39 protein-coding genes, 2 tRNA genes, 4 rRNA genes and 1 pseudogene (1 of these 46 cut by a window edge) are annotated in these 57,671 nt (G+C 62.3%); 14 read left to right on the top strand and 32 right to left on the bottom strand.

Features of this window, described 5'->3' with window-relative positions:
• A 16S ribosomal RNA gene (locus tag OKW30_RS24760) occupies window positions 1-864 on the bottom strand; it reaches 669 nt to the left of the window's first position.
• A gap of 730 nt (window positions 865-1,594) precedes the next feature.
• On the opposite strand from OKW30_RS24760, the gene rpoD reads away from it, so the two are divergent.
• A complete protein-coding gene (rpoD, locus tag OKW30_RS24755) occupies window positions 1,595-3,589 on the top strand; it encodes an RNA polymerase sigma factor RpoD (RefSeq protein WP_184040465.1) in 1,995 nt (664 codons plus the stop codon).
• Between the two features lie 331 nt (window positions 3,590-3,920).
• Here the strand turns inward: rpoD and OKW30_RS24750 are convergent, their stop codons facing one another.
• The 15 genes and pseudogenes from OKW30_RS24750 to norR form a co-directional block, all read right to left on the bottom strand.
• Window positions 3,921-5,024: a YjgN family protein gene (locus OKW30_RS24750; RefSeq protein WP_184074300.1), complete on the bottom strand. Its 1,104-nt coding sequence runs from the start codon at window positions 5,022-5,024 to the stop codon at window positions 3,921-3,923.
• Window positions 5,025-5,657: 633 nt separating this feature from the next.
• Window positions 5,658-6,866, bottom strand: a complete 1,209-nt coding sequence (locus OKW30_RS24745; protein ID WP_429347882.1) for a PLP-dependent aminotransferase family protein — start codon at window positions 6,864-6,866, stop codon at window positions 5,658-5,660.
• 152 nt (window positions 6,867-7,018) lie between these two features.
• On the bottom strand, window positions 7,019-8,191 hold the full coding sequence (locus tag OKW30_RS24740; RefSeq protein ID WP_429347881.1) for an NAD(P)/FAD-dependent oxidoreductase: 1,173 nt from the start codon (window positions 8,189-8,191) through the stop codon (window positions 7,019-7,021).
• Window positions 8,192-8,347: 156 nt separating this feature from the next.
• Window positions 8,348-9,847, bottom strand: a complete 1,500-nt coding sequence (gene amaB / locus OKW30_RS24735; RefSeq protein ID WP_184074304.1) for an L-piperidine-6-carboxylate dehydrogenase — start codon at window positions 9,845-9,847, stop codon at window positions 8,348-8,350.
• Between the two features lie 171 nt (window positions 9,848-10,018).
• Window positions 10,019-10,930: a LysR family transcriptional regulator gene (locus OKW30_RS24730; protein ID WP_184056529.1), complete on the bottom strand. Its 912-nt coding sequence runs from the start codon at window positions 10,928-10,930 to the stop codon at window positions 10,019-10,021.
• A 114-nt stretch (window positions 10,931-11,044) separates the two neighbouring features.
• Window positions 11,045-12,427, bottom strand: a complete 1,383-nt coding sequence (locus OKW30_RS24725) for an MFS transporter (protein WP_187631666.1) — start codon at window positions 12,425-12,427, stop codon at window positions 11,045-11,047.
• 298 nt (window positions 12,428-12,725) lie between these two features.
• Window positions 12,726-13,156 (bottom strand): annotated as a pseudogene (locus OKW30_RS24720) (substrate binding domain-containing protein); the annotation flags it as partial.
• Between the two features lie 43 nt (window positions 13,157-13,199).
• Complete coding sequence (locus OKW30_RS24715; protein ID WP_429349166.1) at window positions 13,200-14,534, bottom strand: MFS transporter; 1,335 nt, start codon at window positions 14,532-14,534, stop codon at window positions 13,200-13,202.
• 12 nt (window positions 14,535-14,546) lie between these two features.
• Window positions 14,547-16,166 (bottom strand): glycoside hydrolase family 43 protein, encoded by a 1,620-nt coding sequence (locus OKW30_RS24710; RefSeq protein ID WP_429347880.1) that lies wholly within the window; start codon window positions 16,164-16,166, stop codon window positions 14,547-14,549.
• Window positions 16,167-16,346: 180 nt separating this feature from the next.
• A complete protein-coding gene (locus OKW30_RS24705) occupies window positions 16,347-17,165 on the bottom strand; it encodes an HpcH/HpaI aldolase/citrate lyase family protein (RefSeq protein ID WP_429347879.1) in 819 nt (272 codons plus the stop codon).
• Window positions 17,162-18,550, bottom strand: a complete 1,389-nt coding sequence (locus tag OKW30_RS24700) for an MmgE/PrpD family protein (protein WP_429347878.1) — start codon at window positions 18,548-18,550, stop codon at window positions 17,162-17,164. The genes OKW30_RS24705 and OKW30_RS24700 overlap by 4 nt, the downstream gene beginning before the upstream one ends.
• Before the next feature lie 16 nt (window positions 18,551-18,566).
• Complete coding sequence (locus OKW30_RS24695; RefSeq protein ID WP_429347877.1) at window positions 18,567-19,745, bottom strand: CaiB/BaiF CoA transferase family protein; 1,179 nt, start codon at window positions 19,743-19,745, stop codon at window positions 18,567-18,569.
• Between the two features lie 16 nt (window positions 19,746-19,761).
• Window positions 19,762-20,925: an acyl-CoA dehydrogenase family protein gene (locus OKW30_RS24690; protein WP_090808501.1), complete on the bottom strand. Its 1,164-nt coding sequence runs from the start codon at window positions 20,923-20,925 to the stop codon at window positions 19,762-19,764.
• Between the two features lie 18 nt (window positions 20,926-20,943).
• Window positions 20,944-21,786 (bottom strand): FAS1-like dehydratase domain-containing protein, encoded by an 843-nt coding sequence (locus OKW30_RS24685; protein ID WP_184074318.1) that lies wholly within the window; start codon window positions 21,784-21,786, stop codon window positions 20,944-20,946.
• A 218-nt stretch (window positions 21,787-22,004) separates the two neighbouring features.
• Complete coding sequence (gene norR, locus OKW30_RS24680; protein ID WP_429347876.1) at window positions 22,005-23,600, bottom strand: nitric oxide reductase transcriptional regulator NorR; 1,596 nt, start codon at window positions 23,598-23,600, stop codon at window positions 22,005-22,007.
• A gap of 138 nt (window positions 23,601-23,738) precedes the next feature.
• Here norR and hmpA point away from each other — a divergent pair, with 138 nt between their 5' ends.
• Entirely contained in the window at window positions 23,739-24,920 is a 1,182-nt protein-coding gene (gene hmpA, locus OKW30_RS24675; protein ID WP_429347875.1) for an NO-inducible flavohemoprotein, read from the top strand.
• A gap of 133 nt (window positions 24,921-25,053) precedes the next feature.
• On the opposite strand, the gene OKW30_RS24670 is transcribed toward hmpA, so the two are convergent.
• The 8 genes from OKW30_RS24670 to OKW30_RS24635 all read right to left on the bottom strand — a co-directional run bounded on the left by OKW30_RS24670 (window position 25,054) and on the right by OKW30_RS24635 (window position 33,355).
• On the bottom strand, window positions 25,054-26,097 hold the full coding sequence (locus OKW30_RS24670) for a transporter (protein ID WP_429347874.1): 1,044 nt from the start codon (window positions 26,095-26,097) through the stop codon (window positions 25,054-25,056).
• Window positions 26,098-26,298: 201 nt separating this feature from the next.
• Window positions 26,299-26,412, bottom strand: a 5S ribosomal RNA gene (gene rrf / locus OKW30_RS24665).
• Window positions 26,413-26,639: 227 nt separating this feature from the next.
• Window positions 26,640-29,625, bottom strand: a 23S ribosomal RNA gene (locus OKW30_RS24660).
• Between the two features lie 332 nt (window positions 29,626-29,957).
• A tRNA-Ala gene (locus OKW30_RS24655) sits at window positions 29,958-30,033 on the bottom strand.
• 53 nt (window positions 30,034-30,086) lie between these two features.
• Window positions 30,087-30,163, bottom strand: a tRNA-Ile gene (locus tag OKW30_RS24650).
• Between the two features lie 75 nt (window positions 30,164-30,238).
• Window positions 30,239-31,771 (bottom strand): 16S ribosomal RNA (locus tag OKW30_RS24645).
• Together the 16S, 23S and 5S rRNA genes with 2 tRNA genes alongside form the textbook arrangement of a ribosomal RNA operon.
• 610 nt (window positions 31,772-32,381) lie before the next feature.
• A complete protein-coding gene (locus tag OKW30_RS24640) occupies window positions 32,382-33,122 on the bottom strand; it encodes a CbtA family protein (protein WP_429347873.1) in 741 nt (246 codons plus the stop codon).
• A gap of 11 nt (window positions 33,123-33,133) precedes the next feature.
• The gene (locus OKW30_RS24635; RefSeq protein WP_184011521.1) at window positions 33,134-33,355 is read right to left on the bottom strand and encodes a CbtB domain-containing protein; all 222 of its coding nucleotides are present in this window, start codon (window positions 33,353-33,355) and stop codon (window positions 33,134-33,136) included.
• Between the two features lie 266 nt (window positions 33,356-33,621).
• On the opposite strand from OKW30_RS24635, the gene OKW30_RS24630 reads away from it, so the two are divergent.
• Entirely contained in the window at window positions 33,622-34,242 is a 621-nt protein-coding gene (locus OKW30_RS24630; RefSeq protein WP_429347872.1) for a histidine phosphatase family protein, read from the top strand.
• Window positions 34,243-34,254: 12 nt separating this feature from the next.
• Here OKW30_RS24630 and OKW30_RS24625 read toward each other — a convergent pair whose 3' ends face one another.
• Window positions 34,255-34,695, bottom strand: coding sequence for a hypothetical protein (locus tag OKW30_RS24625; RefSeq protein WP_184072145.1), 441 nt, complete (start codon window positions 34,693-34,695; stop codon window positions 34,255-34,257).
• Window positions 34,696-34,892: 197 nt separating this feature from the next.
• On the opposite strand from OKW30_RS24625, the gene OKW30_RS24620 reads away from it, so the two are divergent.
• The 7 genes from OKW30_RS24620 (at window position 34,893) to OKW30_RS24590 (ending at window position 43,940) form a co-directional block, all read left to right on the top strand.
• On the top strand, window positions 34,893-36,410 hold the full coding sequence (locus OKW30_RS24620; RefSeq protein WP_187631758.1) for an ATPase domain-containing protein: 1,518 nt from the start codon (window positions 34,893-34,895) through the stop codon (window positions 36,408-36,410).
• A 3-nt stretch (window positions 36,411-36,413) separates the two neighbouring features.
• Complete coding sequence (locus OKW30_RS24615; protein WP_187631759.1) at window positions 36,414-38,072, top strand: ATP-binding protein; 1,659 nt, start codon at window positions 36,414-36,416, stop codon at window positions 38,070-38,072.
• 206 nt (window positions 38,073-38,278) lie between these two features.
• Window positions 38,279-38,983 carry a MarR family winged helix-turn-helix transcriptional regulator gene (locus OKW30_RS24610; RefSeq protein WP_184072148.1) on the top strand — a complete coding sequence of 235 codons (705 nt, stop codon included), beginning with the start codon at window positions 38,279-38,281 and terminating at the stop codon, window positions 38,981-38,983.
• Window positions 38,984-38,989: 6 nt separating this feature from the next.
• Entirely contained in the window at window positions 38,990-41,092 is a 2,103-nt protein-coding gene (locus OKW30_RS24605) for an FUSC family protein (RefSeq protein WP_429347871.1), read from the top strand.
• Window positions 41,093-41,161: 69 nt separating this feature from the next.
• Entirely contained in the window at window positions 41,162-41,371 is a 210-nt protein-coding gene (locus tag OKW30_RS24600; protein WP_184011511.1) for a DUF1656 domain-containing protein, read from the top strand.
• Window positions 41,368-42,375: an efflux RND transporter periplasmic adaptor subunit gene (locus OKW30_RS24595; RefSeq protein ID WP_184072150.1), complete on the top strand. Its 1,008-nt coding sequence runs from the start codon at window positions 41,368-41,370 to the stop codon at window positions 42,373-42,375. Before OKW30_RS24600 ends, OKW30_RS24595 begins: the two co-directional genes overlap by 4 nt.
• Complete coding sequence (locus OKW30_RS24590) at window positions 42,372-43,940, top strand: efflux transporter outer membrane subunit (protein ID WP_429347870.1); 1,569 nt, start codon at window positions 42,372-42,374, stop codon at window positions 43,938-43,940. Before OKW30_RS24595 ends, OKW30_RS24590 begins: the two co-directional genes overlap by 4 nt.
• 502 nt (window positions 43,941-44,442) lie before the next feature.
• Here OKW30_RS24590 and OKW30_RS24585 read toward each other — a convergent pair.
• The 6 genes from OKW30_RS24585 to xylA form a co-directional block, all read right to left on the bottom strand.
• The gene (locus OKW30_RS24585) at window positions 44,443-44,904 is read right to left on the bottom strand and encodes a (2Fe-2S)-binding protein (protein ID WP_429347869.1); all 462 of its coding nucleotides are present in this window, start codon (window positions 44,902-44,904) and stop codon (window positions 44,443-44,445) included.
• A 55-nt stretch (window positions 44,905-44,959) separates the two neighbouring features.
• Window positions 44,960-47,230 carry a molybdopterin cofactor-binding domain-containing protein gene (locus OKW30_RS24580; protein ID WP_429347868.1) on the bottom strand — a complete coding sequence of 757 codons (2,271 nt, stop codon included), beginning with the start codon at window positions 47,228-47,230 and terminating at the stop codon, window positions 44,960-44,962.
• Window positions 47,231-47,520: 290 nt separating this feature from the next.
• On the bottom strand, window positions 47,521-48,720 hold the full coding sequence (locus tag OKW30_RS24575) for a sugar ABC transporter permease (RefSeq protein ID WP_184072154.1): 1,200 nt from the start codon (window positions 48,718-48,720) through the stop codon (window positions 47,521-47,523).
• Complete coding sequence (gene xylG / locus OKW30_RS24570) at window positions 48,717-50,276, bottom strand: D-xylose ABC transporter ATP-binding protein (protein WP_429347867.1); 1,560 nt, start codon at window positions 50,274-50,276, stop codon at window positions 48,717-48,719. Before xylG ends, OKW30_RS24575 begins: the two co-directional genes overlap by 4 nt.
• 93 nt (window positions 50,277-50,369) lie before the next feature.
• Entirely contained in the window at window positions 50,370-51,398 is a 1,029-nt protein-coding gene (gene xylF / locus OKW30_RS24565; protein WP_184072156.1) for a D-xylose ABC transporter substrate-binding protein, read from the bottom strand.
• Between the two features lie 130 nt (window positions 51,399-51,528).
• Window positions 51,529-52,851, bottom strand: a complete 1,323-nt coding sequence (gene xylA, locus OKW30_RS24560) for a xylose isomerase (protein ID WP_429347866.1) — start codon at window positions 52,849-52,851, stop codon at window positions 51,529-51,531.
• A 270-nt stretch (window positions 52,852-53,121) separates the two neighbouring features.
• Here xylA and OKW30_RS24555 point away from each other — a divergent pair, with 270 nt between their 5' ends.
• From OKW30_RS24555 to OKW30_RS24545, 3 genes are all read left to right on the top strand, one after another.
• A complete protein-coding gene (locus OKW30_RS24555) occupies window positions 53,122-54,342 on the top strand; it encodes a XylR family transcriptional regulator (protein ID WP_429292045.1) in 1,221 nt (406 codons plus the stop codon).
• A 34-nt stretch (window positions 54,343-54,376) separates the two neighbouring features.
• Window positions 54,377-55,471 carry an aldose epimerase family protein gene (locus tag OKW30_RS24550; RefSeq protein ID WP_429347865.1) on the top strand — a complete coding sequence of 365 codons (1,095 nt, stop codon included), beginning with the start codon at window positions 54,377-54,379 and terminating at the stop codon, window positions 55,469-55,471.
• Between the two features lie 192 nt (window positions 55,472-55,663).
• Window positions 55,664-55,972, top strand: coding sequence for a DUF4148 domain-containing protein (locus OKW30_RS24545; RefSeq protein ID WP_184072160.1), 309 nt, complete (start codon window positions 55,664-55,666; stop codon window positions 55,970-55,972).
• 188 nt (window positions 55,973-56,160) lie between these two features.
• Here the strand turns inward: OKW30_RS24545 and OKW30_RS24540 are convergent, their stop codons facing one another.
• Window positions 56,161-56,472: a hypothetical protein gene (locus tag OKW30_RS24540; RefSeq protein WP_187628838.1), complete on the bottom strand. Its 312-nt coding sequence runs from the start codon at window positions 56,470-56,472 to the stop codon at window positions 56,161-56,163.
• Window positions 56,473-56,733: 261 nt separating this feature from the next.
• Between OKW30_RS24540 and OKW30_RS24535 the strand changes: the two genes are divergently transcribed.
• Window positions 56,734-57,555: an isocitrate lyase/PEP mutase family protein gene (locus OKW30_RS24535; RefSeq protein WP_429347864.1), complete on the top strand. Its 822-nt coding sequence runs from the start codon at window positions 56,734-56,736 to the stop codon at window positions 57,553-57,555.
• Window positions 57,556-57,671 lie beyond the last annotated feature (116 nt).

Below are 57,671 nucleotides of genomic sequence, written 5' to 3'. Positions count from 1 at the left end.
CGCGTTAGCTACGTTACCAAGCCAATGAAGGCCCGACAACCAGTTGACATCGTTTAGGGCGTGGACTACCAGGGTATCTAATCCTGTTTGCTCCCCACGCTTTCGTGCATGAGCGTCAGTATTGGCCCAGGGGGCTGCCTTCGCCATCGGTGTTCCTCCACATCTCTACGCATTTCACTGCTACACGTGGAATTCCACCCCCCTCTGCCATACTCCAGCGCTGCAGTCACCAATGCAGTTCCCAGGTTAAGCCCGGGGATTTCACATCGGTCTTACAGCACCGCCTGCGCACGCTTTACGCCCAGTAATTCCGATTAACGCTCGCACCCTACGTATTACCGCGGCTGCTGGCACGTAGTTAGCCGGTGCTTATTCTTCCGGTACCGTCATCCCTCACGGATATTAGCCACGAGGTTTTCTTTCCGGACAAAAGTGCTTTACAACCCGAAGGCCTTCTTCACACACGCGGCATTGCTGGATCAGGCTTGCGCCCATTGTCCAAAATTCCCCACTGCTGCCTCCCGTAGGAGTCTGGGCCGTGTCTCAGTCCCAGTGTGGCTGGTCGTCCTCTCAGACCAGCTACAGATCGTCGGCTTGGTAGGCCTTTACCCCACCAACTACCTAATCTGCCATCGGCCGCCCCTTGAGCGCGAGGTCCCGAAAGATCCCCCGCTTTCCTCTCCCGAGCGTATGCGGTATTAATCCGGCTTTCGCCGGGCTATCCCCCACTCCAGGACACGTTCCGATGTATTACTCACCCGTTCGCCACTCGCCACCAGACCGAAGTCCGTGCTGCCGTTCGACTTGCATGTGTAAGGCATGCCGCCAGCGTTCAATCTGAGCCAGGATCAAACTCTTCAGTTCAAACCTGTTACTGTGTTCGGGCTCTCTCGAACCCGGTCGCTCACTCAACGTACTGACGATGATTGATCCGTCTTTCGACAGACAAACCTTCCTCTAATACTGTGTGAGGCTTCTGATACTTCTGCCTGACAGCAGACTCCGGAGAATCCGCCGCCGCATTCCGCATCAAGCGCCCACACTTATCGACTGTTAGTTTTTAAAGATCGGTCCGCCAAACCCGCCGCGCCTGAACCACCTGAACCACCACTACCCGGCACCGCTTCGTTTGCGTCGCTGCGTCTGCAGCAGAGAAACGAGATTATGGAGAACGGTCAACAACACGTCAATACCCTTCTGCGAATTTCTTTTGGGGACAGCATGCGAGGATACGACTCCATATACAGGAAAACGACATGAAGCCCCCTTGCGCAAGGAGCAACTCGCCCCTATCTAGGTTAGGTCGCGCGCATGGCCACGGACTATGCACCTGCGTAGCCTCACGCAATGCCTGCGACAACAGCGACGATGATTTGATGTGCACCCACGAGCGCGAACCCCCAAGCTCGTATATAATGCGAGCCGCGCAAAATTTCGCATGTCCATCGGCCCGCTTCGAGCGGGCTCATCTTTTTTGCTCCCCAGAGCACAGCCCAACAACCGCGTTGAGTCACATCAGGTGATGCTGAGCCCTGCTCGAAACGCCTGACGGTAGCGTCTTGCGTCTCATAGCGAAGCCTCTAGAGGAAATTACGTGAACCCTTTTGATCGCGAAGATTCGCAACACGACACCGCCTTCACTGCCAAAGTTCCGTCCGGCCGTTCGGCCAAAGGCAAGGGCGCCGGCAAAGCGATTCCCGTGGCAGCCGAGCTGCTGCCGCAACAAGCCGAAGAACGCCAGCGCCTGATGCGCGCACTGATCCAGCTGGGTAAAGAGCAAGGCTACCTGACCCACGCGCAGATCAACGACCACCTGCCCGACAACTTCACCGCAACCGCCGCGATCGACAGCATCGTCAGCGCGTTCAGCGACATGGGCGTGCAGGTCTACGAGCAGGCCCCGGACGCGGAAACGCTGCTGCTCAACTCGAATTCCCCCGCCGTGGTGTCGGACGACCAGGCGGACGAGGAAACCGAAGTCGCGCTGTCGACCGTCGACTCCGAGTTCGGCCGCACCACCGACCCCGTGCGTATGTACATGCGCGAAATGGGCGCGACCGAGCTGCTCACCCGCGCAGGCGAAATCGCGATTGCGAAGCGCATCGAAGACGGCCTGCACGAAATGGTGCAGGCGATCGCCGCGTGCCCGCTCGCGATCTCCGCGATCCTCGCGAGCGCGCAGCAGGTTGTCGACGGCGAGCTGCGCATCGACGAACTCGTCGACGGCCTGAATGAAGAGACGGCCGCCGCGGAAGAAGTCGCGAGCGCCGACACGGATGCCGATGAAGACAGCGACGCCGACGAAGACAGCGAAGACGAAGAAGACGACGACGTCGGTCCGGAAGATTCGTCGGCGGCGGACGAAGCTCGCCTGAAGCAGCTCACGAGCGACTGCCTCGAAATCTTCGCCCAGGTCGGCATTCTGTACGACCAGATGAACGCGTCGCACGCGCGCGGCGACGTCACGTCAAAGGCCTATCTGCGCGCACGCGAAGACATTCAGCAGCACCTCGCGAAGATCCGCTTCACCGCACGCACGATCGACCGTCTGTGCGGCGACGTGCAGCGCCAGGTCGCGCAAGTGCGCGCGATCGAGCGCAACATTTTGCAGATCGTCGTCTCGAAGGCCGGCATGCCGCGCGAGAAGTTCATCGAAACGTTCGCGGGTAGCGAGGCCGACCTCGGCTGGACCGAGCGTGCCGCGCGCACCGGCGCGTCGACCTATGGTGCGGCGCTCGAGCGTCACCTGCCAGCCATCCAGTCCGAACAGCAGAAGCTGATCGACATCGAAGCGACGGTATCGCTGCCGCTCAAGCATCTGAAAGAAATCAACCGCCAGATGGTCGCGGCCGAATCGAAGATGCGCAAGGCCAAGAGCGAGATGATCGAGGCGAACCTGCGTCTCGTGATCTCGATCGCGAAGAAGTACGTGAACCGCGGCATGCTGTTCCTCGACCTGATCCAGGAAGGCAACATCGGTCTGATGAAGGCCGTGGACAAGTTCGAATACCGTCGTGGCTGGAAGTTTTCGACGTACGCGACGTGGTGGGTCCGTCAGGCCGTCACTCGTTCGCTCGCCGATCAGGCGCGCACGATCCGCGTGCCGGTGCACATGATCGAAACGATCAACAAGCTGAACCGCATTTCGCGCGAGATCCTGCAGCAGACCGGCCAGGAAGCGCATCCTGCGGTGCTCGCGGAACGCATGGAACTGTCGGAAGAGAAGGTACGCGGCATTCTGAAGATCGCGAAGCAACCCGTATCGCTCGAAACGCCGGTCGGCGATGACGGCGATGCGACGCTGGGCGACATGATCGAAGACGCTGGCGTATCGTCGCCGGCGGATGCCGCGATGCAGGCCGACCTGCGTGCCGCGATCGACGACGCGCTCGACTCTCTGTCCCCGCGCGAGGCGAAGGTGCTGCGCATGCGCTACGGCATCAACACGAAGTCGGATCACACGCTTGAAGAAGTGGGCAAGCAGTTCGACGTGACCCGCGAGCGGATCCGCCAGATCGAGAGCAAGGCGATGCGCAAGCTCATGCATCCGAGCCGCGCGGACCGTCTGAAGTCGTTCCTCGACCGATAATCGTTTGCCACGCTTGCCGTGCGCGCTGCACGGCAAGCCGCCCACATCGTCATACACAAGCAGCGGGATGAACCGGTCGACGGTGAGTCCCGCTGTTTGCTTTTGTGCTGTACCTTTCCACAATTTTTCAGGCGCAAGTTCTCCGCTTCGCTTCCCGCCCTGTTGTCCACAGATTTTGGGAACAAGCTTGTGGACAACCTGCGCATGACTGCGCTAACTCATTGAGCGTACTGCGTTTCGCGCTCGCGCCTGAGATGAGTCGCGTGTCCCATTACTTGCCGCACATCGTGCGCCCCCCGCCCATTGCCGCGCTCTCAACGCGAGTCCAATCTCAGAAGGCGCCACCATGATCGAGCAGATTCAGCATGCCCTCGCCAGTCAGCGGCGCCGCCACGGTGCTTTGCCCCAGCATAGGCGGATCGAGGTAGCCGGAAACCTGCAGCGTGTCGACGGCAAAGCGCATCAGCCGATGCAGCACGATTGGCGCCCCAAGGCCGAGCGTGAACACGATGATCGCAAGGTTGCCGCACTGCAAACTGAGCAGACGCGCCACGCTGACGTTACTGCCGAAATGCAATTGCGAGCCGAGCGACGTATTGCCCATCACGTGGCGCGTCAGCGCGGCGACATAGAAGCCGCGGATCAGCATCGTGCCGATGGAGAACAGCGCATAAAACAAAAACAGCGATCCGAGCGCGGCCCGCGACGGCGCCGTACTCGCTCCCGGCACGTGGCCGACATGCATCGATGCGAGAGCGCCCTTCAGAAACACCATGAACAGCACCGCGAACAACACGACCACGCCGACGAACGTAACGAGGAACAGACCGTAGACGACCCACGCGCGCCCCTTGAAGCGAAATGCCAGGCTACCGAAGCTGCTCGCGTTGATGCGGCACTCCATTAGACGCATCGATGTCCACGGCGTCATCTGGCCAAGCGTGACAACGCACAACAGCGCGTACAGCAACGCGCGCACGCCGAAGCCGAGCGCCGAGCCGGTCATGCCGCCGCGAATACCGCACCACTGCGTCCGGCTCAGCCGATAGCGCTGCGCGCCGAAAAACGCACCCGCCGCGAGCACGACGATCAGCAGATACAACGCGATGACAGGCAGCGAACCGAGTGCCGCGCTTTTCGTCAGCATGCGCAAGACCACGCTTAGCGCGCCAGCCGCGAACACCGCGCTGAACACGACCACGATCGCGAGCAGAAAGCCCTTGAATAGCTCGCCCCCGGTGCCCGTGTACTCGAAGCGCTGGTCCTGAAACCGCATGCGCGACCAGACATATCGGCGGTTGTTCGTGGTCGCCCAGAAGCGGTAAATACCGAGCGTCACGATTTGCAGCACAAGGTTTCTGAAAAAGATGCCGTAGAGGTCGCCGAGCGTGCCGTCGTAGATCAGCAGCGGCCGCTTCTCGTCGAGTGAATTCATTGCGTTGCCCCCTTTTCCTCATTTAACGTTTTTGTGGCCCACTCACGCATTCTCGTGCGGCATTCATATGCGGCATGCATGGGCGAACGCGACGGGCGACGATGCTTTCCCGTGCGAAAGCCGACTCGTGTGGCGCGAACCCGTGTAAAACCTGTCTTTCAGACATTCCGGGAATCACGCAAAACGGAAACCGGCCGGCAAGCACGATAATTACACGGTTTCTTATCTTTATAAATGGCATTTCCGCATATAAATCGACCACTTCCATTACAAGATTTGGCAACGTCCGAATTTATTCGAATTGCATAATCTTGAAATTAAGGCGTGCAATAACGATTTCATTAGGGGCAATCATTTGAGGGTCCACTCGCGCGTATGCGCCGTTCGACGTGGCAATCCCGGGCGGCCTCATCTGCGGCTTGCCACGGTCAGTCTCATAGAAGGCACACGCGGACGAAAACGATTGCGTATTCGAACTCAACGCGATTCGCGATTCGCGATTAATAAGGAATGCGGTGGATTCTGTTAAAGCGCCACAATTTTTGGCATTTGGATAAAAAAACCCGGCTGCACATTAGATGCTCGCCGGGTAATCTGCCGCACTCCACTGATTGTGTTGATGCAATCAGGATTTTATTGCTCGTCGAAGTACTGCTCGAGCGCGCGGTTCATTCGGTGCACGCCGGTTTCAATCTCCTCCACACCCGGCGCGGCAAACGACAGGCGCAGCGCAGCTCTATCGGCCGCGTCCTTGTAAAACGCGACACCCGGCACGAACATCACGTTCTGTTCGATGCACACGCGCAGATAGTCGGACGCATCGCGTGCCGCGTTCAGACGCGCCCACACGAACATGCCGCCGGCCGGACGATGAAATGCGATGTGCCGCGCGAGATGCGTGTCGAGCGCATCGCATAGCGCGCGGCATTTGACGGAATACGCATCGACAATGCGCGGCAGATGCCGCTCCAACCCGCCGCTCGCGAGGTACTCGGCGGCAATCGCCTGGGTCCAGGGCGCGCTGCATAGATCGACGGTCTGCTTGGCGACCACGCATCGCCGCACGATCTCCGCGTGCGCGACCATCCAGCCGACACGCAAACCCGGCGCGACGATCTTCGACAAACTCGATAAATGCACGACCCAGTCGCGTGAACCGGGCACCTGCCCGCTCAATGCGAACAGCGAAGGCACTGCCGTGCCATCGAAACGCAGATCCCCATACGGATCGTCTTCGACGATCGCGAACCGATAACGCGCCGCCAGTTTCAACAATGCGATTCGACGTTCGAGCGATAGCGTCGCGCCGGTCGGATTCGCGAACGTCGGCACCGTGTACAGCAGCTTGGGAGCGCGACGCAGCGTGCCCGTCTCGAGCACCGCGGCGAGCTTCGCCACGTCGAGGCCGTGTTGATCGACGGGCACCGTGACGACGTCGGCCTGTTGCAGCTTCAGCGCCTGCAAAGTGGCCAGATACGCGGGCTGTTCGACGAGCACGACGTCGCCGGGCGCGACCATCACGCGCAGCAACAGATCGAATCCTTGTTGCGAACCGGTCGTCACCAGCAGGTCTGTTGGCGCGCATGGCGTGCCGCGCCGTGCCATCAGCTGCGCGAGCTGTTCCTTGAGGATCGCGATGCCATCGGTCGGGCCATATTGCAGACACAGCGTCGGCTGTTGCGAGGCGCGCGCGGCCGCGGCATCGAGTCCTGCACGGTCGAACAGATCGCTCGCCGGATAGCCGCCGGCAAACGAGATCATGCCGGGCCGCGCGAGGTATTTGAACAGCTCGCGGATCGGCGAGCCGCTCGGGGCTTCGAATGCGGAATTGAACGAGAACATGATGACGGCCGCCTGCCTTGCGTGTGATATCGATTGGGATGTCGAAGACAATCGACGTCGATTGTGGCCATCGGCGGGATCTGCGGCAAACGATATCTACCCACTACTTATTGCGTTTTTCGCATGACCCGCGCATCGAGCCATATAAGGCGCTACACCACGTTCTTTTCGATGATCGGCCGGTTTTCGAGCACGCGCGTAAAGCTTAGTGAACTGAGATCGAGCGTCGCATAGCGGCCATGCAGAATCAATTCGCTGATGCCGCGTCCGGTTGCCGGCCCTTGCTGCAAACCGTGGCCGCTAAAGCCGTTCGCGAAAATGCAGTTATCGATATCCGGGTGATGGCCAATGATCGCGTTCTGATCGAGCACGTTGTATTCGTAATAGCCGGACCAGCAGTTCTGCACGCGCAGCGCCTCGAATTGCGGCACGCGATTGGCGAGCGTCGGCCAGATCACGTCGTCGAATAGCACGTGATCGACTTCATCGAGCGGTAGATCGTCGGGATCGTTATCGGCCGACGGCGACGTGCCGCAGATATACGAATTGCCTTCAGGCCGGAAGTACACGCCGCTCGGATCGATCAGCAGCGGACAGCGCTCAAGCTTTGCCGGCGACGTGACGTTGAAGATACTGCGCCGCCGCGCATAGACGGGCAGATCGATGCCGACCATCTGTGCGACCTTGCGCGACCATGCGCCGGCCGCGTTGACGACGACGTCGCAAGCATAGGTCTCACCGTCCGCGGTTTGCACCTGCGTGACGCGATTGCCCTCGCGATGCAGCGCGGTGACGTCTGCCGCGACATAGCGCGCGCCGAGCGCCTGCGCTTTCTTGCGCAGCGCCTGTACTAAACCGTAGCCGTCGAACCAGCCCTCGCCGCTTTCGCCATAAGCGCCGGCAACGAGGTCGTCGGTATTGAGCCAAGGGAAGCGCGTTTGCAAGCCATGCGTGTCGAGCAGGCTGATATCTGCGCCGAGGCTTTTCTGCAGCGCGTGATTCTCGCGCAGCGTCGCTTCACCGGCAGGTGTCGCGAGAAACAGGTAGCCGCCTTCGTGCAGATCGATCGAGGGCCGGATGCCGTCGACTTCGAGCCGCTCGCCGATCGAGCGAAGAAACTCGATGCCGAACAGCGACATCTGAATGGAAAGCGGCGTAGAAAACTGCTGCCGGATCGACGCCGCCGACAAGGCCGACGACGAACGCGCATAGGTCGGATCGCGCTCGATTACCGTGACGCCGACTGTCGGATCGGACAGCCGCAAGAAATACGCAATCGAACTGCCGATCACCCCACCGCCGACGATCACGACTTTCGAACTCACGTCTTACTCCACGAGTAACGTGGCCGCTCCGGAACGCCGGGCGGCGCAAACGGATTGCTATCTGGAACGCGCGGCTGTGGCGCGCCGGACGGCGACGGCGGCGCACCGGCATCAACGCGATGCGCCGCCATCGTTTACGACCTCACACTTGCGCGCTCAGTCGACATTGAAGTCGATACCCTGCGCAAGCGGCAACGCCGACGAGTAGTTCACGGTATTGGTCGCGCGACGCATATAAGCCTTCCATGCATCCGAACCCGACTCGCGCCCGCCGCCCGTTTCCTTTTCGCCGCCAAACGCACCGCCGATCTCCGCGCCGCTCGGTCCGATGTTGACGTTCGCGATGCCGCAGTCGCTGCCCGACGCGGACAGGAAGCGTTCCGCTTCGCGCAGGTCGCTCGTGAACACGCACGACGACAAGCCGTGATGCGCTGCATTGTTCGCCTCGACCGCAGCGGCGAAATCGGCATAGCGCAGCACGTACAGAATTGGCGCGAACGTTTCCTTCAGCACGACCGACGTTTGCGACGGCATCTCGACAATGGCCGGACGCACGTAGTAACCGCCCTCATAACCCTTCACTTCGACTCGCTCGCCGCCGAACACCTTGCCGCCCTCGGCCTTCGCCTGCTGCAGCGCTTCCTGCATGCGGTCGAACGATTGACGGTCGATCAGCGGCCCCATCAGCGTGCCCTTTTCGAGCGGATTGCCGATCGGCACGCGGCTATACAGCTGCTTCAGACGCTCGACGGTCTTCTCGTACACGCTGTCGTGCACGAACAGACGCCGCAGCGACGTGCAGCGCTGACCGGCCGTACCGACCGCCGAGAACAGGATGCCGCGCATCGCGAGTTCATGGTCGGCCGTCTGCGTGACGATGCCGGCGTTGTTGCCACCGAGTTCGAGCAGCGAGCGGCCGAAGCGCTTCGCCACTTCGACGCCAACCTTGCGACCCATTTCCGTGCTGCCCGTCGCGCTGACGATCGACGCGCGCGGATCGGCCACGAGCTTTTCGCCCACGTCGCGCCCGCCGTTGATCAATGCGGCCAGGCCGGCTGGCGCGTCGCCGAATTCCTTCAGCGCGTCTTCGAGAATCCTGTTCACGGCCAGCGCCGAGAGCGGCGTCTTTTCCGACGGCTTCCAGATCACCGCGTTGCCGCACACCAGCGCGAGCGCCGCATTCCATGACCAGACCGCCACCGGGAAATTGAACGCCGAGATCACGACGCAGGTGCCGAGCGGATGCCACGACTCCGCCATCCGATGACCCGGGCGCTCGGACGCGATCGTCAAACCGTACAGCTGACGCGACAGACCGACCGCGAAATCGCAGATGTCGATCATTTCCTGCACTTCGCCCATGCCTTCCTGCAGGATCTTGCCCGTCTCCAGCGAGACGAGGCTGCCGAGCGCCTGCTTCTGTTCGCGCAGCCGATTGCCGAGCAGCCGCACCAGCTCGCCGCGGCGCGGCGCCGGCACGTTACGCCACACGGCAAACGCGTCTTTGGCCCGGGCGAGCGCCGCGTCGACCTCGACCGCCGTCTGGCTGGCCGCACGGCCGATGAGCTCGCCGGTGATCGGCGAATGTACGGCGATATCGCCGGCTTGCGCGGCTTGGGCAATGCCGAGATCCGCGAGGATAGTGGACGCGTCCATGTGAACCCCTTTAATTTCCGATACGAAACAAGAGTAAGTTCGGAAACTATACACGCGGGTTTTTGTGGCGGCAAGAAGATGCTTGGGGAGTGAAATACCGGTTGACAAAAGGGGGGCGCTGTTTCCAGAAGGAAACATCGTCAGACTTCGGGCGGGTGTCACGCCCGCGCGTCAAGCATCTGGCCCGCCATCCTCCTCCAGCACCGCCATCAACCGGTCGACCAGCACACGCGCGAACGGCGGCAAGTCCTTCAGACTGCGCACGCAGATCTTCAGCTTGCGCACGGCCCACGGATCGTTCAGGCCGACGATCGCGATCTGCATCGTCTTTCTGTGCCGCAGCGCGACCGACTCCGGCACGATGCCGATTCCGACACCCGCCTCGATCATCCGGCACGCGGCCTCGAAGTTGCCGACCTGGATGCGAAGTTTGAGACGCGCGCCGAGCGCATCGGCGGCACTCGTGATGAACGCGTGAATCGCGCTCGACGTCGGCAGGCTCACGAAGTTCGCGTTCAGCACCTGCGAGAAATCGACCGACGCTTGTCTCGCGAACGGATGCTCGCACGACGTAACCAGCACGAGCCGATCGTCGCGATATGGCAGCATCTGCAGATGCTCGGCATGCACATTGCCCGCGACGATCCCGATATCGGTCGCGCTGTCGGCGACGCCCTTGACGATCTCGCCGCTCAGCACTTCGCGCAGATCGATGTTCACGTCCGGGTGATCGCGCAGGAAACGGCTCAGCACGGCCGGCAGAAACTCGCTGATCGCGGTCGTGTTGGCCCAGATGCGCACGTGGCCCTTGATGCCCTCGCCATACTCCTGCATGTCACCGGCCAGATGCTCGACGCGTTCGAGCACGAGCCGCGCGTGATGCACGAAGGCTTCGCCCGCGGGTGTCGGCGTCACGCCCTGGCTGGTTCGATAGAGCAGCTTGATGCCGAGCTGCTCCTCGAGATTCTTGACCCGGTTGCTGGCGGCCGGCGCCGACAGGTGCGAACGCTCCGCCGCACGCGCGAGGTTGCGCGTGTCGGCGATATGCAGGAGCAGGCGTAAATCGACGAAATCGAAGTGCATGATGAAAGCTGCTAGCGAGGCATGCGCAAAGCAAACTTTCATCTTAACCGGGTGAAGTGAAAATTTAGCCGGGGAAAGATCCGAATCGACAGATCACCTTGATGCGCGCACGGCTTAAGCCGACTCTCGCATCATCTCCGCTTGCGGTATCAGCTCGGCATCGGGCGAAATCTCCTCGAGCGTCTGCTGACTCGTTTCGATGCGCAGCGCGAGAATCGCGATACTCAGCAACAACAGCACGCCACCGACCATCGTCAGCACACCCGTCACGCCGAACTCCGTGTAGAGCAGCAGCGCGACGTAGGGCGTCGACATCGACGCCGCGCGGCCGCACGTGCCGGCCACGCCGGTGCCGCGCAAGCGATGCGCGGTCGGAAACAGCTCGGGGATATAGCCGAACAGGCCGAGCGTGCAGACCGTGTAGATCGTCGTGACGAGCGCGAAACCGACGACCGCGATCGGCACTGGCGCGCGCATCTGCACGTAGACGAAGCCGAGCACGATCGTTGCAAGCGAGAACAGCACGATGCCGTTGCGTCGCCCCAGGCGGTCCGTCACGAGATAACCGACGACAGCGCCGGCCGGCGCACCGAACGACATCAGCAGCACGAAGCCGAGCGACTGCACGATGGTCAGGCCTTCCTTGACGAAGAACGTCGGCAGCCACGCGACGAAACCGTACAGCGACATGTTGATCGCCATGCAGGTCAGCGCGGCGACCAGCGTGCGGCCGATCATGCCGCGCGCGAACAGCGCCGAGAACGGCGCGGCCGGCACCTCGTGACTGACCACGCGCGAAACCGGCGGCAGCTTGCCGACACGCGCCTCGACCTGTCGCTCGATTGCCGAGACGGTGGCCTCCGCCTCTTCGAGCCGGCCGACCGTTTCGAGCCAGCGCGGCGATTCCGGCATCCGATGCCGCAGGAACCACACGACCATCGCGCCAATCCCCGCGATCGCGAACATGTAGCGCCAGCCGAGATGTGGAATTACCCAATAGCCGACTGCGGTCGCGCCGAGCAGACCGGAGTTGATGATCAGCGCGAGCAGCGCGGTCCAGCGGCCGCGTGTGGCGGGTGGCACGAACTCGCACAGCGTGCCGGCCGCGACCACGAGTTCGGCGCCAAGGCCAATGCCCATGACGAAGCGCAGCAGGATCAGCCAGTAGATGTTCGGCGCGAAGCAGGCGGCGAGCGATGCGATGCCGAAGATCGCGAGATTGGCCTGATACGAATAGCGTCGACCGAAGCGGTCGCCGAGATAGCCTGCCAGCCCCGCGCCGATCATCATGCCCATGAAGGTCGCGGAGATGAAGAACGAGCCGAGGCGGAGATCGGTGAAGCCGGTTTTGACCATCGCCGCGAGCGCGCCGTTGGCGAGATAGATGTCGAAGGCGTCGAGGAAAGCACCCGCGCCGATCAGGCCGAGGATGTTCCAGTGGAAGCGGGTGATCGGCAGGCGGTCGAGGCGTGCGCCGGAGTTGATGGGGGCTGGCAAATTGTGTCTCCTGTCTTTTTAGGCTGCGCGCGGGCGAGAGGCGCGAGCGCGGAATAGTTCTGCGAGGCCGCCTTCGTTCGATGCGGCGGCTCGGGGCAGAGCGCTGAACGGCCGTTGTCGGATCGTGCAGGGCCGTTGGCTTCAAGAGTGCGACAGGTGACGTGGGCTGGGAATTGGGCTTTTTGGAGGTGAGTGTTCCGGTTTGATTAAGGGAATGGTAAAGAAGCGATTTGCATACCAGAAAGGCGGAACCGCGTCGAGGTCGATTAATGCAAGCCGTTTGTGTAACGGCCGCTCGCTAGTGAGCGTTCGCCAACTCGACAACGAAGTCCAGAAAGGCACGCGTCTTCGCCGGCATGTGATGCCGTGACTGATAGCACGCGTAGAGGGGATAGCGCTCGTCAGTCCAGTCGGGAAAGAGATTGATCAACCGCCCCTCTTTCCTGTCTCCGAATTACGGAATTCCAGGCATCGGTGGCTCGGGCCTTCGAGATCTTCCGGCTTTGCCGGCCGGCCCCGTCGCGCGATGTACGACGGCGCGGTGACCGTCACCACGGCCGTGTCGAGCAGCTTGCGTGCGACGAGAGTCGATGGCCTCGGCTCGCCGAACCGCAGCGCGAGGTCAAAGCCCTCGAGAACGAGATCGTCGAAATGGTCGCGCGCGATGAACTCGATTTCGAGTTCAGGATGCGCATCCATGAACTGATCGAGTCGTTGCCCAAAGCCGGTGACTGAGCCGGAATTATCGCCGGCTCAAGCCCCGTCGCGCCATTTATCCCGCTGTCCGGTTCTGCACGGGCGCTTCTGCGCCGGCGCTCCGCGTGACAGAGTCGCTGAGGTCCGTCCTCGTATTGATGAACCAGGCGGAGACCGAAGCCAACAAGAAGCAGCCGACGAAGAGGTGGAATACGACATTGAAGTCGTCATTCGTCCTGGTCAGGATGTAACCGACGATCAGCGGGGAAAGAAATCCTGCCAGCTGACCCGCCGCATTGACAAAGCCGATTGCCGACCCGACGACCTTGTTCGGCAGCGCGACGTTCGGGATGGTGTAGAGCGAACAGCCGGCCATGGTTGAGAAGAAGTAGCCGATCGTCTGAAAGAACACCGCCGTTTCCGCGGTCTCCGCATGGGCCGTCAGATAGGCAAAGATGGCGGCCACGACGCAGCCGAGGACGACGAGCAATTCGCGACGATTGCGGAAGAACTTGTCGGAAAGAAAGCCCGTGATGCAATAGGCAATCGTGCCGACGAGAAATGGCACCGACGCCATCATGCCCATTCTGGCCGTCGAAAGGCCGCGCGCTTTCAGCAGATACGTCGGGAACCAGCTCATGATGCCCCACGAGGCGATGCTGAAAACGAACAAGGTGACGAAGCACCACCAGACCAGCGGCGTTTTCACCAAACCAGCAAAATCCGCTTTGCCGGCAGAGGCAGACAAAGACTTTTCGCTGGTACCGATTTCCTCCAATTCGATCTTCGAAACGTGCTTGCTGTCTTTCGGGCTGTTTCTGATATAGATCCAGCCGAATACGGCCATCGCGACACCGGGTATGAACAGACTCGTGAAAATCGCGCGCCATCCCCACGCGGCCATCACGGCCGCCACGAACAGTGGCGCCAATGCGGGTCCCAGCGCATTAGTGGTCATCATCAGCCCGGTTGCCCGTCCCACTTCGCGCTTTGGGAACCACGCCGACAGTGTCTTGAACGCGGCGGGAGGAAAGAGCGCTTCGCCGATGCCGAACGCGACCCGCACCACCAGCATCAAGCCGAGCGAATTGCACAGTCCGGTAAGCGCGGTGAAAATCGTCCACCAGGCGATGCCGATCGTCGTCATCAGCCGCGGACCGAATCTGTCTGCAAGCAGGCCAGCCGGGATCTGACATAGCGCGTAGCTAAAGAAGAACGCGCTCAGGATTCCACCCATTTCCATCGCGGACAGATGAAACTCGGACGCAATGAATGGAATAGCCGCTGCCATGATCATTCTGTCCATGTAACAGAGCAGATAGATTGCGAACAAAATAAGCAGCACGAGGTAGCGATGTCTCCAACGAAAGCGCATGAGATCTTCCTTATTATTAAATGACAGCGATGACACGAAATCCAAGCTTTAGCCGATCAATTGGCGGTACGAGAACGACTTGAAATCGGCAGGCTCGCGAAAGCCCAGCATGTCGTTGACGGTGATACCTGCGAATGCCCCCGTGAAGCCGATGGGGGTTGCATATTCATCGCTGAGTTTCGTGAAATCCTTTTCCAGTTCAAGGTCCTTCCAGTCACCGTGCGTCAAGCGATAGAAGAAGCGCAGTTTCGCGTCCACGACGCGAATCCGCAGGTCGATCCCGGTGGCCTCGGGCAGCGTCGCCAGTCGATTGCTGTAGGCGAAGCTGCCGGCATCCATTTCCATGTAGGACAGGATTTTTGTGCCGTCGTCGTCGCGCGTGACGAACAGATAGTAGAAGGTGTTCTCGTCGTAACGCGCCATGAGCCCAGCCATGTGCAGATATGACTTGGGTGAAAATTCCAGCGCGGTTTCGACTTCGAACTGCCAGTCACGGATGCGACAGGCCAACAAGCTTTGATGGAACCGCGAAGTCGGCGACTCTTGCCCCCTTATCCGCAGATAGCCCGGACGTTCGTGAAGATTGCACCAGTCGTCGCCGATGGGGATGCGCAGACTCTGCAGTTCCAGGGGCAGCGCGGCACGTTGTCCGAAATCGATCGTCCAACTGCTGTCGAGACTTTGCTCGATATCCGAGCCGATCGCAAAAGATTCGGCGGGAACCACTCCGCCACTGGCCAGGCGGGGCCAGTCGGCATGCCATTCGATAGGTGCGACACAGGTTTCACGGCCTAGCGGCGAGCGCTTCGTGTGCGCATCGATCGGTCTCGATCCGAGGTACGTCATGTACCACTGGCCGTTGGGACCCTCGACCAGATTGCCGTGGCCGGTCCGCTGAATCCGTCCGTTCGCGTCGCGCGACGTGAGCATCGGCGTATCAGGATGAAGCTCGTATGGACCGAAAATGTCGCGGGACCTGGATACACACGTTGCATGTGTATAGCCTGTGCCTCCCTCCGCTGTGATCAGGTAGTACCAGTCTCCCTTCTTCAGCAAATGCGGAGCCTCGTAGATCTGACATTTCATGAAGTAATCGGTCTTCAGGTTGGCGCCTTTATAGATGACGTGCTCTTCGCCGATCAGCTTTTCCTCCTGCACCGAGTATTCCCGCAGAACGATTCCGACGAACAGGTCTTCGTAGATACCTCTGAAATCGCGCCGGATATAGGCGAGCCACTTTTTGCCAGATTCGTCGTGGAACAGGGATGGATCGTATCCACCGGACACGAGATGCACGGGCTCCGACCAGGGTCCGGTGATGTCCGGGGCGGTTACGAGGTAGTTGTGCATGTCACGAAGCGGGGAGATCTTCTGCTCGCCTTTCCATGCCTTGGTGTCGGTATAGACGAGCCAATAAAGACCGTCGCGATAGGAGAGGGCTGGCGCCCATATGCCTGCGGACGGCTGCTCTCCGATCAGGTTCAATTGCGATAGCCTGTCGAGAGGCGTGGCCTTGAGTTCCCAGTTGACGAAATCTTTTGATTCGTAAATGAGAACGCCCGGATACCATTCAAAGGTTGAAACCGCGATATACCACGCATCCTTGCCACGGCACACACAAGGATCCGGGTTGAAGCCGCGCAGAACTGGATTCTGAATAGTACTCATCGGGAGGGTATTGTTTGACGTGCTGAGAGGAACAGATCTTCTTTATCGACAACGTTGCGACACCGAAACTTTCCGTTGAAATGTGTTACCGATACCAATTTTACCTAGCATGTGACCTGCTAACTATTCAAGTGCGACGATGGGAATCCTGCTATGAAGGGGCGACGGAAAACCGCATTGTCAGAAGCTTTCGGAATCGCCCACAACCCTCCGCGCCCACAGAATCACCGGCATATCGACCATCCTCCCCTCCACGGCAACCGCGGCGCCATGGCTCGCCTCGACAGCCGCAAGCACCCGTTGCGCCCACTCCACCTCGGCGTCACTCCATGCATACGCGCGATGCACCGGCTCGATCTGCTTCGGATGAATGCAAAGCTTGCCGCCGAAACCGAACCGCCGGCCGCGCCGCGCATCAGCTTGCACCGCATCAGCATCGGTAATGGTCGTCGACACGCCATCCACCGGCGCACCAATGCCAGCCAGCCTCGACGCAAGCACGATCTGCGAGCGAAACAGATGCAACTCCTCGCCATCCCCATCGATGCCGAGATCGATCTGAAAATCCAGCGTACCGAAGACGATACGCAGCACGCGCGGCGCGCTGCACAACTCCGCAAGATTCGCGAACCCGCGCGCAGTCTCGACAATCGGCAGCACGCTCAACGCCGGATGCGCGCTGGCCAGCACCGCGTTGATCTGTTCGCGCGTCTCAGCCTTCGGCAGCACGATTCCGGCCACGCCGGTCTGCCCAACGAGCGCCGCAACGTCATCTGGAAACCATGGCGTATCCGAGCCATTGATACGCACCCAGGCGGCCCGCGATGCGTTAGCCGACACCGCGGCCACAACCGCCGCACGCGCCGGCACCTTCTGATCCGGCTGCACCGCGTCTTCCAGATCGAGAATCACCGCATCCGCGCCGGCCGCATAGGCCTTGTCAAACCGCTCAGGCCGATTCCCAGGCACGAACAGATACGACCGGGGCAATGCGCTCATGCGGCCACCATCGTGCGCGAAGTTGCATCGAATACCGAGCCAATCTGCTTCTCTTCGGCGATACGCCATGCACGGCGAAGCAGTTGCGCCGCCTCCTGTTCGCTAGCCGCACCCGAAAACGCCGCCAGCCGATGCAGCTTCGTCGCAATCTCGTCGCGCGACAAGGTATTGCCTGGATCGCCCTTCGGCTCATCGACACGCCCATCGAACACGCGGCCGTCGGTCGTCGTCACCGTGACCTTGCCGATCCAGCGTGCGGGATAGGCGGCGTCGACTTCAGCGTCGAGCGCCATTGTGACCTTGTCGCGAAACGCGGCGATCTCGCTCGCGTCGAAACCCTGCTCGAATTCGGTCACGCCGGCATAGCCGTGATGCGCGACCAGCCCAAGCACTGTGCCCATGTTGAACTTCGCCTGATGTACGCTGCGCGGCGCGACCACGGGACCGAGCACATCGATCGCGCCTTGATGCACGTGCGCGACGACCTTCGCGATGTCGCGCGGCGCGAAACGATGCATCTGCACGACGGCGAGCAGCGCATCGGCGGCCGGATGCGTATGGCGGCACGCCGCGTGATACTTGAACGATGTCTCCGCGGTCGCCCAGCGGCTGCCAAGCCGATGGACGAGGCGCGCCGGATCGGCGTCCCTCGACATGCCGGCGGCCATGCCCTGGGCGCCTTCGAGAATGTGCGTCGCGCCCTTGAAGCCGTCGGCGGCGAGTTGCGCGGCCATCAGGCCGTTCGCGGCGGCCATCGCGGTGTGCAGTTGCTTCGAGTCGGCGGCGTCGCGCAGAAATTCCCATAGGCCGCTCGCCTGCGTGCCCGCCGAGCCGAACGCATCGAGCATTTGGGACGGCAACAAACCCAGCAAGCGTCCTGCGGTTGCCGCTGCCGCGACCGTGCCGACCGTGCCCGTAGTGTGAAACACCTTGTAGTGCGAGCGCCCGAGAAATTCGCCGATGCGAATGCCGACCTCGTATCCCGCCACCGCCGCCGCGATGAAGTCGCGCCCCGACGCTCGCTTTGCCTGTGCCAACGCGAGCGCAACCGGAAACACCACGGTCGCCGGATGAAACACCGAGCCATTGTGCACATCGTCCTGTTCGGCGAAATGCGATGCCGCGCCGTTGATCATCGCGGCGAAATACGGCGTGGTGCGACCGCGGTCGATCAGCACCTCGCAGAGGCCCTCGTTCGTCGCCCCCGCTGCCGTGCGTGCGAACCGCGCGATCGTCTCGACCGGGCGCGCGCCTTTGCCGGCCAGCGCCGAGCCGAGCCAATCGACGTACAGGTTGACGGTACGCTCGACGACCTCGTGCGGGATGCGGTCGAAGTCGAGTTGCGCGGCGAAAGTGGCAAGCGTGAGACTGGGATGGTCGTTCATGGGGGTCGTTACCGAATCAGATCGTGCCCGCCGCGCGCAGCGCGTCGATACGCCCATTGTCGTAGCCAAGCTCACGCAGAATTGCTTCCGTATGTTGACCAAGCGTGGGCACAGGGTCCATTCGCGGCTCGAGGTCGGAAGGCAGACCGGGCGGCCGCAATGCGGGTATCGTCCCCGTTGCCGTGCCGACTTCCTGCCAGCGCTCGCGCGCCTTCAGTTGCGGATGCGCCCACACATCGGCGAGCGTATTCATCTGCGCGTTCGCGATGCCTGCCTCATCGAGTCGATCGATCACGTGCGCCGCGCTCTGCTTCGCAAACGCCGCGACGATCACCTCGCGCAGGGCGTCGCGCGCCGCAGTACGTTTCGAGTTCGATGCAAAGCGTTCGTCGGTTGCCAGTTCAGGCTGTTCGAGCACGCGCTCGCAGAACAGCTTCCATTCGCGTTCGTTCTGCAGGCCAAGCATGACCGTCTTGCCGTCGCCAGCGGGAAACGGGCCATAAGGATAGATCGTTGCATGCGCGGCGCCCGCAAGCGCGGGCTGCGACTGACCGTCGATCGCGTAGTAGAGCGGATAACCCATCCACTCGACCATGCTCTCGAGCATCGATACATCGATGCGGCAACCGCGCCCTGTGCGTCCACGCTGCAACAGCGCGCTCAGGATGTTCGAATACGCGTACATGCCCGCCGCGACATCGGCGATCGAACAGCCCGCTTTCGCTGGCGAGCCGGGCGAACCGGTGATCGACAGGAAGCCGGACTCGCTTTGAATCAGCAGGTCGTACGCCTTCTTGTCGCGATACGGACCGTCCGCGCCGTAGCCGGAAATATCGCAGACGATCAACTTCGGATACTTGTGGCTCAATGTGTCATAACCGAGGCCAAGCCGTTCGGCCGCGCCTGGCGCGAGGTTCTGCACGAGCACGTCGGCATCGGCAATCAACGCATCGAGAATCTCGGCCGCCGCGGGCTGCTTCAGGTCGAGCGAAAGACTCTCCTTCGAGCGATTGGTCCACACGAAGTGCGACGACAGCCCATGCACACGTTCGTCATAGCCGCGCGCGAAATCGCCGACGCCGGGCCGTTCGATCTTGATCACGCGCGCCCCGAGATCGGCCAGTTGACGCGTGCAGAACGGCGCGGCAATCGCGTGTTCGAGCGTGATGACCTTGATACCGTCGAGTGGTCTCATGATGTCCGCCAGCGGGTCAGAACGAACGCGGCAGCCCGAGGATATGCTCGGCCACGTACGAGAGAATCAGATTGGTCGATATCGGCGCGACTTGATACAGACGCGTTTCACGAAACTTGCGCTCGACGTCGTACTCGCACGCGAAGCCGAAGCCGCCGTGAAATTGCAGGCACGCATTGGCCGCTTCCCACGACGCATCCGCCGCGAGCAGCTTCGCCATATTCGCCTGCGCACCGCACGGTTGATGTGCGTCGAAACGACGTGCCGCTTCGAAGCGCATCAGGCTCGCCGCCTCGACGTTGATGAACGAGCGCGCGATCGGAAACTGCACGCCCTGGTTCTGTCCGATCGGCCGGCCGAACACGACGCGCTCCTTCGCGTATTCGGTGACTTTATCGACAAACCAGTAACCGTCACCGATGCATTCCGCGGCGATCAGCGTGCGCTCCGCGTTCAGGCCATCGAGAATGTATTTGAAGCCTTGCCCTTCCTCGCCGATCAGATTCTCGGCCGGAATTTCGAGGTTGTCGAAAAAGAGCTCGTTGGTCTCGTGATTGACCATGTTCAGAATCGGCTGCACGGTCAGGCCATGACCGATCGCCTCGCGCAGATCGACGATGAAGATCGACATGCCCTCTGATTTCCTCTTCACGTCCGCGAGCGAAGTGGTGCGTGCGAGCAGAATCATCAGGTCCGAGTGTTGCACGCGCGAGATCCACACCTTCTGACCGTTGATCACGTAACGGTCACCGCGCCGCTCTGCGGTCGTCTTGATCTTCGTCGTATCGGTGCCGGTGGTCGGCTCGGTCACGCCCATCGATTGCAAACGCAGGTCGCCGTTCGCGATCTTCGGCAGATACCTGCGCTTCTGTTCTTCCGAACCGTGCCGCAGCAGCGTGCCCATGTTGTACATCTGCCCGTGGCACGCGCCCGAGTTGCCGCCCGCGCGATTGATCTCCTCCATGATCACCGACGCTTCCGTGAGCCCGAGCCCCGAGCCGCCGAAGTCCTGCGGAATCAGCGCGGCGAGCCAGCCGGCCTTCGTCAGCGCGTCGACGAACTCTTCCGGATAGCCGCGCGCCTCGTCGATCTTGCGAAAGTACTCGCCGGAAAACTGCTGACACAGATCGCGCACGGCCTCGCGAATGTCCTGGAACGAATCGTGTTGCGTGGTTTGCATAGTCGAGTCTCGCGGAATTCAGGCGAGCGCGGCGGTCGCGCGCATGGTCAGATAACCTTCGTGGTCCTTCGCCCACAGGTCGATGGTCTTGCCGTCGGCGGCGGGCTTGCCGCATACCGTGAACGGCTGGTCCGCGAACGTGGGGCGAAGCGCGCGAAACGCGAAGCTTTGCAGTGTCGCTTGCGGCAGTTCTCGGCGCACGAGATCGACCAGCAGCGTCGCGATCAGCGGGCCATGCACGACGAGGCCCGGATAGCCTTCGACCTGCGTGACATAAGGATGGTCGTAGTGAATGCGATGGCCGTTGAAAGTCAGCGCCGAGTAGCGCAACAGCATCACGGCATCGGCGTCGATCGTGCGGCGCCATGTTTCGTCTTCGGGCGCGGGCGCCGGCTGTTGCGGCCGCGCGCCCTCCTGCGGCGCGTCGCGATAGACGATGTCGTGCTCCTCTTCGAGCTTCAACTCGCCATCGACTTCGATCGTATGTTGCACGGTGACGAACACGAGGCGGCCCGAGCGGCCGGTCTTGTCCTCGATATTGGCGATCGTCGACGTGCGCCGCGCATGCTCGCCGATCTTCAGCGGCGCATGAAACGTGAGCCGGCCGCCAGCCCACATGCGGCGCGGCAGTGGCACGGGCGGCAGAAAATCGCCACGCTTCGGATGTCCGTCGGGGCCGACTTCGGAGAGCGGCGCAACCGGCAGAAAGTACAGCCAGTGCCACAACGGCGGTACGGTGTTACCGCTTTCCTCGCGATCGAGCGTGGCGGCAAGCGCCTTCAATGGAAACGCGGTGATGTCGTCTTCGGCCACCGCCTGCTTGTTGAGCCAATCGTCGAGTTTCTCTGGGGCAGCGGACATGACGGAGTCTCCAGATTCAGTGTGATGGTCCTCGTTAGGGCCCACTATGACCGACGCGCTGCGTTCCGCGAAGTTCGATTTTCCGAAGCGGGCCTTTGTTTTTCGTTAAGACGTTGAGCCCAGCGAGCGGCGCTGACGATCTGTTGTCAGCGCGATCGGCGATTCGATGTGGCTTGACCTTAGTGCCGGGCCGCGACGGCACCCCTGCGCCTGTTCGCTCATTTGAGCCCGAGCCGTTTAGCCAGCCGATTCAGATTCGCCCGGTCCAGCCCCAGCTCGCGCGCGACCGCGGCCCAGTTCTGCCTGTTGCGGATCAGCGCTTCGAGAACGAGATTGCGTTCGAACTCGGTGACCGCGCTGCGAAAGTCTTTCGTCTCGCTTTCCTCGCTCTGCGTGGCGATTTGATTGGCTTCATGATCTTGTGCGTCCGACAACGCGAAGCCCGCGGCCGTCAACGTCAGAATACGGCGGCGCTCACGATTGGCCGCCAACGCCTTCAGCGCGCTGCGTCCGATCAGATGCTCCAGTTCGCGCACATTGCCGGGCCATGAGTAGTGCAGCAATGCGGCCTGTGCGTCAGCCGCAAGACGCAGGCTCAGCAAACCGAGCCGGGAGCGATTGTCTTCGAGGAAGAAGCCCGCCAGCAGTAGCACGTCGCGGCCACGCTCGCGCAACGGCGACACGCGCAGCGGATACACGCTGAGGCGATGATAGAGGTCGGCGCGAAAGCGGCCCGCGCGCAATTCTTCGGCGAGGTCGCGATTGGTTGCGGCGATGAGCCGCACGTCGACTCTGTGTTCGTGGTCCGAGCCGATGCGCTGCAACTGGCCGTTCTGCAGCACGCGCAACAGCTTTGCCTGCACCGCGAGGGGCAACTCACCGACTTCGTCGAGGAAAATGGTGCCGCCGTCCGCGAGTTCGAACTTGCCGCGTCGATCCGCCGAGGCTCCCGAAAACGCGCCGCGCACGTGCCCGAACAGTTCGCTCTCGACGAGCGTATCGGGCAACGCCGCGCAGTTCAGGCTGATCAGCGGCTTGTTCGCGCGCGGCGACAGCGCGTGGATCGCATTGGCGACAAGTTCCTTGCCGACGCCGGTCTCGCCGGTGACGAGCACGGTCAGATCGCTGGCGGCCACCACCTCGATCTCCTTGATCATGCGGCGATGCGCGTCGCTGCTACCGATCAGCTCGCGCCGGCTCTCGCTGCTCGCCAGCCGATACGCTTCCGCGCGGCGCTGCGCCTCCTCGCCATTGCGCGCCAACGCGTCGATGCGTTCGACGACGCTCACGGTCGCGGCCGCGAGGCCGAGAAACGCCTGCAGCGAGGCCATGTCGAGTGTGTCGAAGCGCGCCGGGTCGAGTGCGTCGAGCGTGAGCAAGCCCCAAGGCTCGCCGCGGATGAACAGCGGGCACCCCAGACAGTCGTGCACTTCGAGGTGCCCGGGCGCCATGCCTTGCACGAGGCCATCGTAGGGATCGGGCAAATCGGAGTCGGCGGCGAAGCGCGTCGGCCCTGGCTGGGCCAGCAGCTCCTGAAAGCGCGGATGCTCGGCGACGCGAAAACGCCGCCCGAGCGTATCGCTGCTCAAGCCGTCGATGGCGAGCGGCACCAGCGTATCGCCTTCGAGGCGTAGCAGAGCGGCCGCGTCGCCCGGAAATAGCGAGCGCAGCGCGCTGAGCAGCCGCCGATAACGCTCGCGCTCGGACAGCTCGCGCGACAGGTCGAGAATCAGCGGGGTAAGAACATCGAGGACCGCCCCTGTAGTCAGATCGACTGCGGATTGGGTCTTTTCGACTAGGGTCGAATGAACCATCTTAATTGCCAGATCGTTGATCTAAATGCATTTTATACCTGGCACGAATCGTGGATAGCAGAGGCAGTCTGCCGAAACCGGCTGTGACATTCGCTGATAGGCAGACGCTCACCCAGACTCTCACCAGGACTTAAAAACATGCTATCCGCCGAACACCGCGCCATCATCAAAGCAACCGTGCCGCTCCTGGAAAGCGGCGGCGAGGCGCTCACCACGCACTTCTACAATCTGATGCTCAGCGAGCATCCGGAAGTGCGCCCGATGTTCAATCAAGCCAATCAGGCAAGCGGCGCGCAACCGCGCGCGTTGGCCAACGGCGTGCTGATGTATGCGCGCCATATCGATCAGCTCGAGCAGTTGGGCGGGCTAGTCGCGCAGATCATCAACAAGCACGTGTCGCTGAACGTGCAGCCTGAGCACTATCCGATCGTCGGCAAGTGTCTGCTGCGCGCGATTCGCGAGGTACTCGGCGCGGACGTCGCAACCGCCGCCGTGATCGAAGCGTGGGCCGCCGCGTATCAACAACTCGCCGATCTTCTGATCGGCCTCGAAGAGAAGATCTACGCCGAAAGCGCAGCAGCGCCCGGCGGCTGGCGCGGCACGCGGCTGTTCCGCGTCGCGCGCAAAGTACGTGAAAGCGACGAGATCACGTCGTTCTATCTGCGTCCCGATGACGGCGGCGAATTGCTCGCGTTTCAGCCGGGTCAGTACATTGGCGTGCGTCTGGTGATCGACGGCGAAGAAGTGCGTCGCAACTATTCGCTGTCCGCAATGAGCGATGGCCGCGAATATCGCATCAGCGTGAAGCGTGAACCGAATGGCACCGTGTCGAAGTATCTGCACGAGCAGATCAAGGAAAGCAACTCGCTCGAGCTGTTCGCGCCGTCCGGCGAATTTACGCTGCAACCTGGCGACAAGCCGTTGGTGCTGATCAGCGGCGGTGTTGGCATTACGCCGACGATGGCGATGCTGGAGGCCGCGCTGAAGACCAATCGTACGGTGCATTTCATTCACGCGGCCCGTCATGGTGGCGTGCACGCATTCCGCGGCGCAATCGATGCATTGGCCGCACGCCATCCGCAACTGAAGCGCTTCTATTGCTACGAGGAGCGCCGTGATGGCGATGCCGAAGCGCACGCGGTCGGTTACGTCGACGAAGCGAATCTGAAGAAGTGGTTGCCGGAAACGCGCGATGTCGACGTGTATTTCCTCGGGCCCGTCGCGTTCATGAAGGCGATCAAGAAAGGGCTGAAGGCGATCGGCGTGCCGGAATCGCAGAGCCGTTATGAGTTCTTTGGTCCGGCTGCCGCGCTCGGATAACGCACTCGAGTAATCGACGAGTACTTGCCCTCTTTGAATCGCTGCGAAGCGTATTCGAAGACGGGCATGTTCGGGCTTCGATCACGCCGGCGAGTTTGGCCTCGTAAAAAGCGGGCCAAATCTGCCGCGCCTTCTAGCGCTCCCTCCTGCGGCGAAACGCCCACCAGCCCGTCAGCCCGGTAAAGCCGGCGACCAGCACCACCATCAGCCAGAAGCCATGCTTGTTCTCGGCGAGCGGAATACCACCGACGTTTATGCCGAAGAAACCGGCGACGATATTGATCGGCATCACCAGCACCGTGACTAGCGTCAGCGTAAATAGCGTCCGGTTGTTCTGCTCCTCGAGGCGCGAGGTGATTTCTTCCTGCAGCAATCTGACCCGCTCGATCAATCCCGCTACGTCCGAAAGCACGACCGAGAACTCCTCCGTCGATTCACGCAGATCTTGCACGTCTTCCGCATGAAGCCAGCGAGGCGGCCTCGCCAGCAAGCGGAAAATCGCGCCCGGTTCGGGTGCCAGCATGCGTTGCAGGCGTGTCAGCGTGCGACGCATCGCGCCGAGGTCCAGGCGGTTTTGCGTCTGCCGTTGCGACAGAAAGCGATCCTCGATTCGATCGACGTCGGCACTGGTTCGGCGGACGATCTGCACGAGCAGGTCGGCCTGGTCGCGCATCAGATGAACTAGCAGTTCGGCAGGTGACCTGAATATTTCACCTTCGCGCACCGACGCGCGCAAACGGTCGACCGAGCGCAGCGGCTTCAGCCGCGCCGTCACGATGAGCCGCTTATGTGCGTAGATCCACAGCGTCGCGATTTCTGACGGGATGAATTCGAGGTTAAACATGACGTCGTTGACGACCGCGCGCAGTGCGCCGTCCGCATGCTCGATCCGCGTCGAATGCGAGCCTTCGCGCAAGGCGTCGAAAAAGGTTTCGGGCAGATCGAGTTGCGTGCGCATCCAGCGCTCGCTCGCGCTATGCGCGAGATTGAAGTGAAGCCATAGAAACTCGCCAGCGTCCGTCGCGCTAGTGCCGGCATCGTCCTCGCGCTCGCGGTACCAGTCGATGACTTCGTCCGCGTCGATCGGCCGCCCGGCGAGCGTCGGCGAAAACCGGAAACCGCAGACCATACCCGACGAATCCGCGCCGTAGGTTTGCATTGCCAGATCTGATTTCATAGGTCGTTCGATGCCAGCGCTTCCGAAAGGAATACGTGAGCATAGCGCGAACAATTGAAAGAGAGTTGACGCGCGCACTTTCCGGCGTCGTATTGTCGAATTGCGGCGGCTGGATTGTCTCCGAAACGTCATCTCTGCCGATGACGGCCGCGTAAACGCAAAAACCCCACCGCGGCGGGTGGGGTTTCTGACTGGGGGGGAGCCTGACGATTACCTACTTTCACACGGGCAATCCGCACTATCATCGGCGTGGAGTCGTTTCACGGTCCTGTTCGGGATGGGAAGGGGTGGGACCGACTCGCTATGGTCATCAGGCATGACGGGTTGCTGCGTCGCAGGGTTGGAGTCAACCGGTTGCGCCGCAGCCAATCGGGAAGAAGCGTAAAGGATTCGGGTGTGGGGGGTTGTGTTGTTTCTGGCACAACACTGAATCCCAACCGTGCGTTTCTGCTGGCTCCCGCGGGAGTTCACACCAATCCCCTTCGGGGATCGGACCGGCGCAAGTGCTCAAGCACTCACGCGGGTCGAGACACACCTGTTATAGGATCAAGCCTTACGGGCAATTAGTATCAGTTAGCTCAGTACATTACTGTACGTGCACACCTGACCTATCAACGTCCTGGTCTTGAACGACCCTTCAAGGGGCTCGAAGCCCCGGGGATATCTCATCTTAAGGCGAGTTTCCCGCTTAGATGCTTTCAGCGGTTATCTCTTCCGAACATAGCTACCCGGCGATGCCACTGGCGTGACAACCGGTACACCAGAGGTTCGTCCACTCCGGTCCTCTCGTACTAGGAGCAGCCCCCTTCAAATATCCAGCGCCCACGGCAGATAGGGACCAAACTGTCTCACGACGTTTTAAACCCAGCTCACGTACCTCTTTAAATGGCGAACAGCCATACCCTTGGGACCGGCTACAGCCCCAGGATGAGATGAGCCGACATCGAGGTGCCAAACACCGCCGTCGATATGAACTCTTGGGCGGTATCAGCCTGTTATCCCCAGAGTACCTTTTATCCGTTGAGCGATGGCCCTTCCATACAGAACCACCGGATCACTATGACCTGCTTTCGCACCTGTTCGACTTGTCAGTCTCACAGTCAAGCACGCTTATGCCATTGCACTATCAGCACGATTTCCGACCGTACCTAGCGTACCTTCGTACTCCTCCGTTACACTTTGGGAGGAGACCGCCCCAGTCAAACTGCCTACCATGCACTGTCCCCGACCCGGATCACGGGCCAAGGTTAGAACCTCAAACAGATCAGGGTGGTATTTCAAGGACGGCTCCATTGAGACTGGCGTCCCAACTTCATAGCCTCCCACCTATCCTACACAGACCGGTTCAAAGTCCAATGCAAAGCTACAGTAAAGGTTCATGGGGTCTTTCCGTCTAGCCGCGGGGAGATTGCATCATCACAAACACTTCAACTTCGCTGAGTCTCGGGAGGAGACAGTGTGGCCATCGTTACGCCATTCGTGCAGGTCGGAACTTACCCGACAAGGAATTTCGCTACCTTAGGACCGTTATAGTTACGGCCGCCGTTTACCGGGACTTCAATCAGGAGCTTGCACCCCATCATTTAATCTTCCGGCACCGGGCAGGCGTCACACCCTATACGTCCACTTTCGTGTTTGCAGAGTGCTGTGTTTTTATTAAACAGTCGCAGCCACCAGTTTATTGCAACCCTTTCACCCTTCTGGCGCAGGCCAGTCAGGCTATGAGGGCGTACCTTATCCCGAAGTTACGGTACCAATTTGCCGAGTTCCTTCTCCCGAGTTCTCTCAAGCGCCTTAGAATACTCATCTCGCCCACCTGTGTCGGTTTGCGGTACGGTCACTGTGAAACTGAAGCTTAGAGGCTTTTCCTGGAACCCCTTCCAGTTGCTTCGCCACCGAAGTGGCTCGCCTCGCACCCTTGAATTGCGCGCCCGGATTTGCCAAAGCGCCTTCTCCAATGCAAGGACCGGGACTTCCAACACCCGGACAACCTTCCGCGATCCGTCCCCCCATCGCATTTCACAATGGTGCAGAAATATTAATCTGCTTCCCATCAGCTACGCATTTCTGCCTCGCCTTAGGGGCCGACTCACCCTACGCCGATGAACGTTGCGTAGGAAACCTTGGGCTTACGGCGAGGGGGCCTTTCACCCCCTTTATCGCTACTCATGTCAGCATTCGCACTTCCGATACCTCCAGCACACTTTCCAGTGCACCTTCGCAGGCTTACGGAACGCTCTCCTACCATGCACATTACTGTGCATCCGCAGCTTCGGTATATGGCTTAGCCCCGTTACATCTTCCGCGCAGGACGACTCGATCAGTGAGCTATTACGCTTTCTTTAAAGGGTGGCTGCTTCTAAGCCAACCTCCTGACTGTTTTAGCCTTCCCACTTCGTTTCCCACTTAGCCATATTTGGGGACCTTAGCTGGCGGTCTGGGTTGTTTCCCTCTTGACACCGGACGTTAGCACCCGATGTCTGTCTCCCGTGATTGCACTCTTCGGTATTCGGAGTTTGCTATGGCGTAGTAATCCGCAATGGACCCCACAACCATGACAGTGCTCTACCCCCGAAGGTGAGACACGAGGCACTACCTAAATAGTTTTCGGAGAGAACCAGCTATTTCCAGGTTTGTTTAGCCTTTCACCCCTATCCACAGCTCATCCCCTAACTTTTCAACGTTAGTGGGTTCGGTCCTCCAGCACGTGTTACCGTGCCTTCAACCTGGCCATGGATAGATCACCTGGTTTCGGGTCTACACCCAGCGACTGGACGCCCTGTTCGGACTCGCTTTCGCTACGCCTGCCCTAATCGGTTAAGCTCGCCACTGAATGTAAGTCGCTGACCCATTATACAAAAGGTACGCCGTCACCCCGCTTTAAGCGCTCTCGCGCTTAAATCCACTTCAAGCGCGCAGTGGTCATGTTTCAGACTTGATGTCTTTTGACGCATTCATTTCATGAATGCGCCGAAAGCGCTTAAAGCGGGGCTCCGACTGTTTGTATGCATGCGGTTTCAGGATCTGTTTCACTCCCCTCCCGGGGTTCTTTTCGCCTTTCCCTCACGGTACTGGTTCACTATCGGTCGATCACGAGTATTTAGCCTTGGAGGATGGTCCCCCCATCTTCAGACAGGATTTCACGTGTCCCGCCCTACTTCTCGTACACCCAGTTCTTCCATGCTGTTTTCGTCTACAGGGCTATCACCTGCTATGGCCGCACTTTCCAGAGCGTTCGACTAACAATACGGATAACGTGTACCGGCTGATCCCATTTCGCTCGCCACTACTCTGGGAATCTCGGTTGATTTCTTTTCCTGCGGTTACTTAGATGTTTCAGTTCACCGCGTTCGCTTCACGTAGCCTATGGATTCAGCTACGGATACTCCATTAGGAGTGGGTTTCCCCATTCGGACATCTCCGGATCAATGCTCGTTTGCCAGCTCCCCGGAGCTTTTCGCAGGCTACCGCGTCCTTCATCGCCTGTGATCGCCAAGGCATCCACCACATGCACTTGTTCGCTTGACCCTATAACGGGTGTGTCTCTGTGTCGACCCACGTTAGCGCTTTAGCGCTTACGTGGGTCCCATCCCCGGAGGGGATAGACGCACTCGCTACAGGTTGAGTATTCGTGTTGCGCCGTATTCCAAGGCAATCTTAAAATACATCGATACAATCACAACCCTGATTCACCTACTCGGCACCCATCTCCAGGTGCCTTTCGTGAATCTCTTTACTACTTCTTCCTGATTGTTAAAGAACGGCAGCCGGTATGAAGCCTGTGCCTCATACCGCTCTGACTGGCTCAATCGCCAATGCGCAACGCTCTGCCTTCATGCAGAACCCTGCGCATTGAGGATTGGTGGAGGATGACGGGATCGAACCGACGACCCCCTGCTTGCAAAGCAGGTGCTCTCCCAGCTGAGCTAATCCCCCAGTCCCACAGATATTCCAGCGGCCCCGGCCCTTCAGCTCACCAGACAAGACCGTGGTGGGTCTGGATGGATTCGAACCATCGACCCCCGCCTTATCAAGACGGTGCTCTAACCGGCTGAGCTACAGACCCCTGCGTCTGCCTGCGTTTCTTCTAACCACAGCCGATAAGCGTGAGCACTTGAGTGCAATGAATGCACAGCTCTGGAAAGGAGGTGATCCAGCCGCACCTTCCGATACGGCTACCTTGTTACGACTTCACCCCAGTCATGAATCCTACCGTGGTGACCGTCCTCCTTGCGGTTAGACTAGCCACTTCTGGTAAAACCCACTCCCATGGTGTGACGGGCGGTGTGTACAAGACCCGGGAACGTATTCACCGCGGCATGCTGATCCGCGATTACTAGCGATTCCAGCTTCACGCACCCGAGTTGCAGAGTGCGATCCGGACTACGATCGGTTTTCTGGGATTGGCTCCACCTCGCGGCTTGGCAACCCTCTGTTCCGACCATTGTATGACGTGTGAAGCCCTACCCATAAGGGCCATGAGGACTTGACGTCATCCCCACCTTCCTCCGGTTTGTCACCGGCAGTCTCCCTGGAGTGCTCTTGCGTAGCAACTAGGGACAAGGGTTGCGCTCGTTGCGGGACTTAACCCAACATCTCACGACACGAGCTGACGACAGCCATGCAGCACCTGTGTTATGGCTCCCTTTCGGGCACTCCCGCCTCTCGGCAGGATTCCATACATGTCAAGGGTAGGTAAGGTTTTTCGCGTTGCATCGAATTAATCCACATCATCCACCGCTTGTGCGGGTCCCCGTCAATTCCTTTGAGTTTTAATCTTGCGACCGTACTCCCCAGGCGGTCAACTTCACGCGTTAGCTACGTTACCAAGCCAATGAAGGCCCGACAACCAGTTGACATCGTTTAGGGCGTGGACTACCAGGGTATCTAATCCTGTTTGCTCCCCACGCTTTCGTGCATGAGCGTCAGTATTGGCCCAGGGGGCTGCCTTCGCCATCGGTGTTCCTCCACATCTCTACGCATTTCACTGCTACACGTGGAATTCCACCCCCCTCTGCCATACTCCAGCGCTGCAGTCACCAATGCAGTTCCCAGGTTAAGCCCGGGGATTTCACATCGGTCTTACAGCACCGCCTGCGCACGCTTTACGCCCAGTAATTCCGATTAACGCTCGCACCCTACGTATTACCGCGGCTGCTGGCACGTAGTTAGCCGGTGCTTATTCTTCCGGTACCGTCATCCCTCACGGATATTAGCCACGAGGTTTTCTTTCCGGACAAAAGTGCTTTACAACCCGAAGGCCTTCTTCACACACGCGGCATTGCTGGATCAGGCTTGCGCCCATTGTCCAAAATTCCCCACTGCTGCCTCCCGTAGGAGTCTGGGCCGTGTCTCAGTCCCAGTGTGGCTGGTCGTCCTCTCAGACCAGCTACAGATCGTCGGCTTGGTAGGCCTTTACCCCACCAACTACCTAATCTGCCATCGGCCGCCCCTTGAGCGCGAGGTCCCGAAAGATCCCCCGCTTTCCTCTCCCGAGCGTATGCGGTATTAATCCGGCTTTCGCCGGGCTATCCCCCACTCCAGGACACGTTCCGATGTATTACTCACCCGTTCGCCACTCGCCACCAGACCGAAGTCCGTGCTGCCGTTCGACTTGCATGTGTAAGGCATGCCGCCAGCGTTCAATCTGAGCCAGGATCAAACTCTTCAGTTCAAACCTGTTACTGTGTTCGGGCTCTCTCGAACCCGGTCGCTCACTCAACGTACTGACGATGATTGATCCGTCTTTCGACAGACAAACCTTCCTCTAATACTGTGTGAGGCTTCTGATACTTCTGCCTGACAGCAGACTCCGGAGAATCCGCCGCCGCATTCCGCATCAAGCGCCCACACTTATCGACTGTTAGTTTTTAAAGATCGGTCCGCCAAACCCGCCGCGCCTGAACCACCTGAACCACCACTACCCGGCACCGCTTCGTTTGCGTCGCTGCGTCTGCAGCAGAGAAACGAGATTATGGAGAGCGGTCAACAACACGTCAATACCCTTCTCACAATTTATTTTAAAAAGTTGAAGAGCTTAAAAATTGAGCAGCGCCGCGTGCAACCTGAATTAGTTAGGCTTCCAATTGAATTCTCCGGAGCGCCGCGGCGAAAGGGAGAAATGAGTGGAGTTGCGAAAAGCCGTTAAGCAGCTTTTCCACAGAAAATGTTTGCAAGGCTGTGGATAACCGCTCCACAACCGCGGCAAGTGCTTGATCCAAAACCATTCTCGCGCGTTGCGCGCGAAGCATGGCCGCTTGCGCGGCCGCGTGTCACCGTCATAATCAGGCGGACTTCATCGTCACCCGCGCATTCGTACGCATAAAAGCGCTGCGCTCGACCATCGCGCCAAACAGCAGCCCGATCGTCGTCCACATGGCCACCTGCATGCCGATCGCCGCGACGCGGAACTTCCACAGCAGCACAGCCGGGAACGCGGCCGGCACTTCATTGATGACCGGCATCGACAGTTGCACGGCCGCGATGATCACGACGAACAAGAGCCCCGCGACGATCGAACCGTTCCACGCACCCAGCTTCGCCGCCGCGCGACGCCGCACCTTCAGCGAAAACACCATCGTCGCGAGCGAAATCGCGATCATCAGAAAGAACAGGCCCGTGCGCGTGCCGATCGTCTCCGGATCACCGACCGACGGCGGATTGGCCGGATACTTGATATTCGGCACGATCACGAGCGTGATGAACGCGCCAAGCGCGAGCCACGCGGACAGCGCGCGCACGCTCAACGTACCCGCGCGTCCATACGCATACGCAAACACCAGCGAGAACAGCCCGCCAAATGCCGCGCCATACGTGACCACGCCAGTCAGCAGGCCGAGGCCAGCCTGCGTCTGACGGCTCACGATTTCGGGCTCGGGCGCCTCGCCGCGCGCGGCGGCCGCTTTTTCTTCGAATGAAATGGCCTGATCGACCTGTGGTTCGCCGACGATTCGCGCGAACGCGAACGTGAGCAAGCCCGCGACGATGCCCGCGAGCATCCCGCGCACCAACAATTTACCTACCATGTCGAACTCCGTTAGTGGCAGGGAAAGCCGAGCAGATGGCGGCCGTCGTGCACGAACTCATGCACGTACATGCCGGGCACGAGCGACGTCGCGCCCTGTTCCGCACCAACGAAGTAAAGCGCGAGCAACAGCAGCAAGCCGCCGAACACGACCCATGGCAGCAGTTCGCGCAATGGAATGGGAGTGGGCTGGGCCGCCGGTTGCGCGGCGCGATCAAGAACAGCTTCGGTCATGATGGACATCTCCTGGGGTGACGCGCCCCGAAAGTCGATTGCAGAGGAATGGTGCGAAGCTCAGGTCTGGCTTTCGGCTCTTGTGGATTGCAATGCCGATTACAGTGGCGCGACCGCGCCGGGCTCTCACCGGCTTCCGTGCTTCGCAGTGCCGCTATTCTACGCGCTAAACTGCGGCTTCCGTGACGGCGAGGGCTACCTCGCAACGCTCGCCGCGAACCGATGAAACCTCGCAGGCAAGTACGAATGGAGCGCCAACGCAAAGAATGGATACGCGACTATTACTGGTGAGCCACGCGGCAACGGCCGCGCAGCGCGCGGGCCGCTTCCCTGCCGACGATCCGCTCGACGCGCGCGGTCGCGCCGAAGCCGAAGCGGCGCGACCGCGTCTCGCGTTTCCCGCCGACGCCGCCGTGTTCACCAGCCCCGCCGCCAGCGCGCGCGAAACGGCCGCCGCTCTCGGTCTGAGCGCCACGCCTGCCGACGCATTGGCGGATATCGACTATGGCAAATGGCGCGGCCAGCGCCTCGCGGACATTGCCGACGAAACGCCCCGCGAACTCGCCGCCTGGACACGCGAGCCCGACGCCGCGCCGCCCGGCGGCGAATCGTTCGGTCAACTCGTGCAGCGGGTTGGAGAGTGGCTCGACGCGCAGCAGGCAGACGTGCGTTCATGCAATGCCGTCAACGAAGCAAGCTTCGCGGCCTTTGCGCACAGTCGAACCATCGTCGCCATCACCCACGCGACTCTGCTGCGAGCGGCAATCGTGCACGCCCTCGGCGCATCGCCAACCGTGTTCTGTCGCATCGAGATCGCGCCGCTGTCGGTCGTCGCATTACGCCACTCGCGACGCGGCTGGTCGTGGTGGCCGGCCGCCACCGCCTGAACGGCACGCCGCTTACCTGCCCGACACCACGAGCCGCAACCGGTTGGACCCCTCGGGCGTCAGCGTGATTTCGGTGCGTCGATCCTTCGCGCCGAGATAAAAGTGCTGACGTCCCGGCGAATTCTGATCGTGCGTTGCATCGGGCAGGCAGGACGCGACGTCTGCCGCGACCGCTTCCAATGCATCCGCGTTCGAGCCCGCCGCCTGATGCGGCGTCCACGTGCACTGGAAACTTCGATGCGCGGCCGAACATTGCGCGTCATCGCCATAAGGTTGCGCAACGCCTTTGCCGTCGTCGGGTGTCAGCGAGGCGAAGCCGTCCGGCGCCGCGGCCACGATCCGTTTGAGCGCACCGCAAGGTCTGGGGCTATCGTCGGCGGATGCACTGACCGGCAGCAGCGCAACGAGCGATGCCGCGGTAAGCGCGATAGCGGAAAGTCGACAGGTTTTCATGGTGTGTGTGAAGCTTCCCAAGTGCTGCTGAAGAAAAACTCGCAGCGAGCCACCTTTAACAGCACGCTTCATGCCCATGCGCGCGAGGCCCGAGCACGCAGGCAATGCACGACGGCACACAAATTGCGTAGCGCCATACCGGCCGCGACATCGCGCCCGTTTCGATCAAAGCCACTGCCGACGTCATTTCAACCATCATGTCGACCACTACCGCCGCCCCTACCCCCGCCCGCATATCGTCGGGCATCGAAGGCATCGACGACATCCTCGGCGGTGGTCTTACGCCGAACCGCATGTACCTCGTGGAGGGTGTGCCAGGCACGGGTAAAACCACCCTCGCGTTGCAATTCTTACTCAAGGGCCTGCACGAAGGGCAGACCGGCCTTTATATCGCGCTGTCCGAAACCCGTGCTGAACTGCTCGCGATCGGCGTGAGCCACGGCTGGGATCTGAGCCGTTTCACGATACTGGAGCAACTGCCCGAAGAAGGGCTCGAACCGCAATACGAACAGACCGTGCTGCACCCGGCCGAAGTCGAACTCGGCGAAAGCGTGCGCAACGTGATCGAGCACGTCGACGAACTGAAGCCGGCGCGCGTCGTCCTGGACAGCCTGTCCGAACTGCGTCTGCTGGCGGAGAACCCATTGCGCTACCGTCGGCAGATTCTCGCGCTCAAGCACCATTTCTCGACGCGCGAATGCACGGTGCTGCTGCTCGACGACACGTCGGCCAGCGCCTCCGGCATTCAGCTTCACAGCATCGTGCATGGCGTGATCAGCCTCGAAAACGTCGCTCATGATTACGGCGGCAATCGCCGCCGTCTGCGCATCGCGAAGATGCGCGGCATCAAGTTCCGCGAGGGCTATCACGACTTCACGCTGAACACCGGCGGTCTGCGCGTCTATCCGCGTCTGGTCGCCGCCGAGCATCACAGCGAATTCGGCACGAGCCCGATGAGCACCGGCACGCCCGGCCTCGACGCGCTGCTCGGCGGTGGCCTCGTCCCCGGCACCAATTCGCTGATCATCGGCCCGTCGGGGGTCGGCAAAACCACCACCGTCGTGTCGTGCCTACTTGCCGCACTCGAACGCGGCGAGCGTTGCGCGTACTACGTATTCGACGAAACGCTCAGCACGCTGGTCACACGCTGCGCGACGCTCGGCATGGATCTCGCCCCGCACGTCGAAAGCGGTCTGCTGATGCTGCGCCAGATCGATCCCGCGGAAATCTCACCGGGCGAGCTGTCGAGCGACGTGCGCAACGCGGTCGAAAACGAGCACGTGCGCTATGTCGCGGTCGACAGCCTGAACGCCTATCTGCAGGCGATGCCCGGCGAGCGCTACCTGCTGCTGCACATGCACGAATTGCTCGGCTATCTGAATCAGCAGGGCGTGGTCACGATGCTCGTGCTCGGGCAGCACGGCATCATCGGCGAAGTGCAGACCGAGGTCGACGTCAGTTATCTGAGCGACGTGGTCGTGCTGTTCCGCTATTTCGAGCACCAAGGCGAAGTGCTGACGGCAATAACCGCCGTCAAGAGCCGCGCGAACGATCATGAACGCACGATCCGCCAGTTCCGCCTCGGCACCGAAGGCGTCGAGGTCGGCGAAGCGCTGCGCGACTTCGAGGGCGTGCTGTCGGGCCTGCCCTCGTATCGCGGCAGCACCGTGATGCTCGGCGCGACGAACCATCTGATCGATACGTCAGGACAGTGAGCGATGGAGCAGCGTGTCCTCATCCTCGCACCGTTCGGCCGCGACGCCGAAGTGATCACCGCCGCTCTGCACAACGACGCACGCGCCTGCGTGACCTGCGACGACGCCGACGCGCTCACCAGCGAGCTCGACGTCGGCGCGGGCACCGCGCTGCTCACCGAGGAAGCGCTCGCGAACGGCCACGGCTCGAGCCTGTATGCGTGGCTCGAACGGCAGCCCGCATGGTCCGACTTCCCGTTCATCCTGCTCGCCGCCCGCAGCATCGGCCATCGATCCGCGCGCGGGCTCGAAGTGCTCGAACGGCTCGGCAACGTAGTGGTGCTCGAACGTCCGCTCAATTCGGAAACGTTGCGGCGCGCGGTCGCGTCGTCGTTGCGGGCCCGCGGACGGCAATATGAGTCGCGAAGGCTGCTTGCCGAGCGCATCGAGGCACAGGACGCGCTGGAGCAGCTGAACGATTCGCTGGAAAGCCGCATCGCCGCGCGCACGCACGAACTTGCGTCAGCCAACGACCGGCTGATGGCCGAGATCCACGAGCGCGCGAAGGTTCAGGCCGTGCTCGTGCAATCGCAGAAGATGGAGGCGCTCGGTCAGCTGACCGGCGGCATCGCGCACGACTTCAACAATCTGCTGAACGTGATCATGGTCAACGCGGAACTGATCGCGCGCGTGAGCGGCGACGAACGCCTGCGCGGCATGGCGGCCACCGTCAAGCGCGCGACCGAGCGCGGCGCGAAACTGACTGGCCAGTTGCTGACTTTCTCGCGCAACAGCAACCCGAATCTGAAAGCGATCGACGTGGTCGCGCTGCTGCAGGGCATGCGCGACATCATCGCGGTGTCGCTCGGCTCGAGCATCCGCTACGACAACGACTTCGAGCGCACCGAAATGTGGACCCAGGCCGACGCAAATCAGCTCGAGCTCGCGGTGCTCAATCTCGCGATCAACGCGCGCGACGCGATGCCGGCCGGCGGGCGCCTCGACATCCACGTGACCCTGCGCGACGCGCCCGACCAGACGCTGAAGCATGGCCGCTACGTCGTGATTGAAGTCGCCGACACGGGTGAGGGCATTCCGCCAGACGTCGTGTCGCGCGTGTTCGATCCGTTCTTCACGACCAAGCCGATCGGCAAGGGCACGGGGCTAGGCCTGAGCCAGGTGTATGGCATCGCGAGGCAGGCGGGCGGCGCCGCGCGCATCTTCAGCGAAGAAGGTACCGGCACCACGGTGCAGATCTGGCTGCCGATGCGCGAGCGAGTGGCCGCGCACAGCGAAGCGGAGTCCGATGCGGAAGCGAACGCGGTCGGCGACAAGCGCGTGCTCGTGATCGAGGACGACAGCGAAGTGCGCGCGATGCTCGTTGAATCGTTGCGCATGCTCGGCTACACGGTGACGGAGGCCGCCGACGGCCAGGCCGGCCTTGACCGCCTCGTCGACGATCATCCCGATCTGCTGATGGTCGACTTCGCGATGCCGGGCATGAACGGCATCGACGTGATCGCCGCGGCGCGCAAGCTTCGTGCCGATCTACCGGTGGTCCTGGCGACCGGCTATGCGGACGTCGACATTGCCGATCTCGCAGTCAAGCATTGCACGATCCTGCGCAAGCCGTTTCAGCTCGACGATCTGGCGCGCACGGTGCGGATCGGGCTGCTCGCGTGAATCAAGCTCAAGTGAATCAAGTAGACCTCTTGCATCAAAATGTCCATTAAATTGCGGCGCACCGCACACCCAACGATTCTGTAAGCCCACCTCCTGGCCACCGATTTAATGCCGCTGTCGCATTCACGCCGCAGACTCCTCCGGTTCGGCCACGATTTCCAATTCAATAGTTTGCTAACGAATATTTTGGAAATACAATACCGGCCATGTCGAATCTCGATGCCCTGCGCCGCACCGTCAGCAGCACGCTGGTCGTCGCCGCCAGAAAGTGGCGGCGCACGAGTCATGGTGTGCTCGCGGCCTTCAACGTATCCGAAGCGTGCGCGACGCCGCTGCTGACCGCGAGCCGGCTCGGCTCGGCGGTGCGTCAGGTCACGCTTGCCGATCACATCGGCATCGAGGGGCCGTCCCTCGTGCGGCTGCTCGACCAGTTGTGCGCGGCCGGCCTGATGCGCCGCGACGAAGATCCCGAAGACCGCCGCGCGAAGACCGTCGTACTGACCGACGAAGGCCGCGCCGTCACCGCGAAGATGGAGGAGGAGCTGGTCACGTTGCGCGCGCAGGCGCTCAAAGGCGTATCGCGCGACGATCTCGAAGCCGCCCTGCGCGTGCTCGACGCATTCACGGCCGATGCCGCCGGACGCGCCGAACCGGGAAGCGTCGAGCGCGACGCGCGTCAGGAACGCGCGCAGCCCGTGCGCCCGGAATCGGTCAGGCACGAGGCGACGAAGCGCACCTCGTCGGCGAAGCGCGAGCCCGCCAAAGGCGAGGCGCTTGCCAGCAAGGTCAAACGGACGAGCGGCAAAAGCGCTGCCAAAACGGCCGGCAAATCACGCAGCACCGCCAAGGCGCGCAAGTCCACCAAGAGCGGCGCGCGAGCCACCGCGCCGCACAACGCCGATTCCGCGTAACGGTTTATGGTCTATCCCACTCTCCGCGACTGGCTGTTTTCCGTCAAAACGTTCGCCGCGGCCATGCTCGCGCTTTACATCGGCCTCGCGTTCCAACTGCCGCGGCCGTACTGGGCGATGGCGACCGTCTACATCGTGTCGAACCCGTTCGTCGGCGCGACCCGCTCGAAGGCGATCTATCGTGCGCTGGGCACTGCGCTCGGCGCGTCGGGCGCGGTGCTGCTGGTGCCGCCGTTCGTCGAATCGCCGTACCTGTTCAGCGTGATCGTCGCGACGTGGACCGGCACGATGCTCTACCTCGCGGTGTCCGACCGCACCGCGCGCAGCTACGTGTTCATGCTGGCCGCCTATACGATGCCGATCATCGCGCTGCCGTCGGTGACGAATCCGACCGGCGTCTTCGATCTCGCCGTGAGCCGGACCGAAGAGATCATTCTCGGCATCGTCTGCGCGAGCATCGTCGGCAGCGCGGTGTTTCCGAGCCGGCTCGCGCCGACCATCATCGAGCGCACCGACGCATGGTTTCGCGACGCCGCGTTCTACGCGACCGAAACGCTGTCGGGCCGCATCGCAAGCTCGGCGATTTCCGGCGCTCGGCAACGACTCGCGAGCACGATCAACGGTCTCGAACTGCTGCTGAGCCAGCTCGCCTACGATCACACGCGGCCCGACGTCCTCGCGCGCGCGCATGAACTACGTGGCCGCATGCAACTGCTGCTGCCGATCATGTCGTCGCTCGCCGATCCGCTGCTCGCGCTCTACAACAACGGCCCGCAACACTGGCCCGAAGGACTCCAGACGCTGATCGACGACGTCATCAAGTGGTTCAACCAACCGCTGCCCGCGCCGAACGAGGGCTATCACGCGGACGAGACCGCCAACGCGCTGCGCGCGCGCATCGCCGCGATGCACCCGCCCGCCGCCGCGCTCACGCATTGGGACGGCGCGCTGCTGTCGAATGCACTATGGCGCCTCGCGCAAGTAATCGACGTGTGGCAAGACTGCCGCTCGCTGCGCATCATCATCACGCGCGAGGAAGGTTCGTGGCGGCCGCATTTCCGTCACTGGCGACTCGGCGGCACCGAGCGCTTCTACGATCGCGGCATGATGCTGTTCGCGACCGTGTCGGCGGCCGCGGCTGTGGTGCTCGCGTGCGCGCTGTGGATCGGCTCGGGCTGGAACGACGGCGCGAGCGCGGTCACGCTCGCGGCGGTCGCCTGCTGCTTCTTCGCCGCGCTCGACGAACCCGCGCCGTTCGTGTTCCGCTTCTTCCTCGCGACTGGCGTCGCCGTCGTGGCCGCGGGTCTCTATCTGTTCGTCGTGCTGCCGCAGGTGCACGACTTCGCGATGCTGGTGATCCTGTTCGCCGCGCCGTTCATTCTGGTCGGCACGCTGATTCCGCGCCCGCAGTTCAACATGGTGACGGTGCTGGTCGCGGTGAACACGGCCACCTTCATCAGCATTCAGGACGCGTACGACGCGAACTTCCTGACGTTCCTGAACGCCAACCTCGCGGGCCTCTCCGGCCTGCTCTATGCATACCTGTGGACCCGCGCAACGCGCCCATTCGGCGCCGAGCTGGCCGCGGCGCGCCTGTTGCGCTCGAGCTGGGCCGACGTCGCGCTGAGCGCGTCGACGCGGCCGATCGAAGACCCGCGCAATCTCGCCGCGCGCATGCTCGATCGGCTGATGCAATTGATCCCGCGCCTCGCGGCCACCGACGACTACCGCCATCCGTCGATCGAGAGCTTCCGCGATCTGCGCATCGGGTTCAACGCGCTGGACCTGCGCCGCCTCACACGCAAGCTCGGCGGCGAAGCGGCCGGCGCGATCGACCATGTTCTCGATGGAGTGCGTACATACTACGAGAGCTGCATCGATCGACGCCACCGCGTTCCGGTGCCGGACAGCCTGATGTCGTTGATCGACGTGGCCGTCGCGCGCGTCACCGCGCAGGGGCTCGCCAATGCCGCGGCGCCGACCGAGACCTCGCAGACCTCGGCGCGTCAGTTGCGCGATGCGCTGCACGCGCTGGTCGGCTTGCGTCTTTCGCTGTTTCCGGCGACCCTCACGAAACCAACGCCGACCGAACCGGAGGCCGCCGCGTGATGCACCCATTCTTGCGCCCCTGCTTGCGCCCGCTTGCGCACCCCGCCCTCCCTTTTCCCAGTTCCCGCGATGATCGGTGAAATCGATATCTTCGGCGTGTTCGTACCGTCCGTGCTGGTGCTGATGTTGATCGCGTATCTGATCAACCTCGGCATTCGCACCGCGCTCGATTACACCGGCTTTTACCGCTTCGTCTGGCATCGCACCATCTTCGATCTCGGCGTCTATGTGCTGGTGCTGGGCCTTGTCGTCGTCGTTTCGCACAGACTAATAACGTGAAAAAAACCTGGTTCTCCGTCGGTCAGATCCTGCTGACCCTGATCGTCGTAGTGGTCGCAGCATTCGTGCTGTGGAAACTCGTCAACTACTACATGTTCGCGCCGTGGACCCGCGACGGGCGCGTACGCGCCGACGTGATCCAGGTCGCGCCCGACGTGTCGGGACTGATTTCGTCGGTCGAGGTCACGGACAACCAGCAGGTCAAGCAAGGCCAGGTGCTGTTCAGGATCGATCAGGCGCGCTACACGCTCGCATTGCGTCAGGCCGAGGCAACGGCGCAGCAGCGCCGCGCGACGCTCGATCAGGCGCGCCGCGAATACGCGCGCAATCGTCAGCTCGGCAACCTCGTCGCCGCCGAAGTACTCGAAGAAAGCCGCTCGCGCGTCGAGGCGGGCGAAGCCGCGCTCGCCGACGCGAACGTCGCGATCGACACCGCGAAGCTGAACCTCGAGCGCTCGACGATCAAAAGCCCGGTAGACGGCTATCTGAACGACCGCGCGCCGCACGTCGGCGAATTCGTCGCGGCCGGTCGCGCGGTGGTCGCGGTGGTCGACATGCATTCGTTCCGCGTCGACGGCTACTTCGAGGAAACCAAGCTGCGCGGCATCGACATCGGCCAGCCGGTCGACATCATCGTGATGGGCGAGCCGAAGCCGCTGCGCGGGCACGTGCAGAGCATCGTCGCCGGTATCGAAGACCGCGACCGCACGCAAAGCGCCAATCTGCTGCCGAACGTGAACCCGGCGTTCAGCTGGGTGCGGCTCGCGCAGCGCATTCCGGTGCGGGTCGCGCTCGATGAAGTGCCCGCTGATTTCCGCCTGATTGCGGGGCGTACCGCGACGGTGTCGGTGCGTGACCTGTCGCCGCTCAGGAGACGAGCCGTGTCGGGCACGGGTGGCGCATCTGGCACGGTCGCCGCTTCGGCTGCGCCGGTGGCGCCGGGTTCATCGGTGGCGTCCGGGTCCGCTGGGTCGGGCACCGCACCGTCGGGCGCGTCGCAATGAAGTTCGTGCGTACCTTGTCCTCGCTGGCGCCGCGCTTGCCGCTGCTGCCACTGCTGCCGTTATTGCCGCTCACCGTCGCGCTGAACGGCTGCATCAACGTCGGGCCGAACTACACGCTGCCGAAACAGGCGCTCGTCAATGCCCCGCTCGCGAACGGCGCGATCGAGGGCGCCGATCCCAAGCTGACGTCAACCCTCAATCTGCCGACCGTCTGGTGGAAGCTGTACGACGATCCGGTGCTGAACGGTCTGGTCGACCAGGCGTTGAAATCGAATACCGACCTGCGCGTCGCGACCGCGAATCTCGCGCGCTCGCGCGAGGTGCTGGGCATAGCGCAAGCGCAGGGCGGTTTTTCGGGCAACGCGTCGGTGGCGATCCAGCGCGCGCAGGAATCGGCCGAGCAATACCTGCTCTTCGAGAAACTGCCGGTCGCCAACCTGGGTGACATGGGCATCAACGTCTCGTACGAAATCGACCTGTTCGGCAAGCTGCGCCGCGGCGTCGAAGCGGCGGCGGCAGACACCGAGGCCGTGGAAGCCGCGGGCGACCTCGCGCGCATCACTGTCGTCGCGGACGTGGTGCGCTCGTACGTCGAACAATGCTCGGCGGCCGAGGAGCTGCGCGTCGCGCAGCAATCGCTCGCGCTACAGAAGGAGCGCGTGGACGTGTCGCGCCGTCTGCGCGACGCGGGACGCGGAAACCAGACCGCGGTCACGAGCGGCCAGACTCAGGTCGAGACTCTGACGGCCGACATTCCGCGCTACACCGCGCGCCGCAAGATCGCACAATACCGGCTCGCGATGCTGCTCGCCGAGGCACCGTCGCAATTGCCGCCGGCCGTGCTCGCCTGCGACCGGCTGCCGCAAATCCACCAGCCGATTCCGATCGGCGACGGCGCCGGGCTGCTGCGGCGACGCCCGGACGTGCACGAAGCCGAGCGTCAGCTCGCGGCGTCGACGGCGCGCATCGGCGTCGCGACCGGGGCGCTCTATCCGAGCATCAGCATTGGCGCGTCGGCGGGCTTCACCGGCATTCTGGAAGACATTCCCACCTCGCCGACGGCGCGTTGGGCCTTCGGTCCGCTGATCAGCTGGACCTTCCCGACCAATGGCGCGCGCCAACGGGTCCACGAAGCCGAAGCGTCGAGCCAGGTCGCGCTCGCGAAGTTCGACGGCGTGGTGCTGACCGCGCTGCGCGAAACCGAGACCAACCTCGCGACCTACGCGTCCGATTACGCGCGCGCCGAATCGCTGCGCGCGGCGCTGAAGTCGGCGGCGCAATCGGCGGATGAAACGCATCGGCTATATCGCGCCGGGCGCGAGTCGTACATCTCCGATCTCGACGCGACGCGCACGCTGACGGCCACGAAGTCGCAGCTCGCGGCGGCGGAGGGCCAGGTGGCGATCGATCAGGTCAATCTGTTCCTGTCGCTGGGCGGCGGGTGGGAAGTTGGCGGGCAAAGCACGCCGGGTGAAACGCGGCCGCAACTGAAGGCAACACCTGTCGCGGCCAAGCCGTCCGCGAAGTCGGGAGCGTCGACGGCCGCAACTGCGAAAGCGCCTTGATCGGCCGTCTTACGATTTATTTTTGACAATCTTTCTTTTTGCTTTCATTTTCGGTTAAATACGTGACACCACTTCACGCTACGGAGTCTCGTATGTCGCCATTCATGCAGGGTGTAGTCACGTTGGGCGGATGCATCGGTATCTTCACCGCAGTGGTTGCGGTGGTCGAAATGTTGGCGAATTGAGTTGGGCGGGCGGCGGACCGAAAGAGTGGCTAGGGCCTGTTCACGCTAATAACGGGCTTGCGCTGGCCGCCAGAAGGGCCGAGCGCAAGGATTGCGACGCAACGAATACTCGACGTATTCGCAAGGAGCATGACGCGGCGATCGGCCCTTCTGGCGGCCAGCCCCTTGAAGGTTTTTTTAATACAGGGGAACGTGCCTTTCCGCCCGTATTGCGGCGTCGGTCGTCGCTTGTTTGGCTCGGCCAAACGGCGCTCCTCTCTCCTTGCACTACGCGCGCAAAGGCACGTTCGCAAGCCCGTTATTAGCGTGAACAGGCCCTAGCTGTTCCGCACTTTCGCCGCCGCCTGATGTATCGCCGCCCGTACCCGCGGATACGTGCCGCAACGGCACACCACCGGCGTCATCGCCTCGTCGATGTCGGCATCGGTCGGATCGGGCTTGTGCTTCAGCAACGCGCATGCCGCCATCAATTGCGCGCTCTGGCAATAGCCGCACTGCACCACATCGAGTTCGATCCACGCGGCCTTCAGCACCTGCGCCTCGCGTCCCTGCAAACCCTCGATCGTCGTGATCTTCTGCGTATGCAGGCTCGACATCAACGTCTGGCACGCGAAGCACGCGGCATCGTCGAGATTGATCGTGCACGCGCCGCAGATGCCCACGCCGCAGCCGAACTTGGTGCCGGTCATGCCGAGATCGCAGCGCAGCACCCATAGCAGCGGCATGTCCGGATCGGCATCGACCTTCACCTTGCGTCCGTTGATATTCAGTACCGCCATGCTTGCCTCCTGAGTCGCCGCGCTACACCGCAAGCTTTTGCTCATCCACCGTCCGTCATGCAAGCCGCAACGGCAACGTCCGCAAACGCTGCCCCGTCAGTGCGAACACCGCATTGCCCACCGCCGGCGCGATCGGCGGCACGCCCGGCTCGCCGACACCTTGCGGGTGCAGCTGGCTCGGCATGATGTCGACCTCGATCGCAGGGCACCCGTTCATCCGCACGACCGGAAAGTCCACGAAGTTCTTCTGCTGCACCTGGCCGTTGACGATCGTGATCTCGTTCTGCAACGCGCTCGACAGCCCGAACACGATGCCGCCTTCCATCTGCTGACGGATCAGGTTCGGATTCACCGGCAAGCCGCAATCGATCACGCACACCACCCGATGCACGCGAATCTGCCGGTTCGCGCCGATCGACACCTCCGCGACCTGCGCGACCACGCTGCCGAACGCCTCGTGCAACGCGACGCCACGAGCGCAACGCGCGCCATCGGCGGCGGGTTTTAGCGGACGCCCCCAGTCGGACAACTTCTCGACACGCTTCAGGACCGCCAGATGACGCGGATGCTGCGCGAGCAGCATCGCGCGAAACGCGATCGGGTCCTGGCCGGCCGCGGCGGCGGCTTCGTCGGTGAAGCTCTCGGTGAAGAAGGCCTGATGCGAGTGGCCGACCGAGCGCCAGAAGCCGATCGGCACCGGCAATTCGACTATCTTGTGCGACACGCGCGCGGCCGGCCACTCGTACGCCTGATCGAACGCGCCTTCGCAGGTGGTCTTGTCGATCGGGATGTGCGGCACGCCGTAGTAACGCGCGAGCGCATCCGGCACGATCGCCTGACCCGCCGACTTCGCGTGCCAGGCGACCAGCGTGCCGTGCTCGTCGAAGCCGGCCTGAAGCCATGCCGCGCATGCGGGCCGGTAGAAGTCGTGCGTGAAGTCCTGCGCGCGCGACCAGATGGTTTGCACCGGACGGCCATCGGCCTCGCGCGCGATCGCCGCGGCCTGCGCGACGAAATCGAGTTCGAGGCGCCGGCCGAACGCGCCGCCCAACAACTGCGTCTGTAAATCGACGAGATCGACGTCGAGGCCGAGCACTTTCGCCGCATGATGCCGCGCGAGCCGCGGCACCTGCGTCGACACCCAGACGGTCGCTGCGCCGTCCGCGACCTGCACCGTGCAGTTCAGCGGCTCGACCGCGCCATGCGCGAGATAGGGTGCGTGATAGACCGCTTCGATCGTGCGCGCCGCGCGACTCATCGCGTTGTCGACGTTGCCGACGTGGTAATACACGTGACCGTCCGTATGGTCGAGCGCCTCGACGAGGCGGCAGTCCACCGCCGCGCTCGACACCTTCGCGGCTGCGCCGTCATGCCAGGTCACGTTGATCGCCTCGACCGCGCTCATCGCGCGAAACGCGTTGTCCGCGATCACGGCCACGCCGCCGGTGCCGCCCGCGTACGGCGGCACGGCGAACGCCTTGATGAAGCCCCGTATCTTTTGCGCGGGCGTCGCGTCGAAATGCGCGACCGTGCCGCCGAGCGTCGGACACATCACGACGCTTGCATAGACCAAACCGTCGGGCAACACGTCGATGCCGAAGCGCGCCACACCGTCGATTTTCGACGCGGCTTCGATGCGCCGCACGGGCTGGCCGATCAGCCTGAAGTCGGCCGGCTGCTTCAGGACGACGCTGCGCGGCAGCGGCTGGCGCGCGGCCATCGACGACAACTCGCCGAACGTCGCCTTGTGCCCCCACGGGTGCAGCACGTAGCCCTTTTCCGCGCGGCATTCGCGGACCGGCACGTCCCAGCGCTCGGCCGCCGCCTCGATCAGCATCACACGCGCCGACGCGCCGGCCTCGCGCATCGGCGTCCAGAGATCGTTCATGCTCGAGGAGCCGCCCGTCATCATCGTGCCGATCTCACGCACTGCCTTGCTCGTGATCCACACGGTGCCGCGGCGGATGTAGCTGTCGTCGTCGGGGCGAAACGGCAGATCGTCGACGATGCTCTGCACCGCGTTGTAGATCCGGTCGATCGGCGCCTCTTCGACTTTCACCTGCGGCCAGTCGGCGTCGAGCTCCTCGGCGAGCAGCATCGCAAGCCCCGTATGGATGCCCTGCCCCATTTCGGCCTTCGGCACCATGATCGTCACGCGGTTGTCGGCGTCGATCTTGACCCAGCCGTTTAGCCCAACCTGAGTGCCTTGCGTCGGCAGCGGCGTCGACGTCATCAGGCGCTGGCGCGGCGGCACCACGGCCCAGCCGACCAGCAGCCCGCCCAGCACACTGGCGCCGCCAAGCAGAAAGGTTCTGCGCGTCAACATGGCATGGCTCGCTCGGCTGGCTCGATGGTAGGAAAGCGGCGACAGCGCCGATGCACCCGTCTTTGTCTGCGAATGGTAATAAGACGAATCGGCGAGCGTGAGACTTAAATGCGCGCGTGAACCTCGAGCGGCCGTGCGGCGTGGGAAGGCGGGGACTGAAAGCGGCGGGGGAAAGTCGTGGGGTGTTTCATTAACTGCGTCCGCGCAGAGGCGGCGGTGTGCCGGCGTAAGTCACCGCCGGCACACCGCGAACCCTGCGCTTGATTCAATCAGGCGATCATGCGACCGGATCAACGGCGGTTCGAACCCGACACCACGTCGATCCACACGGCCAGCACGAGGATGCCGCCCTTCACGATCATCTGCCAGTACGCGTCGACGTCGAGCATGGACATGCCGTTGTCGAGGCTCGCCATGACGAGCGCGCCGATCAGCGCGCCATACACGGTGCCGGAGCCGCCGCGCATCGAGGTGCCGCCGATAAAGCACGCGGCGATCGCATCGAGTTCGCCCATCGAGCCCGCCGACGGCGAACCGGCCGCGAGCCGCGCCGTGTTGACGATGCCGGCAAACGCGCACATCAGCCCCATCAGCGCGAAGATCGCGAGCTTCACGCGGTCGGTGTTGACACCCGACAGCCGCGTCGCTTCGAGGTTCGAGCCGACCGCGTAGATGCGGCGTCCGAACACGGTCTGCGTCGCGATCCACGTGAAGACGCCGAGCAGCGCGAGCAGCAGCAACACCGGCACCGGAATGCCGCCGTAACTGTCGAGCATCGCGATGAAGCCGGCGAGAATCGCGCCTGCGCCGATCACCTTCGCGACGTCCTGCCAGAACGGCACGACGCGCAACTGATAACGCTGCCGATTCGCGCGCTGGCGGATCGTCAGGAATGCCAGCAGCAGGAACAGCACGACGGCGAGCGTGTCGCCGGCGAGCCGCGGCAGATAGCCCTGGCCGACGAACACGAAGCTGTCCGACACCGGCGCGATCGTCGACCCTCCGGTAATGCCGAGCAGAATGCCGCGATACGCGAGCATGCCGCCGAGCCCGACGATAAACGACGGCACGCGCCGATACGTCGACCACCAGCCGTTGAACACGCCGACCGCGATGCCGAGCAGCAACACGACCGGAATCGTCACGCCGATCGGCCAGTGCCGGTTCACGTCGAGAATCGCGGCAACGCCGCCGAGCAAACCGAGCAGCGAACCGACCGACAGATCGATTTCACCGGCGATGATCACGAACACCATGCCGCACGCGAGCATGCCGGTAATCGACATCTGCCGCAGCAGATTCGACAGGTTGCGCGGCGTGACGAACGCGCCGTGCGTGAGCGCCGAAAAGAAAATCCAGATCACGGCGACGGCGATCAGCAGCGCGAGAATCTTGTAGCGCGCGAACAGTTGCTGGATCCGTTGCGTGCCGCCGAATGCGCCTCGCGGCGCGGCGTTGTCGGTGCGTTGGGAAGTTACTTCGGGAGTCATGCGGCACTCGCTGCGGTTGGGTTCGAAGATAGGTGCACGGGGCGGATCGCGGCGCCGAGAATGTCTTCCTGCGTGAGACCGTCGTTGATGAAGTCGCCGCGCAACTCGCCTTCGCCGATCACGAGCACTCGGTCGCTGATGCCGAGCACTTCCGGCAATTCGGACGACACCATCACGATCGACATACCGCGCTGCGCCAGCTGGAAGATCAGCTTGTAGATCTCGTATTTGGCGCCGACGTCGACGCCGCGTGTCGGTTCGTCGAGAATCAGCACGGTCGGGTTGGTCAGCAGCATGCGCGTGAGCACGGCCTTCTGCTGATTGCCGCCCGACAGACTTGCAATCGATAACATCGGATTCGCGGCGCGCACGGAAAGCCGCTTCATTTCCGTCTGAATCGTGTCGAGTTCGGCCGCGGAATCGATACGTCCGCCCGACGCGAAACGCTGCAACACCGCAAGCGTGATGTTATGGCCGACGCTCATGCCCGGCACGATGCCGTGGCGTTTGCGATCCTCGGGCACCATCGCGATGCCGGCGCGAATCGCGTCGATCGGCGCGCGAATTTTCAGCGGCTTGCCGTCGAGCACGACGTGCGCCTCGCTGATGCCTGCATACGCGCCGAAAATCGCCTGCATCAGTTCGGTGCGGCCCGCGCCGACGAGCCCGGCGACACCGAGAATTTCGCCGCGCCGCAACGAGAACGACACGTCGTCCACGCGCTTGCGGCGCGGATTCGTCACGTCGAAACAGGTCACGTTGCGCGCTTCGAAGATCACGTCGCCGATCGGATGCGGCTCGCGCGGAAACAGGTTCTTGATCTCTCGGCCGACCATCAGCGAGATGATCCGCTCGGTCGTCAGGGCGTGCATAGGCTCGGTCGCGACATGGCGGCCGTCGCGAATCACGCTGATCGTGTCGCAGACGGCCGCGACTTCGTCGAGCTTGTGCGAAATGTACACGCAGGCAATGCCGCGCCGTTTCAGATCGCGCACGATATCGAGCAGAATCGCGATTTCGGAGGCGGTCAGCGACGACGACGGTTCATCGAGGATCAGCAGCTTCGCGCGCTTGTTCAGCGCCTTCGCGATTTCGATCAGTTGCTGATGGCCGCCCCCGTAGTTCATCACGGGCTGCGCGGCGTTGATGCCGCTGATGCCGAGTTCGCGCAACAGTTCGTCGGCACGCTGATACATCGCCGCGTAGTTCATGCGGCCGCCGGGCAGCGTGATTTCGTTGCCGAGAAAGATGTTTTCCGCGACCGACAACTCCGGCACGAGCATCAGTTCCTGGTGAATGATGATGATGCCCGCGCGTTCGGTGTCGCGTACGCTCGCGGCCTTCAGGGTCTCGCCTTCCCAGGTTATTTCGCCATCCCACGTACCGTGCGGATACACGCCGGACAACACCTTCATCAGCGTCGATTTGCCCGCGCCGTTTTCGCCGCACAGGCCCACGCATTCGCCCGGCGATACGGTCAGATCGATGCCGTCGAGCGCCTTCACGCCGGAAAAAGCTTTGACGATGCCGCGCATCGTCAGAACAGGTTGCGTCATTCGCTATGCCTCGCTGCAAGTTGGGCCAATGTTCGATCACGCTCCCGGGCGCGATGACCCGGGAGCGTGGCGTTCACATAGCCCGTCTTCGTGTTATTTGCTCGCGAGTTGCTCTTGCGTGTAGAAGCCGTCCTTCACGACGGTGTCGAGGTTCGCCTTGGTCAGCTTGGTCGGCTGCAGCAGCACCGTATCGACCTTCTTCTTGCCGTTGTCGTATTGCGCGTTGAACGCCGGCTTGTCACCCTTGGCAAGCGCGACCGACAGCTTCGCCGCTTCGCTCGCGATCAGCTTCAGCGGCTTGTAGACCGTCATCGTCTGCGTGCCGGCCGCCACGCGCTTCACGGCAGCGAGGTCGGCATCCTGACCCGAGATCGGTACCTTGCCGGCGAGGCCCTGCGCGGCGAGCGCCTGGATCGCGCCGCCAGCGGTGCCGTCATTCGACGCGACGACTGCGTCGATCTTGTTGTTGTTCGCGGTCAGCGCGTCTTCCATGATGCGCAGCGCGGTCGATGCGCTCCACTCCGGCACCCACTGCTGGCCGACCACCTTGATGTCACCCTTGTCGATCGCCGGTTGCAGCACCTTCAGTTGGCCCTGGCGCAGCATCTTCGCATTGTTGTCGGTCGGCGCGCCGCCGAGCAGGAAGTAGTTGCCCTTCGGTCGCACGTCATAGACGCCCTGCGCCTGCATCTCGCCGACCTTCTCGTTGTCGAACGAGATATAGGCGTCGATATCGGCGTCGAGAATCAGGCGGTCATACGACACGACCTTGATGCCCGCTTTGCGTGCTTCGGCCACGACGTTGCCGAGCGTCTTCGAGTTGAACGGCACGATCACGATCACGTCGACGCCGCGCGAGATCAGGTTTTCGATCTGCGAGATCTGACGCTCTTCGCTCGCATCGGCCGATTGCACCGACACCTTCGCGCCGAGCTTTTCCGCCGCGGCGACGAAATAGTCGCGATCGCGCGACCAGCGCTCGACGCGCAGATCGTCGATACAGAAGCCGATTTCCGGATGAGCCTTGCTGGCGTGCGCGAGCGGCGCGGCGAGCGACAGGCTGGCGAGTACCGCGCCGCACAACAGCGAACTCAGGACGTTACGACGCATTGCGAATTTCATTGATGTCTCCTTTGTGTAGTGATAGCCGGAATACCGGACGTATCGGTCTGCGCTGCGAGCCGCAGACTCGGACAAGCGACAACCCACAGCTTGCTGGTGCGCGCGGTCGACGTGGCCGCGCGATCTTTATTCAACGTCCGCTATAAATCGCCTGATTTACGATGTTTTCCATGTGTTCCTGTTGCCCGCTCACATGCCGCGGATTCAGATCGCGCGCCAGCGTGTCCGCCGCAAGCGTCGACAGCGAGTAGCCGCCGGACAGGATCTTGCGGCCGAACTCGCCATCCCAGCCCCCGTAGCGTTGCCGCTTGAACTGCTCGAGGCGCTCGTTTTCGACCAACACCGCGGCGCGTTCGAGGCCGAGCGCGAGGTTGTCAATCGCGCCGACGTGGCCATAAAACAGGTCTTCCGCATCGACACTCTGGCGCCGCACCTTCGCATCGAAGTTCATGCCGCCGCTCGTGAAACCGCCGTGGCGCAGGATTTCGTAGAAGGCCAGCGTGAGTTCCTCGACGCTGTTGGGAAATTGGTCGGTGTCCCAGCCATTTTGCGGATCGCCGCGATTCGCATCGACGCTACCGAAGATGCCGAGCGCAAATGCGGTCGCAATCTCGTGATGGAACGAGTGCCCCGCGAGCGTCGCGTGATTCGCCTCGATGTTGACGCGAATCTCCTTGTCGAGGCCGTGCTGCAGCAGGAAGCCGTGCACGGTCGCGACGTCGTAGTCGTATTGATGCTTGGTCGGCTCCTGCGGCTTCGGCTCGATCAGCAGCGCGCCCTTGAAACCGATCCGGTGCTTGTGTTCGACCACCATGTGCAGGAAGCGCGCGAACTGCTCGCGCTCGCGCACGAGGTCGGTGTTCAGCAGCGTGTCGTAGCCTTCGCGGCCACCCCACAATACGTAGTTTTCACCGCCGAGGCGCAGCGTCGCGTCGAGCGCATGACGCACCTGGGTCGCCGCAAAGGCGAAAACCTCCGGATTCGGATTGGTCGCGGCGCCGGCCGCGTAACGCGGATGCGAAAACAGATTCGCGGTGCCCCACAGCAATTTGACACCGGTATCCTGCTGCTTGCGCGCGAGGTAGTCGGACACGCGCAGGAAGTTCTCGCTGTATTCCTTCACGCTCGCGCCTTCCGGCGCGACGTCGGTATCGTGGAACGTGTAGTACGGCGTGCCGAGCTTCGAGAAGAATTCGAACGCGGCGTCGGCCTTTTGCTGCGCCCGCTCCATTGCGTCGCCGGGTTGCTGCCACGGCCGCCGGAACGCGCCCTGACCGAAGATATCGATGCCGGGCCATACGAAGGTATGCCAGTAGCAGACGGCGATACGCAGATGTTCCCCGAGCGTCTTGCCGAGTACTTTCCTCGTTCTGTCGTAGTGACGGTACGCGAGCGGGTTGTCCGATTGCGGACCTTCGTAACGAATTTCCGGAATGTGTTCGAAGTAGGACATCGGCGTCTCCAATGTATGCTGCGTTGCAACCCACGCGAGAAGCCGCGCAGGCCGACAAAGTGACGCCATGCTGCCGCTTGCACGATGTGCCGGCAATTGCGAAATTGCGCAGCGCGCTTGATGTTTCTTACCGCCCGCGCGTTTGTTTACTGCCGTCGCGCGATTCGGCGCCTAGAATAACCAGACGCTTAAAAACGGGGTTGCTCCCAGGCACCCGACACAATGGAGACAAAGGCGCGTGGTCGATCGATCCACCCGCCGCTCACTACCATGACCCGTCCACAAGCACCTCAGACAACCCATCGCATCGCGCTGCTGTTCAACGCGAACAAGGTCTACGATCGCGAGATCATCACCGGCATCGGCAACTACCTGCAGTCGACGCGCGTCGCATGGGATCTGTTCCTCGAAGAAGACTTCCGCTGCCGGCTCGCGGGTATCCAGCGCTTCGACGGCGACGGCATCATCGCCGACTTCGACGATCCCGCCGTCGACGAAGCCCTGCGCGACTGTCCACTGCCGGTGGTCGCGGTCGGTTCGTCGTACGAGGACCCGACGCAATACCCCCCGGATTTACCCTATATCGCGACCGACAACAGCAAGCTCGTGTCGCTCGCGTACACGCACCTGATCGGCGCGGGCCTCGAAAACTTCGCGCTGTACAGCCTGCCGCAGGCGCAGGAAAACCGTTGGGCGCAACAGCGCGAACTCGCCTTCGCGCATCTGCGCAGCGCCAACGGACGCAGCGCGGCGCAGATCGATAGCGAGATCTATCGCGGTCTGTCGACGAGCGCGCCGTCCTGGAACCAGGCCATCGAACAGCTGACCGCGTGGCTGCGGCAACTGCCGAAGCCGGTCGGCATCATCGCGGTGACCGACGCGCGTGCACGGCATTTGCTGCAGGCATGTCTGATCGCGGGCATTCCGGTGCCCGAGGAAGTCGCGATCATCGGCATCGACAACGATCCGCTCACGCGGACGCTGACGCGCATTCCGCTGTCGTCGGTGATCCAGGGCACCGAGGAAATGGGCCGTACCGCCGCGCACATCCTGCATCAGATGCTGCACGGCGCGCGCTTTCCGGGGCGCCGCATTCTGGTGCCGCCGGTCGGCATCAACGTCCTCGAATCGACGCGGCATCAGCCGCTCGCGAGTCCTTACGTGATGCGCGCCCGCCATTTCATTCGCCAGTACGCGTGCCAGGGCATCCGCACCGAGCAGGTGGCCGACTATGTGGGCGTATCGCGTTCGTCGCTCGAAGAGTATTTCCGGCGCGAGCGTCAGTGCACCGTGCATCAGGAGATCCTGCGCCACAAGCTCGACGTCGCGAAGTCGCTGCTCGCGAAACGCGATGCGTCGAGCGCGGAAGTCGCGATCCGTTGCGGCTTCACGTCGCTGCAATACATGTACGCGGTATTTCGCCGCGAACTCGGCTGCACGCCGCGCGAATACCAGGAGCGCGTGGGCCCGAAGACCAAAACCGCTGGCTGAGCATGCTTTCTATTTTTTTCTTCGCACTGACCACATGATCAGCATCGCACAACTCTCTTCCGAGCCGTGGGGCACGCTGCAGGGCGGCGATCGCGTACGGCTTTACACGTTGCGCAACGCGCAGGGCATGAAAGTCGCCATCAGCGACCTCGGCGCGACGCTGGTTTCGTGGCACGCACCGGATCGCACCGGACGTCTCGGCGATATTCTGCTCGGTCACGACACGCCCGCCGAATACGTGGCGGCCTCGACCTACATGGGCGGACTGATCGGCCGCTGGGCGAATCGCATTGCGGGCGCGCGCTTTTCGCTCGACGGCATCGAGTACACGCTCGATCGCAACGAAGGTCCGAATCTGCTGCACGGCGGCACGGTCGGTTTTCATCGGGCGTTGTGGGAGGTCGCCGAGGACGACGGCGCGTTGCTGATGCGGCTCGAGTCGCCCGAAGGCGATGCCGGTTTTCCGGGCAACGTGACGGTGCAAGTACGCTATTCGCTCGACGACGACGGCACGCTGACGATCGGCTACGAAGCGATCACCGACGCGCCGACGCCGCTCAATCTGACGAGCCATCCCTACTTCAACCTGACCGGGCGCGCGGGCACCGACATTCGCGGCCACGTGCTGTCGATCGACGCCGAGCGCTTTTTCGAAGTCGACGCGACGATGATTCCGTGCAAGCTCGCCGACGTCGCGGGCAACGCATTCGACTTCCGGCAGAGCGCGCCGATCGGCGGCCGGCTCGACTGGCCGCACGCGCAACTCGCGCGCGCCGGCGGCTTCGATCATTGCTATGTGCTGCGCGAGGCGCCGGCAAACGCGATGCAGGGCAACGACGGCCACGCGCCGCCGCTGCGCGACGTCGCCTGTGCATACGATCCGGGCAGCGGACGCGAACTGACCGTCGCGACCGATCAGCGGGGCTTGCAGTTTTACACGGGCAACGCGTTGAACGGCAACCCGGGACGCGGCGGTGTCCGCTATCAACGGCACGCCGGCTTGTGCCTCGAGGCGGGCGGTTTCCCGAACGAGGTCAATATGACCGGGCAGAACGAAGTGATCGCGCGACCCGGAGATACTTATCGGCAAATCACGAGTTATCGCGTCGATGTGCGCAAAGGTGTGTGACCAGATTGACGGCCGCTTTTGCGCTGTTTTACGAGAATCCGCGACGGCGAGATTACAGCTCGCCGACTACCCGTTCTTTGCAATACTGAATTAGTCGGCTAGTGGTTTTCCCCAAGTTCACCCCCCTCTAGACTGCGCTTATGGCACCGGTATCGCTGCGGTGCCGGATAGACAACTACGGAGGGAAACATCATGAAATCGCTTATCCAGGCAGTTGCGCTTACGGCCCTGATCGCTGCGCCGGTCGCGTCGTTCGCGCAATCGGAACAGCCGATCACGCGGGCCGAAGTCAAGGCAGAGGTGCAGCAACTCGAACAGATTGGCTATAACCCGGCCATCGTGCTCGATGCCCAGTATCCCGCGGACATCCAGGCGGCCGAGGCACGCGTCTCCGCGATGAAGGCGAAGGGCCAAGGCGACACGTCCGGCTATGGGTCGTCGATGGGCGGATCATCGCAAGCGGGCCATCATCCGATGTGGGTCAATCCGGACGGTCAGTGACGAGTCGCGAACGTATAGCGAATGTCCGTAGCGAGGAAAGATTCTCGAGTTGACGGCCCTTTCCCCTCTTTGCGGTTCTCGCCGTTTCGAACCGATATGAAGCGGGCGCATGTTTTCAAGGCATGCGCCCGCTCTTTACGTTTATGCGGCACTAACAACGGACCGCCAATTCTGACGCCGCGGCAGATTCACCCAGCCCGTGCCTGCGGGCATTCCGCCTGATACCAGGTGTCCACCTGCCTCTGCGCACGCTCGAGACTCGCCGGATAGTCAGGATCAAAGCGTCGTTCAGGGTGGTAGCCCGCTTGCCGCAGCGCTGTCAGTTCGCTCATGCTCCGCTGGTGCGTGGCCGGTGCCTTGTTCCTGAGGTCGGTCAGATCGCGGCATTGCGTTGCACTCAGATGCGTTTGCGCGCCGCCATTCCCGCCGCCAGCGGCGCAGCCAACGAGCGTGAGCACCAACACGGCAGGGATCGACCGCATCTGGGTCGCGATGTTCATGTTGTGCCTCCTTTGGGGAAATGACCTCGTCGCGAATGCCGTCTTCCCACGCGGCCCTTCGCATCTCTGAACCGGCTTCTTCGCCTGTCGTCATTTTGAATGATTGGAAACGTCTGTGAAAGTCGCCACCCATTTCATCAACCACGGTTTCGATACGGACATAGACTTTCCCCTGGTGAATGCCGATTCGCCTGCGCAACAGTTGGCGCGGCGTTTTCCCCTCAACGAGGGAGCCGCTCCCTCACACCAAGGAGACATGCGATGCCCCGCACCGCCGCTGAAAAACGCGCCGCTTTCCGCGCGCTGCACTCGTCTGGCTGTTTCGTGCTGCCCAATCCGTGGGACGCGGGCAGCGCCCGTTATCTGCATACGCTCGGCTTCAAGGCGCTCGCGACGACGAGTTCCGGTTTTGCGTGGTCGACCGGACATGCGGACAACACATTGCCGCGCGAAACGATCCTCGCGCACCTGCGCGCAATCGTCGACGCGACCGATCTGCCGGTCAACGCCGACCTCGAAAACGGCTTCGGCCGCGACCCGGAAGAAGTCGCCGAGAGCGTGACGCTCGCGGTGGAAACGGGCGTCGCGGGTCTGTCGATCGAGGACTCGACCGGCAACCCCGCCGCGCCGTTGTTTCCGGTCGACGTCGCCGTGCAGCGGCTCGGCGCGGCCCGCCGTGCGATCGATCAGAACGGCGGCGACACGCTGCTCGTCGGCCGCGCGGAGAATTTCTTCGCCGGCAAGCCCGATCTCGACGATGCCATTGCGCGTCTGAAGGCCTATGCGGCGGCGGGCGCCGACTGCCTGTATGCGCCCGGCATCCAGACGCGCGAGCAGATCGAAGCGGTCGTCGCGGCCGTCGCGCCGAAGCCCGTCAATCTGCTGATCGGCTCGACATCGACCCTGACGTTGCAGGACGTGGCCGCGCTCGGCGTGCGGCGGATCAGCGTCGGCGGCGGGCTCGCGCGCGCGGCGTGGGGTGGCTTCATGCACGCCGCTCAGGCGCTGGCCGATGGCCGCTTCGACTTCACCGGCGCGACGGCGGGCACGCAGCTCAATGAGCTTTTCAATCGCAGCGCGTGAAAAACGCCGCGCAAAGGACGCCTCATCAACGTGAGATCGCCACGCTGCGTCGAACTCACCGGAAAAGCCGCGACGTTTCCGATGAGAAAAGCGCACGAACACCTGAATCGGCGCAT

Origin of the sequence: Paraburkholderia sp. Clong3 (assembly GCF_050436485.1) — a bacterium.
Lineage (GTDB): Bacteria > Pseudomonadota > Gammaproteobacteria > Burkholderiales > Burkholderiaceae > Paraburkholderia > Paraburkholderia tuberum.
The sequence above is the reverse complement of the archived record's forward strand: the minus strand, read 5'-3'. Positions and strand labels throughout refer to the sequence as shown.

Excerpts from the sequence above, each read along its gene's own strand:
- OKW30_RS24635 (WP_184011521.1), bottom strand. The coding sequence starts at position 33,355 with ATGACCGAAGCTGTTCTTGATCGCGCCGCGCAACCGGCGGCCCAGCCC.
- OKW30_RS24710 (WP_429347880.1), bottom strand. The coding sequence starts at position 16,166 with ATGAGTACTATTCAGAATCCAGTTCTGCGCGGCTTCAACCCGGATCCT.
- hmpA (WP_429347875.1), top strand. The coding sequence starts at position 23,739 with ATGCTATCCGCCGAACACCGCGCCATCATCAAAGCAACCGTGCCGCTC.
- OKW30_RS24670 (WP_429347874.1), bottom strand. The coding sequence starts at position 26,097 with ATGAAATCAGATCTGGCAATGCAAACCTACGGCGCGGATTCGTCGGGT.
- OKW30_RS24620 (WP_187631758.1), top strand. The coding sequence starts at position 34,893 with ATGTCGACCACTACCGCCGCCCCTACCCCCGCCCGCATATCGTCGGGC.
- OKW30_RS24580 (WP_429347868.1), bottom strand. The coding sequence starts at position 47,230 with ATGTTGACGCGCAGAACCTTTCTGCTTGGCGGCGCCAGTGTGCTGGGC.
- OKW30_RS24625 (WP_184072145.1), bottom strand. The coding sequence starts at position 34,695 with ATGAAAACCTGTCGACTTTCCGCTATCGCGCTTACCGCGGCATCGCTC.
- OKW30_RS24695 (WP_429347877.1), bottom strand. The coding sequence starts at position 19,745 with ATGAGACCACTCGACGGTATCAAGGTCATCACGCTCGAACACGCGATT.
- OKW30_RS24685 (WP_184074318.1), bottom strand. The coding sequence starts at position 21,786 with ATGTCCGCTGCCCCAGAGAAACTCGACGATTGGCTCAACAAGCAGGCG.
- OKW30_RS24630 (WP_429347872.1), top strand. The coding sequence starts at position 33,622 with ATGGATACGCGACTATTACTGGTGAGCCACGCGGCAACGGCCGCGCAG.
- OKW30_RS24690 (WP_090808501.1), bottom strand. The coding sequence starts at position 20,925 with ATGCAAACCACGCAACACGATTCGTTCCAGGACATTCGCGAGGCCGTG.
- OKW30_RS24535 (WP_429347864.1), top strand. The coding sequence starts at position 56,734 with ATGCCCCGCACCGCCGCTGAAAAACGCGCCGCTTTCCGCGCGCTGCAC.
- OKW30_RS24730 (WP_184056529.1), bottom strand. The coding sequence starts at position 10,930 with ATGCACTTCGATTTCGTCGATTTACGCCTGCTCCTGCATATCGCCGAC.
- OKW30_RS24550 (WP_429347865.1), top strand. The coding sequence starts at position 54,377 with ATGATCAGCATCGCACAACTCTCTTCCGAGCCGTGGGGCACGCTGCAG.
- OKW30_RS24540 (WP_187628838.1), bottom strand. The coding sequence starts at position 56,472 with ATGAACATCGCGACCCAGATGCGGTCGATCCCTGCCGTGTTGGTGCTC.
- OKW30_RS24585 (WP_429347869.1), bottom strand. The coding sequence starts at position 44,904 with ATGGCGGTACTGAATATCAACGGACGCAAGGTGAAGGTCGATGCCGAT.
- OKW30_RS24590 (WP_429347870.1), top strand. The coding sequence starts at position 42,372 with ATGAAGTTCGTGCGTACCTTGTCCTCGCTGGCGCCGCGCTTGCCGCTG.
- xylA (WP_429347866.1), bottom strand. The coding sequence starts at position 52,851 with ATGTCCTACTTCGAACACATTCCGGAAATTCGTTACGAAGGTCCGCAA.
- OKW30_RS24615 (WP_187631759.1), top strand. The coding sequence starts at position 36,414 with ATGGAGCAGCGTGTCCTCATCCTCGCACCGTTCGGCCGCGACGCCGAA.
- OKW30_RS24555 (WP_429292045.1), top strand. The coding sequence starts at position 53,122 with ATGACCCGTCCACAAGCACCTCAGACAACCCATCGCATCGCGCTGCTG.
- norR (WP_429347876.1), bottom strand. The coding sequence starts at position 23,600 with ATGGTTCATTCGACCCTAGTCGAAAAGACCCAATCCGCAGTCGATCTG.
- xylF (WP_184072156.1), bottom strand. The coding sequence starts at position 51,398 with ATGAAATTCGCAATGCGTCGTAACGTCCTGAGTTCGCTGTTGTGCGGC.
- xylG (WP_429347867.1), bottom strand. The coding sequence starts at position 50,276 with ATGACGCAACCTGTTCTGACGATGCGCGGCATCGTCAAAGCTTTTTCC.
- OKW30_RS24610 (WP_184072148.1), top strand. The coding sequence starts at position 38,279 with ATGTCGAATCTCGATGCCCTGCGCCGCACCGTCAGCAGCACGCTGGTC.
- OKW30_RS24600 (WP_184011511.1), top strand. The coding sequence starts at position 41,162 with ATGATCGGTGAAATCGATATCTTCGGCGTGTTCGTACCGTCCGTGCTG.
- OKW30_RS24545 (WP_184072160.1), top strand. The coding sequence starts at position 55,664 with ATGAAATCGCTTATCCAGGCAGTTGCGCTTACGGCCCTGATCGCTGCG.
- amaB (WP_184074304.1), bottom strand. The coding sequence starts at position 9,847 with ATGGACGCGTCCACTATCCTCGCGGATCTCGGCATTGCCCAAGCCGCG.
- OKW30_RS24745 (WP_429347882.1), bottom strand. The coding sequence starts at position 6,866 with ATGTTCTCGTTCAATTCCGCATTCGAAGCCCCGAGCGGCTCGCCGATC.
- OKW30_RS24575 (WP_184072154.1), bottom strand. The coding sequence starts at position 48,720 with ATGACTCCCGAAGTAACTTCCCAACGCACCGACAACGCCGCGCCGCGA.
- OKW30_RS24605 (WP_429347871.1), top strand. The coding sequence starts at position 38,990 with ATGGTCTATCCCACTCTCCGCGACTGGCTGTTTTCCGTCAAAACGTTC.
- OKW30_RS24640 (WP_429347873.1), bottom strand. The coding sequence starts at position 33,122 with ATGGTAGGTAAATTGTTGGTGCGCGGGATGCTCGCGGGCATCGTCGCG.
- OKW30_RS24700 (WP_429347878.1), bottom strand. The coding sequence starts at position 18,550 with ATGAACGACCATCCCAGTCTCACGCTTGCCACTTTCGCCGCGCAACTC.
- OKW30_RS24705 (WP_429347879.1), bottom strand. The coding sequence starts at position 17,165 with ATGAGCGCATTGCCCCGGTCGTATCTGTTCGTGCCTGGGAATCGGCCT.
- OKW30_RS24750 (WP_184074300.1), bottom strand. The coding sequence starts at position 5,024 with ATGAATTCACTCGACGAGAAGCGGCCGCTGCTGATCTACGACGGCACG.